This window comes from Pseudomonas sp. TH31, assembly GCF_016650815.1.
GTDB lineage: Bacteria > Pseudomonadota > Gammaproteobacteria > Pseudomonadales > Pseudomonadaceae > Aquipseudomonas.
The window spans coordinates 1-55,828 of record NZ_JAEKEZ010000033.1; the positions used below are offsets into that span (position 1 = coordinate 1).

Annotated in this window: 51 protein-coding genes and 10 pseudogenes (1 of these 61 cut by a window edge); 37 read left to right on the top strand and 24 right to left on the bottom strand. The window is 59.8% G+C overall.

The features are described 5' to 3' along the window. The 9 genes and pseudogenes from JFV26_RS25605 to JFV26_RS25645 form a co-directional block, all read left to right on the top strand. A pseudogene (locus JFV26_RS25605) lies at positions 1 to 916 on the top strand (Gfo/Idh/MocA family protein); the annotation flags it as partial. Positions 917 to 1,051: 135 nt separating this feature from the next. Continuing rightward, positions 1,052 to 1,911 (top strand): annotated as a pseudogene (locus JFV26_RS25610) (sugar phosphate isomerase/epimerase family protein). 159 nt (positions 1,912 to 2,070) lie between these two features. Next, positions 2,071 to 3,123, top strand: coding sequence for a Gfo/Idh/MocA family protein (locus tag JFV26_RS25615; protein WP_201196296.1), 1,053 nt, complete (start codon positions 2,071 to 2,073; stop codon positions 3,121 to 3,123). A 367-nt stretch (positions 3,124 to 3,490) separates the two neighbouring features. After that, positions 3,491 to 4,417 carry a sugar ABC transporter substrate-binding protein gene (locus JFV26_RS25620; RefSeq protein WP_201196297.1) on the top strand — a complete coding sequence of 309 codons (927 nt, stop codon included), beginning with the start codon at positions 3,491 to 3,493 and terminating at the stop codon, positions 4,415 to 4,417. A 70-nt stretch (positions 4,418 to 4,487) separates the two neighbouring features. Beyond that, complete coding sequence (locus JFV26_RS25625) at positions 4,488 to 6,053, top strand: sugar ABC transporter ATP-binding protein (protein ID WP_201196298.1); 1,566 nt, start codon at positions 4,488 to 4,490, stop codon at positions 6,051 to 6,053. A gap of 57 nt (positions 6,054 to 6,110) precedes the next feature. Then, complete coding sequence (locus tag JFV26_RS25630) at positions 6,111 to 7,133, top strand: ABC transporter permease (RefSeq protein WP_201196299.1); 1,023 nt, start codon at positions 6,111 to 6,113, stop codon at positions 7,131 to 7,133. Between the two features lie 326 nt (positions 7,134 to 7,459). Then, positions 7,460 to 7,863, top strand: a pseudogene (locus tag JFV26_RS25635) (TraR/DksA family transcriptional regulator). A gap of 617 nt (positions 7,864 to 8,480) precedes the next feature. Next, complete coding sequence (locus tag JFV26_RS25640) at positions 8,481 to 9,704, top strand: methyl-accepting chemotaxis protein (RefSeq protein WP_446739950.1); 1,224 nt, start codon at positions 8,481 to 8,483, stop codon at positions 9,702 to 9,704. Between the two features lie 119 nt (positions 9,705 to 9,823). After that, on the top strand, positions 9,824 to 10,027 hold the full coding sequence (locus JFV26_RS25645) for a hypothetical protein (protein WP_201196301.1): 204 nt from the start codon (positions 9,824 to 9,826) through the stop codon (positions 10,025 to 10,027). A 9-nt stretch (positions 10,028 to 10,036) separates the two neighbouring features. Here JFV26_RS25645 and JFV26_RS25650 read toward each other — a convergent pair whose 3' ends face one another. Further along, complete coding sequence (locus JFV26_RS25650; protein ID WP_201196302.1) at positions 10,037 to 10,276, bottom strand: DUF2789 domain-containing protein; 240 nt, start codon at positions 10,274 to 10,276, stop codon at positions 10,037 to 10,039. 129 nt (positions 10,277 to 10,405) lie between these two features. Next, a complete protein-coding gene (locus tag JFV26_RS25655; RefSeq protein ID WP_201196996.1) occupies positions 10,406 to 10,636 on the bottom strand; it encodes a hypothetical protein in 231 nt (76 codons plus the stop codon). Between the two features lie 193 nt (positions 10,637 to 10,829). Here JFV26_RS25655 and JFV26_RS34535 point away from each other — a divergent pair, with 193 nt between their 5' ends. The 4 genes from JFV26_RS34535 (at position 10,830) to JFV26_RS25675 (ending at position 13,262) form a co-directional block, all read left to right on the top strand. Then, positions 10,830 to 11,003, top strand: coding sequence for a hypothetical protein (locus JFV26_RS34535; RefSeq protein WP_201196304.1), 174 nt, complete (start codon positions 10,830 to 10,832; stop codon positions 11,001 to 11,003). A 439-nt stretch (positions 11,004 to 11,442) separates the two neighbouring features. After that, a complete protein-coding gene (locus JFV26_RS25665) occupies positions 11,443 to 11,913 on the top strand; it encodes a hypothetical protein (RefSeq protein ID WP_201196306.1) in 471 nt (156 codons plus the stop codon). Then, the gene (locus JFV26_RS25670) at positions 11,913 to 12,116 is read left to right on the top strand and encodes a hypothetical protein (protein WP_201196308.1); all 204 of its coding nucleotides are present in this window, start codon (positions 11,913 to 11,915) and stop codon (positions 12,114 to 12,116) included. Before JFV26_RS25665 ends, JFV26_RS25670 begins: the two co-directional genes overlap by 1 nt. A 129-nt stretch (positions 12,117 to 12,245) precedes the next feature. Next, the gene (locus JFV26_RS25675) at positions 12,246 to 13,262 is read left to right on the top strand and encodes an ABC transporter substrate-binding protein (RefSeq protein WP_201196309.1); all 1,017 of its coding nucleotides are present in this window, start codon (positions 12,246 to 12,248) and stop codon (positions 13,260 to 13,262) included. A gap of 172 nt (positions 13,263 to 13,434) precedes the next feature. On the opposite strand, the pseudogene JFV26_RS25680 reads toward JFV26_RS25675, so the two are convergent. Both JFV26_RS25680 and JFV26_RS25685 read right to left on the bottom strand, forming a co-directional pair. Continuing rightward, a pseudogene (locus JFV26_RS25680) lies at positions 13,435 to 15,566 on the bottom strand (TonB-dependent receptor). Between the two features lie 86 nt (positions 15,567 to 15,652). Beyond that, a complete protein-coding gene (locus tag JFV26_RS25685; protein ID WP_201196311.1) occupies positions 15,653 to 16,039 on the bottom strand; it encodes a DUF2946 domain-containing protein in 387 nt (128 codons plus the stop codon). Between the two features lie 95 nt (positions 16,040 to 16,134). On the opposite strand from JFV26_RS25685, the pseudogene JFV26_RS25690 reads away from it, so the two are divergent. Beyond that, a pseudogene (locus JFV26_RS25690) lies at positions 16,135 to 16,570 on the top strand (DUF3995 domain-containing protein). A 71-nt stretch (positions 16,571 to 16,641) separates the two neighbouring features. Here JFV26_RS25690 and JFV26_RS25695 read toward each other — a convergent pair. The 9 genes and pseudogenes from JFV26_RS25695 to JFV26_RS25735 all read right to left on the bottom strand — a co-directional run. Further along, positions 16,642 to 16,806: pseudogene (locus JFV26_RS25695) on the bottom strand (Na+/H+ antiporter subunit G); the annotation flags it as partial. A gap of 39 nt (positions 16,807 to 16,845) precedes the next feature. Next, positions 16,846 to 18,150, bottom strand: a complete 1,305-nt coding sequence (locus JFV26_RS25700) for an MFS transporter (RefSeq protein WP_201196313.1) — start codon at positions 18,148 to 18,150, stop codon at positions 16,846 to 16,848. Positions 18,151 to 18,363: 213 nt separating this feature from the next. Then, positions 18,364 to 18,729, bottom strand: a complete 366-nt coding sequence (locus JFV26_RS25705; protein ID WP_201196314.1) for a Na+/H+ antiporter subunit G — start codon at positions 18,727 to 18,729, stop codon at positions 18,364 to 18,366. Beyond that, entirely contained in the window at positions 18,726 to 19,004 is a 279-nt protein-coding gene (locus JFV26_RS25710) for a K+/H+ antiporter subunit F (protein ID WP_201196316.1), read from the bottom strand. The genes JFV26_RS25705 and JFV26_RS25710 overlap by 4 nt, the downstream gene beginning before the upstream one ends. Then, on the bottom strand, positions 19,001 to 19,489 hold the full coding sequence (locus JFV26_RS25715; protein ID WP_201196317.1) for a Na+/H+ antiporter subunit E: 489 nt from the start codon (positions 19,487 to 19,489) through the stop codon (positions 19,001 to 19,003). The genes JFV26_RS25710 and JFV26_RS25715 overlap by 4 nt, the downstream gene beginning before the upstream one ends. Continuing rightward, positions 19,486 to 21,171: a monovalent cation/H+ antiporter subunit D gene (locus tag JFV26_RS25720; RefSeq protein WP_201196319.1), complete on the bottom strand. Its 1,686-nt coding sequence runs from the start codon at positions 21,169 to 21,171 to the stop codon at positions 19,486 to 19,488. Before JFV26_RS25720 ends, JFV26_RS25715 begins: the two co-directional genes overlap by 4 nt. Continuing rightward, positions 21,168 to 21,512: a Na+/H+ antiporter subunit C gene (locus tag JFV26_RS25725; RefSeq protein ID WP_201196321.1), complete on the bottom strand. Its 345-nt coding sequence runs from the start codon at positions 21,510 to 21,512 to the stop codon at positions 21,168 to 21,170. Before JFV26_RS25725 ends, JFV26_RS25720 begins: the two co-directional genes overlap by 4 nt. Continuing rightward, the gene (locus JFV26_RS25730; protein WP_201196323.1) at positions 21,512 to 24,448 is read right to left on the bottom strand and encodes a monovalent cation/H+ antiporter subunit A; all 2,937 of its coding nucleotides are present in this window, start codon (positions 24,446 to 24,448) and stop codon (positions 21,512 to 21,514) included. Before JFV26_RS25730 ends, JFV26_RS25725 begins: the two co-directional genes overlap by 1 nt. Before the next feature lie 232 nt (positions 24,449 to 24,680). Continuing rightward, positions 24,681 to 25,710 (bottom strand): annotated as a pseudogene (locus JFV26_RS25735) (DMT family transporter). Here JFV26_RS25735 and JFV26_RS25740 point away from each other — a divergent pair. The 14 genes and pseudogenes from JFV26_RS25740 to JFV26_RS25805 all read left to right on the top strand — a co-directional run bounded on the left by JFV26_RS25740 (position 25,705) and on the right by JFV26_RS25805 (position 39,113). Next, positions 25,705 to 26,267 (top strand): annotated as a pseudogene (locus JFV26_RS25740) (helix-turn-helix domain-containing protein). The pseudogenes JFV26_RS25735 and JFV26_RS25740 overlap by 6 nt on opposite strands. 157 nt (positions 26,268 to 26,424) lie before the next feature. Beyond that, complete coding sequence (locus JFV26_RS25745; protein ID WP_201196325.1) at positions 26,425 to 27,618, top strand: SfnB family sulfur acquisition oxidoreductase; 1,194 nt, start codon at positions 26,425 to 26,427, stop codon at positions 27,616 to 27,618. A gap of 10 nt (positions 27,619 to 27,628) precedes the next feature. After that, positions 27,629 to 28,066 carry an acyl-CoA dehydrogenase gene (locus tag JFV26_RS25750; RefSeq protein ID WP_201196327.1) on the top strand — a complete coding sequence of 146 codons (438 nt, stop codon included), beginning with the start codon at positions 27,629 to 27,631 and terminating at the stop codon, positions 28,064 to 28,066. Further along, positions 28,066 to 29,469 (top strand): LLM class flavin-dependent oxidoreductase, encoded by a 1,404-nt coding sequence (locus JFV26_RS25755; protein ID WP_201196329.1) that lies wholly within the window; start codon positions 28,066 to 28,068, stop codon positions 29,467 to 29,469. The genes JFV26_RS25750 and JFV26_RS25755 overlap by 1 nt, the downstream gene beginning before the upstream one ends. Before the next feature lie 587 nt (positions 29,470 to 30,056). Continuing rightward, positions 30,057 to 30,961, top strand: a pseudogene (locus JFV26_RS25760) (AMP-binding protein). Beyond that, positions 30,958 to 31,734, top strand: a complete 777-nt coding sequence (locus JFV26_RS25765; protein ID WP_201196330.1) for an ABC transporter ATP-binding protein — start codon at positions 30,958 to 30,960, stop codon at positions 31,732 to 31,734. The pseudogene JFV26_RS25760 and the gene JFV26_RS25765 overlap by 4 nt, the downstream one beginning before the upstream one ends. After that, positions 31,734 to 32,615, top strand: coding sequence for a branched-chain amino acid ABC transporter permease (locus JFV26_RS25770; protein ID WP_201196332.1), 882 nt, complete (start codon positions 31,734 to 31,736; stop codon positions 32,613 to 32,615). The genes JFV26_RS25765 and JFV26_RS25770 overlap by 1 nt, the downstream gene beginning before the upstream one ends. 4 nt (positions 32,616 to 32,619) lie before the next feature. Continuing rightward, positions 32,620 to 33,669, top strand: coding sequence for a branched-chain amino acid ABC transporter permease (locus JFV26_RS25775; RefSeq protein WP_201196334.1), 1,050 nt, complete (start codon positions 32,620 to 32,622; stop codon positions 33,667 to 33,669). Positions 33,670 to 33,694: 25 nt separating this feature from the next. Further along, positions 33,695 to 35,035 (top strand): ABC transporter substrate-binding protein, encoded by a 1,341-nt coding sequence (locus tag JFV26_RS25780; RefSeq protein ID WP_201196336.1) that lies wholly within the window; start codon positions 33,695 to 33,697, stop codon positions 35,033 to 35,035. A 3-nt stretch (positions 35,036 to 35,038) separates the two neighbouring features. Further along, the gene (locus JFV26_RS25785; RefSeq protein WP_201196337.1) at positions 35,039 to 35,806 is read left to right on the top strand and encodes an ABC transporter ATP-binding protein; all 768 of its coding nucleotides are present in this window, start codon (positions 35,039 to 35,041) and stop codon (positions 35,804 to 35,806) included. 13 nt (positions 35,807 to 35,819) lie between these two features. After that, a complete protein-coding gene (locus tag JFV26_RS25790) occupies positions 35,820 to 37,262 on the top strand; it encodes an FAD/NAD(P)-binding protein (protein WP_201196338.1) in 1,443 nt (480 codons plus the stop codon). 43 nt (positions 37,263 to 37,305) lie between these two features. Next, positions 37,306 to 37,590, top strand: a complete 285-nt coding sequence (locus JFV26_RS35030; RefSeq protein ID WP_201196339.1) for a hypothetical protein — start codon at positions 37,306 to 37,308, stop codon at positions 37,588 to 37,590. 73 nt (positions 37,591 to 37,663) lie between these two features. Next, the gene (locus tag JFV26_RS25800) at positions 37,664 to 38,335 is read left to right on the top strand and encodes an NAD(P)H-binding protein (RefSeq protein WP_201196340.1); all 672 of its coding nucleotides are present in this window, start codon (positions 37,664 to 37,666) and stop codon (positions 38,333 to 38,335) included. Positions 38,336 to 38,705: 370 nt separating this feature from the next. Beyond that, positions 38,706 to 39,113 carry a hypothetical protein gene (locus tag JFV26_RS25805; RefSeq protein ID WP_201196341.1) on the top strand — a complete coding sequence of 136 codons (408 nt, stop codon included), beginning with the start codon at positions 38,706 to 38,708 and terminating at the stop codon, positions 39,111 to 39,113. Positions 39,114 to 39,280: 167 nt separating this feature from the next. Here the strand turns inward: JFV26_RS25805 and JFV26_RS25810 are convergent, their stop codons facing one another. Both JFV26_RS25810 and ppnN read right to left on the bottom strand, forming a co-directional pair. Continuing rightward, positions 39,281 to 39,721 (bottom strand): NUDIX hydrolase, encoded by a 441-nt coding sequence (locus JFV26_RS25810; protein ID WP_201196342.1) that lies wholly within the window; start codon positions 39,719 to 39,721, stop codon positions 39,281 to 39,283. 90 nt (positions 39,722 to 39,811) lie between these two features. Then, the gene (gene ppnN, locus JFV26_RS25815) at positions 39,812 to 41,185 is read right to left on the bottom strand and encodes a nucleotide 5'-monophosphate nucleosidase PpnN (protein WP_201196343.1); all 1,374 of its coding nucleotides are present in this window, start codon (positions 41,183 to 41,185) and stop codon (positions 39,812 to 39,814) included. A gap of 218 nt (positions 41,186 to 41,403) precedes the next feature. Between ppnN and JFV26_RS25820 the strand changes: the two genes are divergently transcribed. Further along, positions 41,404 to 41,931: a DUF3087 domain-containing protein gene (locus JFV26_RS25820; RefSeq protein ID WP_201196344.1), complete on the top strand. Its 528-nt coding sequence runs from the start codon at positions 41,404 to 41,406 to the stop codon at positions 41,929 to 41,931. A gap of 100 nt (positions 41,932 to 42,031) precedes the next feature. Beyond that, complete coding sequence (locus JFV26_RS25825) at positions 42,032 to 43,609, top strand: sensor domain-containing diguanylate cyclase (protein ID WP_201196346.1); 1,578 nt, start codon at positions 42,032 to 42,034, stop codon at positions 43,607 to 43,609. A gap of 80 nt (positions 43,610 to 43,689) precedes the next feature. On the opposite strand, the gene JFV26_RS25830 is transcribed toward JFV26_RS25825, so the two are convergent. The 3 genes from JFV26_RS25830 to JFV26_RS25840 all read right to left on the bottom strand — a co-directional run bounded on the left by JFV26_RS25830 (position 43,690) and on the right by JFV26_RS25840 (position 46,222). Then, complete coding sequence (locus JFV26_RS25830; RefSeq protein WP_201196348.1) at positions 43,690 to 44,064, bottom strand: DUF2784 domain-containing protein; 375 nt, start codon at positions 44,062 to 44,064, stop codon at positions 43,690 to 43,692. 60 nt (positions 44,065 to 44,124) lie between these two features. Beyond that, positions 44,125 to 44,991: a 4-hydroxy-tetrahydrodipicolinate synthase gene (gene dapA / locus JFV26_RS25835; protein WP_201196349.1), complete on the bottom strand. Its 867-nt coding sequence runs from the start codon at positions 44,989 to 44,991 to the stop codon at positions 44,125 to 44,127. Between the two features lie 295 nt (positions 44,992 to 45,286). After that, positions 45,287 to 46,222 carry a sensor domain-containing diguanylate cyclase gene (locus JFV26_RS25840; RefSeq protein ID WP_201196351.1) on the bottom strand — a complete coding sequence of 312 codons (936 nt, stop codon included), beginning with the start codon at positions 46,220 to 46,222 and terminating at the stop codon, positions 45,287 to 45,289. 319 nt (positions 46,223 to 46,541) lie between these two features. On the opposite strand from JFV26_RS25840, the gene JFV26_RS25845 reads away from it, so the two are divergent. From JFV26_RS25845 to JFV26_RS25855, 3 genes are all read left to right on the top strand, one after another. Next, on the top strand, positions 46,542 to 47,240 hold the full coding sequence (locus JFV26_RS25845) for an AzlC family ABC transporter permease (RefSeq protein ID WP_201196353.1): 699 nt from the start codon (positions 46,542 to 46,544) through the stop codon (positions 47,238 to 47,240). Further along, on the top strand, positions 47,240 to 47,551 hold the full coding sequence (locus tag JFV26_RS25850; protein ID WP_446739951.1) for an AzlD domain-containing protein: 312 nt from the start codon (positions 47,240 to 47,242) through the stop codon (positions 47,549 to 47,551). The genes JFV26_RS25845 and JFV26_RS25850 overlap by 1 nt, the downstream gene beginning before the upstream one ends. A gap of 66 nt (positions 47,552 to 47,617) precedes the next feature. Further along, positions 47,618 to 47,776 (top strand): hypothetical protein, encoded by a 159-nt coding sequence (locus JFV26_RS25855; RefSeq protein WP_201196356.1) that lies wholly within the window; start codon positions 47,618 to 47,620, stop codon positions 47,774 to 47,776. 75 nt (positions 47,777 to 47,851) lie between these two features. On the opposite strand, the gene JFV26_RS25860 is transcribed toward JFV26_RS25855, so the two are convergent. The 5 genes and pseudogenes from JFV26_RS25860 to JFV26_RS25880 form a co-directional block, all read right to left on the bottom strand. Further along, the gene (locus JFV26_RS25860; protein ID WP_201196358.1) at positions 47,852 to 48,079 is read right to left on the bottom strand and encodes a DUF6555 family protein; all 228 of its coding nucleotides are present in this window, start codon (positions 48,077 to 48,079) and stop codon (positions 47,852 to 47,854) included. Positions 48,080 to 48,426: 347 nt separating this feature from the next. Further along, positions 48,427 to 48,699, bottom strand: a complete 273-nt coding sequence (locus JFV26_RS25865; protein WP_201196359.1) for a hypothetical protein — start codon at positions 48,697 to 48,699, stop codon at positions 48,427 to 48,429. Positions 48,700 to 48,977: 278 nt separating this feature from the next. Beyond that, a pseudogene (locus tag JFV26_RS25870) lies at positions 48,978 to 49,690 on the bottom strand (ABC transporter ATP-binding protein). Positions 49,691 to 49,693: 3 nt separating this feature from the next. Further along, positions 49,694 to 50,530: an ABC transporter permease gene (locus JFV26_RS25875; protein ID WP_201196361.1), complete on the bottom strand. Its 837-nt coding sequence runs from the start codon at positions 50,528 to 50,530 to the stop codon at positions 49,694 to 49,696. A gap of 101 nt (positions 50,531 to 50,631) precedes the next feature. Beyond that, positions 50,632 to 51,600, bottom strand: coding sequence for an aliphatic sulfonate ABC transporter substrate-binding protein (locus JFV26_RS25880; RefSeq protein WP_201196363.1), 969 nt, complete (start codon positions 51,598 to 51,600; stop codon positions 50,632 to 50,634). A 294-nt stretch (positions 51,601 to 51,894) separates the two neighbouring features. On the opposite strand from JFV26_RS25880, the gene JFV26_RS25885 reads away from it, so the two are divergent. The 3 genes from JFV26_RS25885 (at position 51,895) to JFV26_RS25895 (ending at position 54,240) form a co-directional block, all read left to right on the top strand. Then, a complete protein-coding gene (locus tag JFV26_RS25885) occupies positions 51,895 to 52,842 on the top strand; it encodes an ABC transporter substrate-binding protein (RefSeq protein WP_201196364.1) in 948 nt (315 codons plus the stop codon). A 139-nt stretch (positions 52,843 to 52,981) separates the two neighbouring features. Beyond that, positions 52,982 to 53,881 (top strand): polysaccharide deacetylase family protein, encoded by a 900-nt coding sequence (locus tag JFV26_RS25890; RefSeq protein ID WP_201196365.1) that lies wholly within the window; start codon positions 52,982 to 52,984, stop codon positions 53,879 to 53,881. A gap of 116 nt (positions 53,882 to 53,997) precedes the next feature. Continuing rightward, positions 53,998 to 54,240 (top strand): DUF1652 domain-containing protein, encoded by a 243-nt coding sequence (locus tag JFV26_RS25895; protein ID WP_201196366.1) that lies wholly within the window; start codon positions 53,998 to 54,000, stop codon positions 54,238 to 54,240. 119 nt (positions 54,241 to 54,359) lie between these two features. On the opposite strand, the gene JFV26_RS25900 is transcribed toward JFV26_RS25895, so the two are convergent. Continuing rightward, positions 54,360 to 55,244: a LysR family transcriptional regulator gene (locus JFV26_RS25900; RefSeq protein WP_201196367.1), complete on the bottom strand. Its 885-nt coding sequence runs from the start codon at positions 55,242 to 55,244 to the stop codon at positions 54,360 to 54,362. 127 nt (positions 55,245 to 55,371) lie between these two features. On the opposite strand from JFV26_RS25900, the gene JFV26_RS25905 reads away from it, so the two are divergent. Then, a protein-coding gene (locus JFV26_RS25905; protein WP_201196368.1) for a muconate cycloisomerase family protein crosses the window boundary here: on the top strand, positions 55,372 to 55,828 show its start. It continues 692 nt past the right edge of the window; 457 of the gene's 1,149 nt are visible here — the first part of the coding sequence; the start codon lies at positions 55,372 to 55,374; the stop codon falls past the right edge of the window.

The following is a 55,828-nucleotide window of genomic DNA, read 5'->3' on the forward strand; positions in this document are numbered from 1 at the left end:
CCGTCACCGACATCAACTTGCAGCAAGCGGCGAAAGTCGTGTCCGACCTGAAGCTGACGGCCGAGGTCTATCCCGACGGCCACGCGCTGATCAAGGCCCCGGAAGTCGAGGCGATCCTCGTCACCTCCTGGGGTCCGAGCCACGAAGAGTTCGTATTAGCTGCGATTGCCGCCGGCAAACCGGTGTTCTGCGAGAAACCCTGGCCGTCACCGCCGAAGGCTGCCGCAAGATCGTCGAGGCCGAAGTGGCCCACGGCAAACGGCTGGTGCAGGTCGGGTTCATGCGCCCGTACGATGAAGGTTATCGCGCCCTAAAAGCGGTGATCGACAGCGGGCAGATCGGCGAACCGTTGATGCTGCACTGCGCGCACCGTAACCCGAGCGTAGGCGAGAACTACAAGACCGACATGGCGATCACCGACACGCTGATCCATGAACTGGACGTGCTGCGCTGGTTGCTCGATGACGATTACGTCTCGGTGCAAGTGGTGTTTCCACGCAAGACCAGCAAGGCCCTCGCGCACCTGAAAGACCCGCAAATCGTCCTGCTGGAAACCGCCAAGGGCACGCGCATCGACGTCGAAGTCTTCGTTAACTGCCAGTACGGCTACGACATCCAGTGCGAAGTGGTGGGGGAGACCGGCATCGCCAAATTGCCGGAACCTCAACAGGTGCAGTTGCGCAGTGGTGCGAAGCTGTCGAATGCGATTTTGATGGACTGGAAGGATCGGTTTATCGCGGCGTATGACGTGGAGTTGCAGGCGTTTATCGATGGTGTTCGCGCTGGCCAGGTTGGCGGTCCATCGGCGTGGGATGGCTTCGCCGCCGCCGTCGCGGCAGACGCGTGCATCGAAGCCCAGAACAGCGGCCAGATCGTCAAAGTCGGCCTGCCGGATCGCCCACACTTCTACGGCTAACCCCCGATCCCCTGTAGGAGCTGCCGAAGGCTGCGATCTTTTGACTTTGCTTTTTAAGGTCAAGATCAAAAGATCGCAGCCTTCGGCAGCTCCTACAGGGGGCGGTGTCGATTTCGGGTGAAGGAGAACTACAACATGCGCATCGCACTAGACCCCTACATGTACCGCAACCTGTCCCTGGGCAAGATGGTCGACAAGGTCGCCGAGCTCGGTTATGAGCACATCGAACTGTCGCCCGGGAAGACTTCCTGCCGTTCTACAAGGCCCCGCGCGTCGACAAGGCGCGGATCAAGGAATTTCGCAAAGCCCTGAGCGACACCGGGGTCAAACTTTCTTCCTTGTTACCGATGTACCACTGGGCCGCTGCCGACGAAGGCCTGCGAGTCGCCGCCGTGCGCAACTGGAAGCGCGCAATCCAGATTGCCGTGGAGATGGACTGCGAACTGGTCAACACCGAGTTCACCGGCCAGTCGGACAACCCGTTGGTCTGCGAGAACCAGTTCATGCGCTCCATGGACGAGCTGATCCCCGAGTTCGAACGCGAAGGCATCAAGCTCGATATCCAGGCGCATCCGTATGACTTCTGCGAGCGCAACAACGAGTCGGTGGACATCATTCGTGGGCTGGATCGCGACTGGATCAACTACCTCTACGCTGCGCCGCACACATTTTTCTATGACGACGGCGTCGGTGATATTGCCTCGATGCTCAAGTACGCCGGGTCGAAACTCAGCCACCTGATCATCGCCGACACCTACAACCACAAGGCTTCTTCGGGGTTGCGCTACATCGTCAACCCGCCGGGCGTCGTCGCCACCGTGCATCAGCATCTGGACATCGGCCAGGGTGAGGTCAATTGGGATGCGTTCTTCGGCACCTTGCGCGAAATCGAGTTCGACGGTATCGCCACGGTCTCGGTGTTCGCCTGGGAAGACCGGCCGGATGAGTCCAACCGGATGATGCTGGAACGGGTCAAAAGCGAACTCTGCCGCTAACGGCCACCATAAACCCCCTGTAGGAGCTGCCGAAGGCTGCGATCTTTTGACTTTGCTTTTTTTGAATCAAGATCAAAGGATCGCAGCCTTCGGCAGCTCCTACAGGGGACCGGTGTAGATCCAGCCAGTGGTTACAGAACAATAAGAAGGAATGCACACATGCGTATCGGACTTGTCGGTTACGGCCATGGCGGCCGGTTTTTCCATGCTCCGCTGCTCAGCAGTCTGCCGGGCGCGACCTTCGTCGGTGTGGTCACCCGTTCGCCGGAGCGCCGACAGTTGCTGGCCGCCGAACACCCCGGCGTGCCGGCCTTCGACAGCATCGGCCAACTGGTGGAGGCCGGGATCGACGTGCTGGTGGTGTCCACGCCACTCAAGGGCCGGCCGGCGCTGGTCCTCGACGGCATCGAGCACGGCGTGGCGGTGGTCAGCGACAAACCGTTCGCCGCCGATGCGCAACAGGCGCAAACCCTGATCACCATGGCCGAGCGTCAAGGCGTGCGGCTCAGCGTCTATCAAAACCGGCGCTGGGATTCAGACTTCCTCACCGTGCGCAAACTCATCGAGTCTGGCGCGCTGGGGCAGGTCACCCGTTTCGAATCGCGGGTCGAACGCTACTCGCCGCAATCGGTGAACAATGGCAGCGGCGGCGGCTTTCTCCGCGACCTGGGCAGCCATCTGGTGGATCAGGCGCTGCTGCTGTTCGGCCCGGTGACACGGGTATACGCCGAACTGGAATATTTGGAAAAGGGCCAGGTCTTCGACAACGGCTTCTTTATGTCCCTGACCCACGCCAGCGGCGTGACCTCGCACCTGGGCGGCAGTTGCCTGCAAAACACCCCTGGGCCGCGTTTCCGGGTGACTGGCACACAAGGTTGCTACAGCGTCGATGGTCTGGACGGGCAGGAGGCCTCGGCCCTGGCCGGGCTCTCGCCAAAATCCGAAGGTGAACGCTGGGGTGTGGAAGAGCACCGACGCTGGGGCTGGTTTGAACAGGGCGAGGTGCGCGAGCGGGTTCCGTCTGAGCGCGGCTGTTGGAATCAGTTCTATTTACAGCTACAAACCGCGTTACAGAGCGGTGGCTCACTGCCGGTCGAGGGCCGTGACGCCCTGGCGACCACTCGCGTACTGGACGCTGCGCGAATGAGCGCCGAGCGCCATCAAGTGGTGGATCTGGGTCAGTTCGACCACCGTGGAATAAAAACAGAATAAAATTCTAAAATGAGTTGATATAGAAATTATTTTCCAATAAAGTCATTTCCAGGTTGCCGACTATCAACGTCCAATTCCGCTCAAGCCAACCTTGAGTGAGTGCAGGACGAACCAAAAACAAGAAACAAAAGCCAGGTACCGTCGATGAAAACCTTTAACGCTGCTTTGCATGTTTTACGTTCCGCTACACATCTCTTTCGCGACCTGCCTCGCGCCTCGTTTCAATTCCTTCCCCGCTTGCTCTGCGTTGAACGCAAGGGTGCCCTGGTCTGCTGCATTCCCGGTGCGCCGATTGTCCGCTTGCCCAGTCACTGAAATCGTCACGCCTTATCCATAAAACCAACAAGAATGTGGAGAAAGACTTTTCATGAAGACCCAGATCCGTTTCACCGCTCTTGCCTTGTCCCTGATGTTCGCCAGCGGCGCTGCATTGGCTGATATGAAGATCGGCGTAAGCATGTCCCAGTTCGATGACACCTGGCTGACCTACCTGCGCGAATCCATGGACAAGAAAGCCAAGTCCTATCCCGATGGCGTGCAGCTGCAGTTCGAAGATGCCCGCAGCGATGTGGTCAAGCAATTGAGCCAGGTAGAGAGCTTCATCAGCCAGAAGGTCGATGCCATCGTGGTCAACCCGGTGGATACCGCCGCCACCCGTAAAATCACCGAGGCCGCGGTCAAGGCCGGCATCCCGCTGGTCTACGTCAACCGCCGCCCGGATGACCTGAAACTGCCTAAAGGCGTGGTCACGGTCGCCTCCAACGACCTGGAGGCCGGTGAGATGCAGATGCAATACCTGGCCGACAAAATGGGCGGCAAGGGTGACATCGTGATTCTGCTCGGCGACCTGGCCAACAACTCCACCACCAACCGCACCAAAGGCGTAAAAGAGGTGTTGGCCAAGTACCCGAACATCAAGATCGAGCAAGAGCAGACCGGCATCTGGCTGCGGGACAAGGGCATGACCCTGGTCAACGACTGGCTGACCCAAGGCCGCAAGTTTGATGCGGTCGTGGCCAACAACGACGAAATGGCCATCGGTGCCGCGATGGCCCTGAGCCAGGCCGGCGTCGAGAAGGGCAGTGTGCTGATTGCCGGGGTCGACGGTACGCCGGACGGCTTGAACGCGATCAAGAAAGGCAACATGGCGGTGTCGGTGTTCCAGGACGCAAAAGGTCAAGCGGACGGTTCGATCGACACGGCCGTGAAAATGGCCAGGAACGAACCGGTTGAACAGGCCGTGTGGGTGCCATACCGCCTGATCACCCCGCAAAACGTCGACACCTTTAAATAGTCCGTCCGTTCAATAACAACAATAAGTACGCAAGGTCGCCACCGCGATCTTGCTGATGGAGTACCTGATCATGTTCGCTTCAGCGACTGCTTCGAGCACCCCGTTGGTGGGTATCCAGCCAACCGCAACACCTGTCGATGAGCCGTACCTGCTGGAGATCATCAACGTCAGCAAGGGTTTTCCCGGTGTGGTGGCCTTGTCCGATGTGCAGCTTCGGGTGCGTCCCGGCTCCGTGCTGGCCCTGATGGGCGAGAACGGCGCGGGCAAATCGACCCTGATGAAAATCATCGCCGGTATCTACCAGCCGGACGTCGGCGAATTGCGCCTTCGGGGTAAAAAGGTCATTTTCGAGACGCCTTTGGCGGCGCTCCAGTCCGGGATCGCGATGATCCACCAGGAACTCAACCTGATGCCGCACATGAGCATCGCCGAGAACATCTGGATCGGTCGCGAGCAACTCAACGGCCTGCACATGGTCGACCACCGCGAGATGCATCGCTGCACCGCCAAACTGCTGGAGCGCCTGCGGATCAACCTCGACCCCGAGGAGCAGGTCGGCAACCTGAGCATTGCCGAGCGGCAGATGGTCGAAATTGCCAAGGCGGTGTCCTACGACTCCGACATCCTGATCATGGACGAACCGACTTCGGCCATCACCGACAAGGAAGTCGCGCATCTGTTCTCGATCATTGCCGACCTCAAGAGCCAGGGCAAAGGCATCATCTACATCACCCACAAAATGAATGAAGTGTTCGCCATCGCTGATGAAGTAGCGGTGTTCCGTGACGGCGCCTACATCGGCCTGCAACGGGCCGACAGCATGGACGGCGACAGCCTGATTTCGATGATGGTCGGTCGCGAGCTGAGCCAGTTGTTCCCGGTGCGCGAGAAGCCGATTGGCGATCTGTTGTTGTCGGTGCGCGACCTCAAGCTCGACGGCATTTTCAAAGGTGTCTCGTTTGATCTGCATGCCGGGGAGATTCTGGGGATCGCCGGGTTGATGGGCTCCGGGCGAACCAACGTTGCCGAAGCGATTTTCGGCATCACCCCCAGCGACGCTGGCGAGATTCGCCTCGACGGCAAGGTGGTGCGCATCAGCGACCCGCACATGGCGATTGAGAAGGGCTTCGCGCTGTTGACCGAGGATCGCAAGCTCAGTGGCCTGTTTCCGTGCCTGTCGGTACTGGAAAACATGGAGATGGCCGTACTGCCGCATTACGCCGGTCACGGTTTCATTCAGCAAAAAGCCCTGCGGGTGCTGTGCGAAGACATGTGCAAAAAGCTGCGGGTCAAAACCCCGTCGCTGGAGCAGTGCATTGACACCTTGTCTGGCGGCAACCAGCAGAAAGCCTTGTTGGCGCGCTGGCTGATGACCAATCCACGCATCCTGATTCTCGACGAGCCGACCCGTGGCATCGATGTCGGCGCCAAGGCCGAGATCTACCGGCTGATTTCCTACCTGGCCAGCGAAGGCATGGCGGTGATCATGATTTCCTCGGAGCTGCCGGAAGTGCTCGGCATGAGTGACCGGGTGATGGTCATGCACGAGGGCGACCTGATGGGCACCCTCGACCGCAGCGAAGCGACCCAGGAACGGGTGATGCAACTGGCCTCGGGCATGTCCGTGGTTCACTAATTGATGCCGGTGGTGGCTGCGGCCACGGCAGGCGACGCAATAGAAGGGTGAGTGGTTATGAACGCGATACTGGAAAACAAGCCAGCAACGGCACCGACCAAGAGTCGTCGGCGCTTTCCGACCGAACTGAGTATCTTCCTGGTGCTGATCGGCATCGGCCTGGTCTTCGAAGTGTTTGGCTGGATCGTGCGCGACCAGAGCTTCCTGATGAACTCCCAGCGTCTGGTGCTGATGATCCTGCAAGTGTCGATCATCGGCCTGCTGGCCATCGGCGTGACCCAGGTGATCATCACCACCGGTATCGACCTGTCGTCCGGTTCGGTGCTGGCGCTGTCGGCGATGATTGCCGCCAGCCTGGCCCAGACCTCGGACTTTGCCCGGGCGGTGTTTCCGTCGCTGACTGACTTGCCGGTGTGGATACCGGTGATTGCCGGGCTCGGGGTCGGATTGCTGGCGGGGGCGATCAACGGCAGCATCATAGCCGTTACCGGGATCCCACCGTTTATTGCCACCCTCGGCATGATGGTCTCGGCACGCGGCCTGGCGCGCTATTACACCGAAGGGCAGCCGGTAAGCATGCTCTCCGATTCCTACACCGCCATTGGCCATGGCGCGATGCCGGTGATCATCTTCCTGTTGGTGGCGGTGATCTTCCACATCGCCCTGCGTTATACCAAGTACGGCAAATACACCTACGCCATTGGCGGCAACATGCAGGCGGCGCGGACCTCCGGGATCAACGTCAAGCGCCATCTGGTGATCGTCTACAGCATCGCCGGGTTGCTCGCAGGCTTGGCTGGCGTGGTGGCTTCAGCCAGAGCCGCGACGGGGCAGGCCGGGATGGGCATGTCCTATGAACTGGATGCGATTGCCGCCGCGGTGATCGGCGGCACCAGCCTGGCCGGCGGTGTCGGGCGCATCACCGGGACCGTGATCGGCGCGTTGATCCTTGGGGTAATGGCCAGTGGCTTTACCTTTGTCGGGGTCGATGCGTATATTCAGGACATCATCAAGGGATTGATTATTGTGGCAGCGGTGGTCATCGACCAGTACCGCAACAAGCGCAAACTCAAGCGCTAAAATCGCGACAAACGGCAAAATGCGCCACGCCTGACCCGCGTGGCGTAGCCGTTTGTCTTCTATATACAGCCGCTGGACTGAATTTCTTGCTATAAACGCACTCCGATGACCGCCACAACGGTTGCCATAGAGCACTTTCCGGGTGTTGTCGGACAAATTCGCTGTCTTTTCAGTTGCTGAGGCCTCAAGTCGGCCTTAGACTGCCGGCCCTCGTAAATTGAGTGCCGGGTGGCGCTTGGAATAAACGGCGCCTTTCCGACGGCCTCCGAGGTTCGCCGGAACGCTCCCTAATTCGCCTTAATGCACGTTTTTTTATAGAGATATCAATGACAAAGGACAAGTTGCTGGCCATGCCGGCGGATGACTACATGAATGCCGAGCAACATGCTTTTTCTCCGAGCTGTTGCAGAACATGAAAGTCGAAACCCACGAGCGCATCGAGCAGAACCGCATTGCCATCGAAAGCCTGGACACCCCGGCTGACCCGGCCGACGCTGCTTCTGTTGAAGAAGAGCGCACCTGGCTGGTCAATGCGATCGATCGCGACCAGCGCATGCTGCCTCAGTTGGAACAGGCTCTGGAACGCATCAAAGAAGACAGCTTTGGCTGGTGCGACGACAGCGGCGAGGCCATTGGCCTGAAACGCCTGCTGATCAGCCCGACCACCAAGTACTGCATCGAAGCTCAAGAGCGTCACGAGCAGATCGACAAGCACCAGCGTCAGGCCTGATTCTGCGAGGCAACCCATTAAATGTGGGTTGCCTTGAAAAGATCGCAGCCTTCGGCAGCTCCTACACGATCCCGTAGGAGCTGCCGAAGGCTGCGATCTTTGCTTTTTGCCGTCTGCGAAACCCCCGCACTTTTGTTGACCTGCTGCAACATCCGCTACTAACGGACCATAGATAATGGCCCACTAGTGGCGTTTAATGCAGTCACAACAAATAAAAGACGCATGGGGTGACGAAGATGACGAGAGACGGATCTCTGGTTGGGGCAGTACCTGCTCCCGTGCCAGTGCCAAAAAACCTTTGGCTGACGCCCACCTTGCAAAGCATCGCCCTGGTGCTGTTGCTCTGTGGCATGTCCTTGGGCAGTGCATCGCTCTACATCGGCCTGCCCGTGGCCGTGCTGATCATTTGGCTGCCGCGCCTGCGCGCGCGCGCGATCCCCGACTCAACCCCTGCCGACAGCTCAAGCGCCATCGCCGAGCTAACCCGCGATCTTTCCTACACCACCAGTCATAACGCGCTGTCCGCCGCCGGCGTGGCCTTCTCGGTCAAACAGTTGGCTGAGAAAGTGCAATCGCAACTCGATGCCGCCAAGCGGATCGTCAGCAATGCCGAAGTGATGATCTCCACTGAACAGGCGACGTCGACACTCAGTCGGGAAGCCTTGAGCGCGGCCAGTGAGGCCCATCAGAGCAGTGCGGCGGGGCGGACCGAACTGATTGAGTCGATCTCGCGCATGCACCAGCTCAGCCAGCGTGCCAGTGCCAGTCGTGAACTGATCGAAGCCCTGAGCCTGCGCAGTGATGACATCCAGCGGGTCACCCTGGTGATTCAGTCCATCGCCAGCCAGACCAATCTGTTGGCGCTGAACGCGGCCATCGAAGCCGCGCGGGCCGGGGAGCACGGTCGCGGGTTTGCCGTGGTGGCGGATGAAGTTCGCGGTCTGGCTGCGCGTACGGCGATGGCGACCGGCGAAGTCGGCGAAATGGTTGCTGACATCCAGCAACGCACCGCGCAAGTGGTGGAGCAGATCCGCCAGCTCTCCAGTGATCTGGACGTCGGGGTCAAACAGGTAGAGCACACCGGCCAACATCTGGAAAACATCGCGCGCCTGGCCGCCGGTGTCGAACACCAGGTCGGCGAAATTGCCCGCGGTGCCGACACCAACCGCGAACAACTGGACAGCCTGTTTCACGCTATCGAACAGATGCGCAGCGACCTGGCGATCAGCGATCAGCAGACTCAGCGGCTGGCCCAGGCTGCGGTGCAAATGGAAGGCCAGGCCGAAACCATCAGCGAGCGCCTGGCAGAGGTCGGGCTCGATGACTATCACCAACGGATTTACGACCTCGCCCGCGAAGGCGCGAGCCAGATCGCCGCGCGGTTTGAAGCGGATATCGATCAGGGGCGTGTCAGCCTCGATGACCTGTTCGATCGCAATTACCAGGCCATTCCCAACACCAGCCCGGCCAAGTTCCAGACCCGCTTCGATCGCTACACCGATCAGGTCTTGCCGGCGATTCAGGAACCGCTGCTGCCGCGTCATGAAGGCCTGGTGTTTGCCATCGCCTGCACTCAACAGGGCTACGTGCCGACTCACAACACGCTGTTCAGCCAGCCGCTGACCGGTGATGCGCAGGTCGATACCCTGCAAAACCGCACCAAGCGCAAGTTCGCCGACCGTACCGGCATCCGCTGTGGCAGCCATCAGCAGCCGGTGCTGTTGCAGACCTACACCCGCGACACTGGTGAACTGATGCACGATTTATCCGTGCCGATCATGCTCAAGGGTCGGCATTGGGGGGGATTGCGACTGGGCTATAAGCCGGAAAAGCCGCGCTAGATGCCTGATTGTTACGGTTCTTGCAACGAAGCTGTGCACGGTGCTTGCTGTTTCCTCACGAAAGAACTCATTACTCTGCCTATATAGTTAGGTGGCTAATGAAAATTCGAGAGGTCAGCATGCAAAGTAAAGTCGATGTTGCGGTGATGATTGGCAGTGGTGTGCCTGCCTGTTTGCGCGCAATGGGGCAGAGTGTTTGCTGGGTCGTGCTACTGAATGGCGAGCGCCAGGGGACGGCGTTTTCCAGTCGTGATGAAGCGGAAGAGTGCAGGGCTGCCTGGCTGGCGCAACTGAGTGCCGAGCGACCTGACAGCCTGCATTGACTGCCCGGGCTAGTGAATCTGATGCATGCGCAGGTTCAGGTCGTCGACCACCCGCGCCCAATCGGCGTCTTCACGCAGTTGTTCTTTGAGGAAGCCGGCTTGTTGCGGGGTCCAGAATTCGGCATCGATAAGTTTTTTGTCGTCGGCCATGGGTGAGTGGCTGGCGATGAAATCGTCGATGGCCTTCTCGCTGGAGTCCAGGCCGAGTTGGTCGAACAAGCCTTTCAAGTCGTGTGTCGGTGAATCCATCTTCATCTCCTTGCGGGTCGCGTCGAATGCGAGATCTGAGGTGCGGCTTCACTGCATCTGAGGGAGCCGCGCTTCAGGAGTTCGATTGCGATGGTCAAAAGCAGGAGTGAGCATAGACTGCAAACCGGGTCAGACTTTCAATGCGCCTTCATCGACCGCCAGCTTCAGGGCCTTGGCGGCTTCCTGAGCAGCGATGGCCGCAACGTCCGAGGTCTTGAACCAGCGATCTTTCTCGACCTGGTGATAGGTCACGGTGGTCAAGGGGGGTTTGGCGCGCATGATAATGACAGCCTGGAATTCGCCTTCGACCTCTCTGGCTTCGCCCCGGATAAAAAATTCGCCGATATCAAATTCCGTCACGTAGCAGCCTTCCCTTGGAAATAGTCTGTTGTAGTGAAAGCCGTCCGCCGAGGGGACGGGTTTCATGGGGCGCGCAGTATGGCAGTAGTTGCCGGCCGACGGCTGAGTTAAGTCGTCGGCATGACGAAACGTCATCTGATGCTCGGCGTCCGGTACGCGCTGCCAGCGAGCGGCCGACGGCGCAGGTTTCGTTATGGTCGGTGCGCAAACTTCTGATGCGACCGGTGGCGGTGTCCTTGATGTGGAAGAATGCCTTGCCGGCCGGCACTTCCTGAAAACGCGGCAGGGCAAGCACTTGAAGGGGCAGGGCATGGGCCTGGAACAGCAGCGGATGCAGGGGGGCAAGGTGGTTTGTTTGAGGCGTTGAGTGATTCGCCAAGTGGGTCATCGTGCACACAAGAAGTCCTTTTCCTGTCTTTACCGACGTGTGTGCTTCGTTTTGAGTAGGCGGGTCGAGCATCGCTGCTCTAGAATCGCCATCAGTGGTTGGCGATGGGTAGCGATCCAAAGCAATTTTTTATGGGCGATATGTCGGAAAAATGCTTTTCTTGAAGCGTTTTTTCCCTAAAGTTAGTCGTCCGGCTTTTCTGGCCGCCAGAAGGGTGTTTTCCTTCAACTTATGGCGAACGTCAGGGAGGACGGCGCAGGTGACAATCCAGTAATCTTAATGACCTCGCGATGGATGAGCGCTCTGCTCAATCCAGGATTTCAACTCGGCTCATTCGGCAATACATTCGCCATGGCCGCTTTTTTCTGCTGTGCGTTTATTTTGCGTACAGCATCATTTTCGATGTGGGGATGTTTCCTTGGCAGTAAGTAATCTTGATATGCATGCGTTGTTCGTACTGGGTGATTTGCGTGCAAAGTTGGTTAAACAGTTTCAGTCGCGTTTTGTCTATGTCACCGAACAGAACGCGGAAGGCATTTACATTGCCGAAATCGATACCGAAGCCGCCCTGGTGGTGGACGACAAGCCAGGCCTCAAGCTCAAGGTCGGCGATCATTTCAGCGCCTCGGTATTGCCCAGCCGCGAAGGCGGCAAACTGGACATCAAGTTCCGCGAAATCAAACTGACCGTTTACGGCTTGGGTGATTATGCGTTTGTGACGACGGCTGACGGTCACGGCGTTGTGTTCAAGGAAGGTCATAGCGTGGTGATGGTGTTCGCCGCACACGAGCAGTTGCATGAAGGCCTGACCAAAACCCTGAAAGCCGTGACGGCCAAGGCTGCCAAGTGGCGCAAGGGTGAACTGGTGACCTTCAAGGCCAGCGAGTAATGCCTCTGGCCCGCGCCGATTTCCACGAGCAAAACCTCGCCAGTGCGCAAGCCGAGGCCCAGCGCCTTTTCGCACAAAAGGCCGTTCTGCAAGGCGGTTGGCTGACTTGGGTGGCTTCACAGCTCTACACCTTGCGTCCGGCGGAGTACGCCAGCATGGTGCGAAGGGCGCTTGCGTGCTTGCAGCAACCTTCTGAAAAATAATCACGCCTCTCGTTTGCCGCTAAAAAGCAGGAACCTCTACTACAGTCAGTTGACTGAGTATTCAGAGGCTTGCGGTCTAGTCTGTCAGGCCATCCTGCTATTGCTGTGAACAGCACGAGGTGCAAAAGCATGAAAGGACTTCGACGGTTGCTGGCCGCTACCCTGGCCACGTTCGGTTTGCTGGCTGCGCCGGTCCCGGTGTTCGCCGCCCAGGCCCCGATTCACTTCGCCGACCTGAACTGGGAAAGCGGCAGCCTGATCACCGATATCCTGCGGATCATCGTCGAAAAGGGCTACGGACTGCCGACCGATACCTTGCCGGGAACCACCATCACCCTGGAGACCGCCCTGGCCAACAATGACATCCAGGTGATTGGCGAAGAGTGGGCTGGGCGCAGTCCGGTGTGGGTCAAGGCCGAGGCCGAAGGCAAGGTGGCAAGCCTTGGCGATACAGTCAAAGGCGCCACTGAAGGCTGGTGGGTGCCGGAGTATGTGATCAAGGGCGACCCGGCCAAGGGCATCAAGCCGCTGGCGCCGGACCTGCGCAGTGTCAGCGACCTGCCGCGCTACAAGGACGTGTTCAGCGACCCCGAAACTCCGGGCAAGGGGCGCTTTCTCAACAGCCCGATCGGCTGGACCTCGGAAGTGGTCAACAAGCAAAAGCTGACGGCCTATGGGTTGAACGACAGTTATGTGAATTTCCGCAGCGGCTCGGGTGCGGCCCTGGACGCGGAAATCACCTCGTCGATCCGTCGTGGCAAGCCGGTTCTGTTTTATTACTGGTCACCGACGCCGTTGCTCGGGCGCTTCAAGCTGATTCAGCTGGAAGAACCGCCGTTTGACGCCGAAGCCTGGAAAACCCTGACCGACGCCGACAACCCGAATCCGAAACCGACCCGTTCGTTGGCCTCGAAACTGTCGATTGGGGTGTCCACGCCGTTTCAGAAGCAGTACCCGGAAATTGCCGGGTTCTTCAGTAAGGTCGATTTGCCGATCGGGCCGTTGAACAAGGCCCTGGCGCAGATGAGCGAGAAGCACACCGCACCGCGTCAGGCGGCCGAGGCGTTTATGAAGATGTATCCGCAGGTTTGGCAGGCGTGGGTGCCGAAGGATGTGGCGGATAAAGTCACTGCCGATCTTAAATAACCGGATGACCCTGTAGGAGCTGGCGAAGCCTGCGATCTTTTGATCTTGCCCTTAAAAGCAAAATCAAAAGATCGCAGGCTTCGCCAGCTCCTACAGTGGATTTTGGCCTACTCGAAGTTTGCCTTCACACCGAGCAAATGTGGGAGCGGGCTTGCTCGCGAAGCTTTTGTTTCTAGAACCGCGTCTGCACCGCCAATTCAAAGGTGCGCGGCGTGCCGAGGTAATACGCCGGTGACACATGCGCAAACTCCGCGTACACCTCGTTGGTCAGGTTACGTACCCGGCCGGTAACGGTGGTGTGCTGGTCGACCTTGTAGCTCAGGAAACTCCCGAACAGTGTGTAAGACGGCACGGTCATGGTGTTGGCGCTGTCGGCAAACACCGAGGCCACGTACCGCGCATCGACGCCGCCCCGCCATTGCGGCGCGAAATCGTAGGTCAGCCACACATTGCCGACCCGATCCGGCACGTTAGTCGGCGTGTTGCCCTTGCGTGAAACCACCATGCCAGTGGCGTTCTTCTCGGTGAACTCGTCGTATTGCGCATCGACCCAGGCGAAGTTGCCTTCGGCCAGCAATTTGTCGGTGATCCTGAAGGATGTGGCCAACTCGACGCCTTTGGATGTTTGCTGACCCACCGGGAGACTTTGGGTCGGGTCCAGCGGATCGGTCACGGCAAAATTCTTACGCTCAATCGTGTACGCCGCCACCGTCGCCGAGCCGCGACCGTCCAGATAATCGAATTTGCTGCCGACTTCCCATTGCTTGCCGGTGGACACGTCAAAGTCCTGCGTGCCGTTGGGCTGTTCGGCGGCGGTGCTGTATTGCACGTAGACGTTGGCCGTGGGAAGGATCTGGTAGGTCAGGCCGGCCCGACCGGTGATGGGCTCCCAACTGCGCTTGAGGTGTCGAGGATTGCTGGCGGTCACGGCCCGGTGATTGGTCACGTCCAGGTCGATGTCGTCGTAACGCAGGCCGGTCAGCAGTGCCAGTTTGTCGGTCAATGCCAGGCGGTTTTCGGCGAACAGGGCTTTGGTGGTGACCTCGTTGGTCTTGTCGCTGACCCGTTCCGGGCTGGTGCCCGGATGTCGTAGAAGTGCCCCGGCTGGAAGTTGTTCGGGTCGACGGTGCTGGCGCCTTTGACGTTCAGCGGCGAGTTGGTGGTCTGGTTGACCTTGTACTCGAAGCCGCCGGACCAGGTAGTGTCCAGGCCCAGCAGGGTGTTGTCGTGGCGCATCTCGAACTGGTTGCCGTTCTGCTCACCCTGATGCCGAACCTGATAGGCCGTGGAGCGATCCACCGCGCTGTTGTCGGCGTTGTACTGATAGGTTTCCAGATTGCGGTAGTCGCGCTGACTGTCCAGGTGGTACAGCGTGTTGCGCAGGGTGGTGCTGTCGTTGATCCGGTAGTCGATGATCGAGCGAACCCAGATCGTGCGCTGCTCGTAGCGCCCGTCTTCGACGTTGTAGTTGTTGAAACGGTTGTGTTTGTCGATCTTCAACTCGCCAGCCTTGGGATTGAGCACCGGCGTGCCCCAATAAGGACTGTCCTCATGTTCGTCCTGATACTCCAGGGCCAGGGTGTGGGACAGGTTGGGCGTCAGGTCGCTGAGCAACGAGAACGCCACGCTCCAGGCATCGCGCTCCTGACGGTCGATGTAGCCGTTGCTGGTGTTGTGGCTGACGTCGACTCGCGCGTAGTGCTGCACGTCCGCGCCGGCTTCGCTGAGGGCGTGGTTGAGGCCGAATGCGGTCTCGGTGGTGTCTTCGCTGCCGTAGCTGACCCGACCTTCGACCGCTTGCTCCTCGCGGGTCGCCAGTTTGGTCACGTAATTCAACGAGCCGCCGACGGAGCCGGCGCCATTGATCAGCGACGATGGGCCGCCCACCAGTTCGACCCGATCATAAATCCACGCGTCCACGGGGCGAGCCAAGCCGCCCGATACGTTGATGCCATTGAACATCTGGGTGATCTGGCTGCTGGTGAAACCACGATAGGACACAAAACCGCCGAACCCCGGCGGTGCACTGGCATTCACGCCGGGCAGGGTGTTGGCGACGTCCTGGAAGTTCTGCGCGCCGTGGCGCTCAATATCGTTACGATTGGCGATGGCCACCGACGCCGGGGTGTCGCGTACGCTCAAGCCCTGCCTGGAGGCCGTGCCGCTGGATTGGTCGAGGTTCAGCCCCGGTTCGGCATTGGCCTCGCCATCAATGGTGATCGGCGCCAGAGCGACGGTGGATTGCGCCCAGGTGTTAACGGACAGGCAGCCGAACAGGCTTGCCAAAAGAGGAAGGTGTTTCATCGATGAATCCTGAATTCTTGACTAGGAGACAGCACACAGGCAAACGCCACGCGCAGGCGAAGTGGGCTGATCGGAAAGACGAAAAATCAGGCGAAAGGTGGGGCGCGAGGGTTGGCTGAAGGCCAGGTGTGGCGGGCAGGCAGGTCGATGCTGGCAACGACGGCCAGCGGCGGGCTGTGTTGTTGCGGGAGAATCGCCAGGGTCAGGCTGGAGTTGAGCGCCGGGCCCATGCCGCCGATGGAGCACAGCGGGCAACCGAACGCCTTGGACAGGGTCGGCAGCTTCTCCTCGGAGGTGTTCGACGAGGCTGGCGCCTGGGTTGCCGGGTCCAAGGCACAGAACTGGCCGCCGAGGCCGTTGAGCTGCATCCCGACCATCTGCCCGTGACCGATGCTGCAGGCGAACACGTTGAACAGGACGCAGCAATAAAGCATCCAGGCCATCAATGTGCGATCAGTTCGGGCGAATTTCATGGGGCGGCACTTTACCATCGCCGAAGACGAATACCCTTACAAAAAAGTTCAATGAAGTTCATCCTGCTGCGACATTTCACGCTGGATGTCTGAATATGAACCTAATGGTCGCGCAATGGATTGCTGCAATCTTCCTGTTGATCAGTCTGGTCCACTTGTACTGGGCCGCCGGCGGCACGCTCGGGAGTGAAGCTGCGGTGCCGAGAATCCGGGAGAGGGAGGAGGGGAATCAAGGCCGGCGTTCAAGCCCTCGGGCTTTGCGACGTTGCTGGTGGCGGTCGGTTTACTGCTGATCGCGATGCTGGTGTGCCTGCGGGTCGGCTTGTATTTGCCGACGGTGCAGCACTGGTCGTTGCAATGGGTGATCAGCGCGATTGCGATGCTGATGTTTGCCGGGCGATCGGTGATTCGAACCTTGTAGGGTTCTTCAAGCAGGTCAAGGATTCGAAGTTTGCCCGGCTCGACACCTGGGCTTATTCGCCGTTGTGCGTGGTGTTGGGGGCCGGGTTGTTGGCCGTTGCCTGGGTCTGATCGGCAGGTAAAGCAAGATCAAAAGATCGTCCGAACGCGGCCCGAGCCTTCGGACGATCTTTTCGCATCCAGCTACCGATTTCTGTACGCCGACTACTCACCTCAGCCGGCACATCATCCCCCGCCATACGCTTGCGGAACAACGCCGCCCGTGCCAATAGCAACGTGGTCACCGGCACTGTAATTGCCAACAGGATTGGAATCAGCCAGGCATGCAGCACTGGCGCGGACTTGAGGGTAACTCCTTTTTAATAGGCGGGGTACGGCGAGGCACGTCAGTGCGCAAACGCTTCAGGGTATTTTTCCAGGTAGGCATCATTGAGCTGCGTATCCTGGGAACGCATGAAAGTTTTGAAATCGGGTACCAGAAAGACCAGCAAAGACAACAGCAGCACCATGATGCCTAGCAGCGTGATTGTCAGTGCGACCCCCAGATAGGCGATCAGGGTGTTCATCGCGAAACTGCCCAAGGGGCTGGCCGCTGCAGACAGAAATGAAACCGTGGCAAAAATCCGGTTGCGATGGAGCTTGGGCGTCGCCAGCAACCTCACAGCGGATGTGGGGATGTTGATCAACATCAGGCCGACGCCGCCGCAGAAAAAGGCCGCGGGTACGATGACCGATGATGAAACGGTGCCGACCACTACCAGGTTGCACCCCAGTAATGCAAAACCTGCGGACACACACATGTCACGGGGGACCCGGTCGGATAACCAGCCGATGACCTTGTAACTGCCCGCCAGAATGCCCAGCCCGAAGCACGAATCCAGAAGACCGATGTATGTGACCGGGTACTGGATGACGTCCTTTACGTACAGTGGGATCAGGATGGTGAAGAACGGAAACAGGGCAAAGTTGATCAGCATTGCAATGATGGCCAGGTAAAATTCGACTTTCACTCCGTAAACCACTTTGAATCCGGAATAGATCATGCGCAAGCCGCTGGCACCCGGGGCTTTTTCGCCTTGGTCAGTGGCACCGATGTGGTTCGGTATGGTCGCGATCAACGCCCCGGCGATAAGAATCGCAAAAAAATCGGCGGCAAAGGCGAACGTGATCCCGAACCCGTAAATCAACCCGCTGGCCAGTACCGGCCCCAACAGAATGGAAAAGGACGACATCACGCTTTTGGTCCGAAAGGCCAGGGAGACTTTATCGTCGTCTGCAAACAAAGGAATGATCGACGCCTGGAGAGGGTCGCGCACGCCGACGATCGCACTGCTGATCATCATTAGCGCGCCCACCGTCCAGGGGTTGAACGACCCTGTGGCTGACAGCACCAACATCAATAGCGCTGTCAGCAGGCTGATCCATGAGGCCAGCTTGATAATCAGGATTTTGTTGTACTTGTCCCCCAGCCATCCCAGCAGGGGTTTGGCTAACACCTCCGACGCGATGGAACAGGCAATCATGTTGGCGAAATAAAGCGCAGAGCCTGTTTCCTGCAAGGCCCACCAGGCCACCGCCAGTTGATTGCACCGTCCCCCCAGAACCATCAGCAAAAAGCTGAATTGCACTTTCAGCAGACGCCGGTCGATGCCGGGAAAGCCCCGCGTAATGCCTGAAAAATGTGCACTCATTGACGTACTTTTGATCCGGATAGGGCGACTGCGCAATCAGGGCCGTTCAAGAAACGACGGGGTAACGTTTATCAGGGTAAATCGCCAGATATCGCTCGAAGCCACCCTCAAGGCTATAGAGTTCCGCTGCCTGGCTGACGCCGGATTTACAATGGAAAACGATAAGATCGCAGCTTGCGGCGCGCGTACAGGATTTGTGTACACCGAAGACCACTATGAGCGAGCCTGTTCCGTACGCCGACTACTCACCTCAGCCGGCACATCATCCCCCGCCATACGCTTGCGGAACAACGCCGCCCGTGCCAGCAGCAACGTGGTCACCGGCACTGTAATCGCCAACAGGATCGGAATCAGCCAGGCATGCAGCACTGGCGCGGACTTGAGTGCTGAAAAGTAAATGATCGAGGCCAGCGCCACACACCACGCGCCCAAGGTCGAAGCCAGGGCTGGCGGGTGCATGCGCTGGAAGTAATCCTTCATTCGCAACAACCCGACCGCGCCAATCAGCGCAAACAAACTGCTGAGCACCAGTAGGATCGCCACCGGGATCTCGACCCATAACGACAGTTCGCCATTCATTCGATCACCTCGCCACGCAGCAGGAATTTGGCCAGGGCAAACGAGCCGACGAAGCCGAACAGGGCGATCAGCAGCGCTGCCTCAAAGTAAGTGTCACTGGCATAACGAATGCCCAGCGCCAGCATCATCAGCATGGCGATGATGTACAGATAATCCAGCGCCAGAACCCGGTCTTGGGCCGATGGCCCCTTGAATAGCCGGATCAGGGTCAGAATCATCGCCAGCGAAAAGATGAACAGGCTCAGCACGATCGCGTTCGACAGCAATTCGCTCATTCGAAGATCTCCATCAAAGGACGCTCGTAGGCCGTCTTGAAGTGCTCGATAAACGACGCTTCGTCATCCAGATCGAACACATGCAGCAACAGGATGCTGCGGTCCAGCGCCAGTTCCGACCAGACCGTGCCGGGCACCACCGTACAGATCATCGACAGCGCCGCCAGGCCGTTGGCATCACGCAGGTCCAACGGCACCTTGATGAACGCCGAGCGCGGTGGACGCCGACCGGCGTTGAGCACGCTCCAGGCCACGGCAAGGTTGGACATCACCACGTCGCGACCAACCAGGAAAAACAACCGCACAATCACCCCGGGCCGCCGAATCCGAATCGGCAACGGCCGTAATTTGCGCATCATCAGCGGCGCGCAGAACCCCAGCATTGCGCCCAGTAGCAGATTGCCCGGGCTCACCGACAGGTTCAGCACCAGCCACAGCAGCCACAGGGCCAGTGACAACCACGGCGCAGGAAACAGATGCTTCATGGCTGCACCTCCAGCATCGCCGCTTTCGCTTCGGGACTTGGAACGGAGCGGGTGCCGAGCACCGCCATCACGTATTGCTCCGGGTTGTTCAAGGCAGTGGCGGCGGCCTGGGTGTAGCGCATCAGCGGTTCGGCCTTGAAGGTCAGCGCGATGCTCAGCCCCAGCAGGGCGATGATCGGCACACATTCAAGGCGACGCAGCAGCGGCGATGGCCGCTCCTCGGGTGTCCAGAAACGCTGGATGCCCAGCCGCGAGAAAGCAATCAGTGACGCCAGCCCGGACAGGATCAGCAACGCCAGCAAGCCCCACGCCGCGTTTGATATCGGGACGTCACCGCTGTTACCTATACCCAGCGGGTTGAGCAGGGCACTGAGCAAACCGAGCTTGCCAATAAACCCGGAGAGCGGCGGCATGCCAATGATCAACAAGGCGCAGGCAATGAAGCTCAAGCCAAGGAAGGCCATGGTCCAGGGGATCACTTGGCCGACCACGGCTTTTTGTTCGTCGTCGAGGTTGATGCCTTTGCTCGGTTGCAGGGATTGCGCAGGTCGCGCAATGAGATCGGCGTCGTCGAACAGCGGCATTTCATTGACTGAGCGGGAACGCTCGATCAACTCGGCCAACAGGAACAGCGCACTCAGTGCCAACGTCGAGCTGACCAGGTAGAACAGTGCCGCGCCGATCAGGTTTGGCTGTGCGAAGCCGATAGCCGACAGCAGAATCCCGGCCGACACCAGAATGCTCAGGCTGGCCATGCGCTCCAGCCGCTGCGCGGCAAGAATCGCCACGCCAGCGCAGACGATGGTCGCCATGCCGCCGTAGATCAGCCAGTCGCCACCAAAGTAGGCGGACGCCCCAGCCTGGCCGGAGAACAGCAGCGTCCACAGTCGCAGCAAGGTGTAGACACCGACCTTGGTCATGATCGCGAACATTGCCGCAACCGGCGCACTGGCCGCGGAATAGGCCGGTACCAGCCAGAAGTTCAGCGGCCACATCCCGGCCTTCGCCAGAAACGCCACCGCCAGAATCGCTGCGCCGGCATGCAGCAGGCCGCGATCAGCTTCAGGCACCAGCGGGATTTTCAGCGCCAGGTCGGCCATGTTGAGCGTGCCGGTGACGCCATAGATCAGCGCGGCGCCAATCAGAAACAGCGACGAGGCCAGCAGGTTGATCGAGATGTAATGCAGCCCCGACGACACCCGCGCCCGGCCCGAACCATGAAGCATCAAGCCGTAGGACGCGGCCAGCAGCACTTCGAAGAACACGAACAGGTTGAACAGATCTGCTGTCAGGAATGCGCCGTAAAGACCCATCAACTGAATCTGGAACAGCGCGTGGAAACTCGAACCGGCGCCGTCCCAACGGGCCATGGCGAACAGCAGGGCGCTGACGCCGATGATCCCGGTCAGCACGAGCATCATTGCCGACAGACGATCAACCACCAGCACGATGCCGAACGGCAATTGCCAGTTGCCCGGCAGGTACACCCCAATGGAGCCAGGCACGCCGGTGGTTTGCGTCCATTGCAGCAGCATCACGGAAATGCCCAGGCCCAGCAGGCTGGAGAACAGATTGATCTTGGCTTTCAGCGGGCGATGTTTCTCGCCGAGCATCAACATGATGGCGGCGGTCAACAGCGGCAGCAGAATCGGTGCGGCGATCAGGTGCGTCATCGCATTCATTCTTTAGGCTCCCGGCCATCCACATGGTCGGTACCGGTCAGGCCCCTAGAGGCCAGCAGTACTACCAGAAACAACGCGGTCATGGCGAAGCTGATCACGATGGCGGTCAATACCAGGGCTTGGGGCAGCGGGTCGGTGTAGTGCAGCAAATCTTGCGGCACGCCATTCTTGATGATGGGCTCCCTGCCGATGAACAGGCTGCCCATGCTGAAGATGAACAGGTTGACGCCATAAGACAGCAGGCACAGGCCCATGACCACCTGGAACGTCCGTGGCCGCAGGATCAACCAGACGCCGGACGCGGCCAGGACGCCGATGGCGATTGCGATGACTTCTTCCATCAGACGGCTCCCTTGGCGGCAACGGATTTAGGCGGGGCAGCGGATTTCGGTTGCGCGGCGGTTTTGTGACCCCGAACCGACTGGTGAGCCAGGGCGGTGAGGATCAATAGCGTCGAACCGACCACTACCGCGTACACGCCGATATCGAAGAACAGCGCACTGGCGATGTGAATGTCGCCCAGTACCGGCAGTTCGAAATGCCAGGTGTGGGTGGTCAGGAACGGATACCCGGCGACCATCGCGCCAAGCCCGGTGACCGTGGCGAACAGCAGCCCGGTGCCCATCCAGCGCAGCGGCCGCAAGCTCATTTGTGCCTCGACCCACTGGGTGCCGGCGACCATGTACTGGAGGATGAAGGCCACCGACATCACCAGTCCGGCAACAAACCCGCCGCCTGGTTGGTTGTGGCCGCGCATGAACAGGTAGAACGAGATCACCATGGCGATCGGCAGCAACAGGCGCACCAGCACCGCCGGCACCATCATGAAACCGAGGGCGGTGTCGCTGGCCTGACGCGGGTTGACCAGGTCGGTGACCACGTCGGGCGCCAGCAAACGTTGCTGGGCCGGCAGTTGCAGGCTCTCTTTCGGCGGACGGAAGCGGCGCAGCAGGGCGAACACCGTCAGGGCCACGGCCGCCAGCACGGTGATTTCACCGAGGGTGTCGAAGCCACGGAAGTCCACCAGCATGACGTTGACTACATTGCTGCCGCCACCTTCCGGCAGGGCGCGGCTGAGGTAGAACGAAGAAATGTCGTTAGGCGTCTGCCGGGTCAGCATCGCGTAGGCCAGCAGCGCCATGCCGCCGCCGACCACGGTCGACAACAGCAAGTCGCGGATACGCCGGATGCGTGCCTTGCGCAGGCTGCTCGGCAATGGCGAGACCTCTTCGATCCGTCGTGGCAACCAGCGCAGGCCCAGCAGGATCAGCACCGTGGTCACCACTTCGACCACCAGTTGCGTCAGCGCCAGGTCCGGTGCCGAGAACCAGACAAAGGTCACGCAGGTCATCAGGCCACACACGCTGACCATGGTCAGGGCGGCGAGACGGTGATACTTGGCCTGCCAAGCCGCGCCGAGGGCACAGGCAATCGCCAGCAACCAGAGGATCACAAACACGATCGAGCCCGGGATTTTCGGCCGGTCGCCCCAGCTCAGGCTGCTGTGGAGCATCGGGATCAACCCGGCCAGCACGGCGGCGAGCACCATCAGGAACAGTTGGGTTTGCAGGCGCCTGGTGCCGATCCGCCGCTCCAGGCGACGGGCCAGGCGCATCATGATCACCAGGCTGCGTTCGAACAGACGCTTGCCATTAAACCGGCCAATCAGCGGCGGGTACTTGAAGCGCCCGCGCTTGAGCTGGTTACGCAGCAGCAGGTACAGCACGATGCCGCCGGACATGGCGATCAGGCTCATGATCATCGGCGCGTTCCAGCCGTGCCAGATCGCCAGGCTGTATTCGGGCAGCGTGCCACCGACGACGGGCAGGGCTGCGGCGGCGAGCAACGGGCCGACGACCTGGGCCGGGAAAATCCCGACGATCAGGCAGGTGAACACCAGCAGTTCTACCGGCGCGCGCATCCAGCGCGGCGGCTCATGCGGGGTGTGCGGCAAGTCGGTGGCGGTCGGGCCAAAGAACACGTCGACGGTAAAACGCAGGGAATAGGCGACGCTGAAGGTACCGGCAATAGTCGCGACAATCGGCAAGGTCATCTCGACCCAGGCCGTGGCGTTGATGAACACGGTTTCGGCGAAGAACATTTCTTTGGAGAGGAAACCGTTGAGCAGCGGTACGCCTGCCATGGAGGCGCTGGCAACCATCGCCAGGGTGGCGGTGAACGGAATCAGTTTGATCAGGCCGCTGAGCTTGCGAATGTCCCTGGTGCCACTTTCGTGGTCGATGATCCCGGCGGCCATGAACAGCGAGGCCTTGAAGGTGGCGTGGTTGAGAATGTGGAACACCGCGGCCACGGCGGCCAGCGGACTGTTCAGGCCCAACAGCAGGGTGATCAGGCCCAGGTGGCTGATGGTCGAGTACGCCAGCAAGCCCTTGAGGTCGTTCTGGAACATCGCGCAGTACGCGCCGAGCAACAGGGTGCAGGCGCCGGCCCCGCCGACGATGTAGAACCATTCCTCACTGCCGGACAGCGACGGCCATAGACGTGCCAGCAGAAACACCCCGGCCTTGACCATGGTCGCCGAGTGCAGATAAGCCGAAACCGGGGTCGGCGCCGCCATCGCGTGGGGCAGCCAGAAGTGGAAGGGGAATTGCGCGCTTTTGCTCAGGGCGCCGATCAGGATCAGGGGCAGCAGAATAGGGTAGAGGGCATGTGCGCGAATCAGATCGCCGGCGGCCAGGACCTTGTCCAGGTCATAGCTGCCAACCACATGGCCGAGCAGCATGACCCCCGCCAGCAGGCACAAACCGCCTGCGCCGGTGACCATCAGCGCCATATAGGCGCCACGTCGGGCATCGGCGCGATGGTGCCAGTAGCCGATCAACAGGAACGAAAAGAGGCTGGTCAGCTCCCAGAAAAACACGATCTGGATCAGGTTGCCGGAGATCACCAGCCCGAGCATGGCGCCCATGAACGCCAGGAAAAACGCAAAAAACCGTGGCACCGGATCGTCCGGCGACATGTAATAGCGGGCGTACAAAGAAACCAGCGTACCGATGCCCAGCACCAGCATCGAGAATAGCCAGGCGAAGCCGTCCATGCGCAGGACGAAGTTCAGGCCGAGGCTCGGTAGCCAGAAAAATTCTTCGCGTATCACGCCGCCATGGGCAATCTGCGGGTACAGGAGAGCGACCTGGATGGTGCCTGCGAGGGCAACCAGGCCAGCCAGAAGTGATTCACTATTACGCGCGTTATGTGGCAGCAAAGCCGCGACACAGCTGCCGATAAAAGGCAGAAGCAGTAGAACTATCAGGGACATAGGCTTCTAATCTGCGGAAGTTTGTTAAGCATCATACGTGCCAGCTCCCGGATCGCCAAACGCCAACCTGTGGCAGGATCCTACAAGGTAGGCGGGAACGGCCGGTTTTTCATTGTTTCAATGCTTCGAAATTCCGCGGGCGCAAAAAGATCGCAGCCTTCGGCAGCTCCTACATTGGAATGCGTACCTCTGTAGGAGCTGCCGAAGGCTGCGATCTTTTGATCTTGCTGTATCAACGTTCGCCTTCGCGCTCCAATGCTTCGTCGACCGCAACGGCGGCTTTACCCTTGGTCTTCAACTCACTGACGATCACCGCCGCCACAATCAATGCCGCCCCGAGCAAGGCAATCGCCGGCAGCCGCTCCCCGGCCAGGCGTCCGGCAATCCCGGCCCACACCGGTTCGCCGGCATAGATCAACGTCGCCCGAGTCGGTGAAACACTCTTCTGCGCCCAGTTCATCGCCACCTGAATCGCCGCACTGGCCGCGCCCAGGCCCAAGGCGCTGCAGAGCAATAACCAGGAGAAGTCCGGGATCGCTTCGTTTGTCGGTACCACCATCAACAGCGCCAACACCGAGGTAGTCGCCAATTGCACCACGGTCACCCGCCGTACATCGACCTGGCCGGCATAGGTGCTGATCAGGATAATCTCCGCCGCGATCGCGATGGCGCTGATCAACGTGGCTATTTCACCCGGACTGAAATTCAGCGAAGCCCCCGAAGGCCCCGACAGCAACATCAACCCGGTAAACGCCAGCATGATCCCGATGCTCGGCATCAATCCCGGCCGCCGCCCCAGCACCAGCCATTGCAGCAATGGCACAAACGGCACGTACAACGCGGTAATAAACGCCGACTGACTGCTGGGAATCGTCTGCAACCCGACGGTCTGCAAGCCATACCCAAGCATGATCGCCACGCCGATAAAGGCACCGGCCTTGAGTTCGAACAGGGTCAGCTCCCGCAAATGACGCCAGGAGAACAGCGCGACGATGCTTGCCGCCGCCGCAAAGCGCAGGCCAACGAAAAACATCGGCCCGCTGACGGTCATTGCATGCTGTACCAGCAAAAAGGTCCCGCCCCAGACCATGGTAATCAGCACCAGCACACACTCGGCCTTGCTGAACCGCGAGAAACGGGAAGTAGCCTGAGGGGAATTCACCGACGTCATGACCTTGCGCGCTACCTGAGGCGGACGCACAATGCGCCCGAATGTTGCGCAGTATACTGCCCAACTCCACCAAGTGAGCAATATAGTGCACAAAGATTCTCCCCGCGGGCTTCGGTCCTCCAGCACGTCAGCCAGAACGTTCGACGGCTGCGCCACGCCGCCGAGATGAGCCAGACTGCTCTGGCCGAAAAATCTGGCGTCAGCCGGCGCATGCTGGTGGCGATCGAGGCCGGCGAGAAGAACGTCAGCCTGACCACGCTCGACCGTGTGGCCGAAGCGCTGGACGTCGCTTTCAGCGATCTGATCCAGGCCCCGGATGCCCGCGATCCGAGCCGCATCAACGAACTGGCCTGGGCCGGGACGATTGCGGGGAGTAAAGCGGTGTTGCTGTCCAAAGCCACCGCTACTCGTGAGGTGGAACAATGGGAATGGTGCCTGCAACCGGGCGAGGTCTATCCGTCACAACCGGATGCCGAAGGCTGGAGTGAGCAGATCTTTGTGTTCGAAGGCTGCCTGACGCTGATGCTGAGCGACACACCGCAGAGAATCGCCGCCGGTGAGTTCTTCATGTTTGCCAGTAACCAGCCCCATACCTATCGTAATGATGGACCGGTGGCAGCGCGGTTTGTGCGTAATGTGGTGATCTGACTGTCTACTGGCCAACAGTTGATGAACACTTTGTTGTTTTTAAGCTGTAAGTGTTTCTCTAATAGCTCTGCAACTAGCTGAAATAAAGGTTTTTAAATTCAGGCACGACTCCTGCAAAAGGTCTTGGGTATTCACCCGGAACCACGGAGTCGGCCCCATGACAACTTCACCCATTACCGCCCACATCATCCGCTCGGACGCCGAGGCCATCGCCGTCGCGCACAAGCTTGCTGCACGCTTCGCCGTCGAAGCCAGCGTCCGTGACCGCGAGCGACGCCTGCCGGTGGTCGAACTGGACGAGTTCTCCGCCAGCGGTCTTTGGGGTATCACCGTCCCCAAAGAATTTGGTGGTGCCGGCGTGTCCTACGTGACCGTCGCCGAAGTGATCAAGATCATTTCCGCCGCCGACTCATCGCTCGGCCAGATCCCGCAAAACCATCTCGGCGTGCTCGACATCCTGTTGCAAACCGCCACCGAGGAGCAGAAGCGCTATTACTTCGGCAAAGTCCTGCAAGGCTACCGTTTCGGCAATGCCTTCTCCGAATCCAAAAGCAAAAACGCCGGGGCCTTCGAAACCCGAATTCGCTTCGACCAGGACACCGCGCAAATCGACGGCGAAAAGTTCTACTGCACCGGCGCGTTGTTCGCGCACATCGTGCCGGCGGTGGCGGTCAACGAACAGAATCAGGCCTTTATCGCTTTCATCGAGCGTGACAACCCTGGCCTGACGGTGATCGACAGCTGGGACGGTTTCGGCCAGCGCACCACGGCCAGCGGCGGCGTCATCCTAAGCGCAGTCAAAGTCCCGCTCAGCGCTGTGATTCCGGCCCACAAGTCGTTCGACGAGCCCACCGCCGACGGCCCTATCTCGCAAATCATCCAGGCCGCCGTGGACACCGGCATCGCCGTCGGTGCATTGGCAGAAACCAAGCGCTACGCCCGCGAATCCCGGCCGTGGATCGACAGTGGCCAGGATCACGGCTGGCAGGACCCGTTCAGCATCGCCGCCATCGGTGACCTCGAATGGCGAGTCCACGGCACCGAAGCCATCCTGAAAAAGGCCGGCCTCGCCATCGACCAGGCGTTACTCAATCCCAACGAAGACACCGTGGCCCACGCTTCAGTGGTGGTCGCCCAAGCCAAAGTCTTGTCCGCCGAGATCGCCTTGCTCGCCAGCAGCAAGCTCTTCGAACTGGCCGGCACCCGCTCGGTGCTCGGCAAGTACAACCTCGACCGTCACTGGCGCAACGCCCGGACCCACACGTTGCACGACCCGGCGCGCTGGAAATACCACCTGATCGGCAACTACCTGCTCAACGGCGTGAAGCCCGCGCGCCACGCCTGGAACTGAGGAGCCCACCATGAACGCTTTGACCCAACCGATTATTGCCGGACAACCCCTGGCCAAAAGTCAGCACGACTTGCACAACGCCCGCAGCCTGCTCGATGCAACGCTGCGCTTCGTTCGCCAACAGGCGCAAGCCACCGATGATCCTTACGTCATCAGCCGTTTCGGCGATTTGCACATCCGCATTGAAGTCGCCGCGGCACTGCTCGAACGCGCCGAGGCGTTTCTGAATAGTGATGAAGACGATACCGAGATCAGCGTCGCCATCGCCGAGTCGCATCTGGCCAGCGCCGAAGCCTTGAATGCTGTCAGCAACGCCGAATTCGAACTCACCGGCCAACGCACCGCATTGCACGGATCGCTGCACGATCCGCTGTGCTGGAAGCTCCACCTCATCGGCAACTTCCGCCTCAACGGCATTCATCCCCCACGTTTTCGGAGTGCAGTTTGATGGCCCGTGAAATTCGTCTCAACGCCTTCGACATGAACTGCGTCGGCCACCAGTCTCCGGGGTTATGGGCGCATCCGCGGGATCGCTCCTGGCAGTACAAGGACCTCGAATACTGGACCGACCTGGCGAAAATCCTTGAGCGTGGCAAGTTCGACGGCTTGTTCATCGCCGACGTACTCGGCATTTACGACGTCTACAACGGCAACGGTGACGCGGCGATCCGTCAGGCGGCGCAGGTGCCGGTCAACGATCCGCTGCAACTCATCCCGCCGATGGCGCTGGTCACCGAGCACCTGGGTTTTGGCCTGACCGCGTCGTTATCCTTCGAACACCCGTACCCGTTCGCCCGACGCCTGTCGACCCTCGATCACCTGACCAAGGGCCGCGCCGGCTGGAACATCGTCACCTCGTACCTGGAGAGCGGCGCGAAGAACCTCGGTCAGAAAAACCAGACCGAGCACGACGCCCGCTACGACTTCGCCGAAGAATATCTGGAAGTTTGCTACAAGCTCTGGGAAGGCAGTTGGGAAGAGGGCGCGATCCTGCGTGATCGCGAGCGCAGGATTTTCAGCGACCCGAGCAAAATCCATGAAATCCAGCACCTCGGCAAACACTTCCAGGTGCCGGGCATTCACCTTTGCGAGCCTTCGCCACAGCGCACGCCTGTGTTGTATCAGGCCGGTGCGTCGAGTCGCGGCAAGCAGTTCGCTGCTGAACATGCCGAATGCGTGTTTGTCGCGGCGCCGTCGAAAGTGCTGCTGAAGAAGACCGTTGCCGATATTCGTCGTCGGGCGGCTGAAGCGGGGCGCGATCCGAAGAAGATCCTGATCTTCAACCTGCAAACGGTGATCCTCGGCGAAACTGACGCCAAGGCCAAGGCCAAGTTTGAGGAATACAAAACCTGGGTCAGCTACGAGGGCGCCATGGCGTTGATCTCGGGCTGGACCGGGATTGATTTCAGCCAGTTCAAACCGGATGAGCCGCTCAAGCACGTACACACCAATGCGATTCAGTCGGCGGTGGAGGCGTTCTCCACGGCGGACCCGAACAAGGTCTGGACTCCGAATGAGTTGGCGGATTGGGTCGGCATCGGCGGCTTCGGGCCGCTGTTTGTCGGCAACCCGCAAACCGTTGCCGACCTGCTGCAAGAGTGGGTCGAAGAGACCGACGTGGACGGGTTCAACCTGGCCTATGCGTTGACCCATGAAACCTTCATCGATGCCGTGGAGTTACTCGTGCCCGAGTTGCAGAAGCGTGGCGTGTACAAAACCGAATATGCGCCGGGGACCTTGCGCGAGAAATTGTTCGGCGAAGGCCCGCGATTGCCGGAGATTCATCCGGGGGCGGGGTATCGGGACCTGGCGGCGTTGCGGCAGCAGGACAAAAAGCTGGTGTCTGCCTAAACAATTTCAACGCAACACAAATCCCTGTGGGAGCGAGCTTGTTCGCGAAGGGGCCGGCACATTCAACATCAGTGTTGCCAGATACACCGCTTTCGCGAGCAGGCTCGCTCCCACAGTTGATCGGGTTGCACACAAATACCCAGACCGGCATAGAACCCCTGCAGGAGCAAAGCTTGCTCGCGAAGAGGCCAGCACATTCAACAGTGATGTCGCCTGTTAGACCACCATCGCAAGCAGGCTCGCTCCCACAGTTGATCGGGTTGCACACAAATACCCAGCCCGACATAGAACCCCGGCAGGAGCGAAGCTTGCTCGTGAAGAGGCCAGCACATTCAACAGTGATGTCGCCTGTTAGACCGCTATCGCAAGCAGGTTCGCTCCCACAGTTGATCGGGTTGCACACAAATACCCAGACCGACATAGAACCCCTGTAGGAGCAAAGCTTGCTCGCGAAGAGGCCAGCACATTCAACAGTGATTTGCCTGTTAGACCGCCATCGCGAGCAGGCCCGCTCCCACAGGGGACGGCGATAACCCTTAGCCCAGCGGACCACCGCACGCTTTTGCCCATGACATAGAGGTCAATCCATGAGCGTGCATGAACTCAAACGTCCGCCCAGTGCGGACACTGCCGAGTGGCAGGTCAAGGCGCCCCAGGCCTTGGAGCAATTGCGCCACTGGGGGCAGGTCGCTCCGTTGCAAACGGCGTTGCGGCACAAGCGCCACGGTCAGTGGTTTGTCTGGCGCTGGATCGATGCCTTGCGCGATGTCGAGCGGTTGGCCGATGGCTTGCGCCAGCAGGGTTTTACTGAAGACTCGCGGCTGGCCCTGAGCGGTGCCTTCGAACCGGATCTGTTGCTGCTGGCCTTGGCTGCGAGACATTTGGGCGGTGAAGTGCTGACAGTGTCCGACACCCTCGACACCGAGGCGCTGCACAAAGTGCTGTGGCGCAGCCGGCCAACTCACGCCTTCGTTCAGGGCCGGCAACCCCGGCAACTGTGGCTCAACCACGGCCAATCGCTGTTGGATTTCACCGAGCTGCTCGGCCCGGTGGAGCCGCCGCAACGCCTGCGTCTGGGTAGCGTCGGCGCCCAGCTCTGGAGCGAAGAGGGCACCCAATGGCAGGACGGCCTCGGTGTGTTGCTCGATCAATGGCTGGCCAGCGGCCAAGCCCTGGCCTTCCCGGAAAGCCCCGGCAGCGCCAGCCGTGATCGCCGGGAAGTCGTCCCGTCCGGGTTGGTGCTGTCCGCCGAACGCCTGCAACGGCTGGCCGATGAAATCGACAGCCGTCTCGCACCGCTGGGCACCTGGCGCCGCCGCCTCTGCGACTGGGCCATCGCCCACCCAGAGAAAGGCTTGCAACGGCTGATCAAAAACCGCGTTCGCCGACTGCTGGGCTTCAACAACCTGCATTTCATCTGGCAAGCCCCCGCACGCCCGGCGCTCAACCCGCGCCAACCTGGCTTGCCGAATTCAAACGGGACATCGCATGAGCTCGACCGATTCCATCCTGCAAGTCAGTGGCATTTCCCTGTCGTTCAAAGGCGTGAAGGCGATCAACGACTTGTCCTTCGACGTGCGCAAGGGCGAGATCTGCGCGCTGATCGGCCCCAACGGCGCGGGCAAGAGTTCGCTGCTTAACGTACTGAACGGTGTGTACTGCCTTGATGCCGGCTCGATAGTCTTCGAGCAGCAGCCATTCAAGCGCATCGACCCGCTGAGCGCCGCGCGCAGGGGCATCGGTCGTACGTTCCAGAACAACGCGCTGTTCAAGAAAATGAGCGTGATCGACAACATCCTCACAGGCCTGTCCCGGCATCTGCGCAGCAGTTTCATTGAGCAGGCGCTGGGCTTGCCGAGAGCCCGCCGAGAAGCCGAAGACTTCCGCCAGCAGGCCCAGGGCATTCTCGAGCTCCTCGAACTGCAAGCCTGTCGCGACGTGCCGGTGGGCAATCTGTCCTACGGCCTGCAAAAGCGCGTGGAGCTGGGCCGCGCCTTGATCGCCGGCCCGCGCCTGTTGTTGCTCGACGAACCGATGGCCGGGATGAACGCTGAAGAAAAACAGGAAATGGCCCGGTTCATCGCCGACATCAACCGCGACCTCGGCACCACCGTGGTGCTGATCGAACACGACATGAGCGTGGTCATGGGTCTGTCCGACCACGTGGTGGTGCTTGATTACGGGCGTAAGGTCGGCGACGGCACGCCCGCCGAAGTGCAGGCCGATCCCGACGTGATCGCGGCGTATCTGGGAGTGGTGCACTGATGACGTTCTTCTTCGAAACCCTGCTCGGCGGCTTGCTCGCCGGGACCATGTATTCGCTGGTTGCCATTGGTTTTGTGCTGATCTACAAGGCCAGCGGTGTGTTCAATTTTGCCCAGGGTTCGATGCTCCTTTTCGCCGCGCTGACCTTCGTCAGCCTGCACGACCAGGGCGTGCCGTTCGCCTTGGCATTGTTGCTGAGCGTCGTGGTGATGATCATCGGCGCGTTGCTGATCGAGCGGCTGGTGCTGCGGCCATTGGTCAATCGCTCGCAGATCACCCTGTTCATGGCCACCCTCGGGCTGTCGTTCATCATTGAAGGCCTGGCCCAAGGCTTGATGGGTTCGCAGGTGCGGGCGCTGGATCTGGGCATCGACGACGTGCCGATTTTCATCGGCGGGTTGATGGTCAGCCAGTTCGATCTGATCGCCGCCGCAGCCGCCATCGTGCTGGTGACGGTGTTGGCGCTGCTGTTCAACAAGACCCGGATCGGCGTGTCCCTGCGCGCCGTGGCGGATGACACCACCGCCGCCTTGTCGATCGGTATCAACCTCAATCGTATCTGGCAGATCGTCTGGGCGGTGGCCGGCGTGGTCGGGCTGGTGGCCGGGTTGCTCTGGGGGGCGCGGCAAGGGGTGCAATTCTCCCTGTCGCTGGTGGTGCTCAAGGCCTTGCCGGTGTTGATCATTGGCGGCTTCACCTCGATCGGCGGGGCGATTGTCGGCGGGCTGATTGTCGGTGCGGCGGAGAACCTTGCCGAGGTCTACATCGGCCCGCTGATCGGCGGCGGCATCACGCCGTGGTTCGCTTACGTCCTGGCTTTGGCCTTCCTGTACATCCGTCCCGCCGGCCTGTTCGGCGAGCACGCCATCGAGCGAGTCTGAACTCATGTCGATTTCCCTTACCCGTGAAACCGCGCCATCGGTGTTGATCCAGCGGCGTGTGCCGTTTGGGTTGCCGGGCCTGTTGTTGATCGCTTTCGTGATCGTGCCGCTGACCGGCAACGACTATTGGCTGAATGCGATTTTGATTCCTTTTCTGGTGTTGTCCCTGGCCGGGCTCGGCCTCAACCTGCTGACCGGATACACCGGCCAGACCTCGGTCGGTGCGGCCGGGTTTATGGCGGTCGGCGCTTTCGCGACCTACGGTTTTCTGCTGCGTTTGCCGGAACTTGGTTTGCCGGTGGCACTGCTCGGTGGCGGATTGATCAGCGCCGTAGTGGGTTTCGTCTTCGGTCTGCCGAGTTCGCGGATAAAAGGCTTTTACCTGATGGTCACGACGCTGGCGGCGCAATTCTTCCTTGAGTGGCTGTTCGTCAAATTTCCCTGGTTCTACAACTACGGCTCCTCGGGGACCATCTCCGCACCGAAACTGGCGCTGTTTGGCCATGACCTCAATACCCCGGTCGGCCGTTATTTGCTGACGCTGACGACGGTGCTGCTGTTGACCTGGATTGCGATCAACCTGGTGAAAAGCCAGATCGGCCGCAACTGGATGGCGATCCGCGACATGGACACTGCCGCTGCCGTCATCGGCATCCCGGTGGTGCGCTACAAGCACCTGGCGTTCGCCGTCAGCTCGTTCTACCTCGGCATCGCCGGTGCGCTGTGGGCCTTCGCCTACCTGGGCACCGCCAGCGCCAGCAGCTTCGATATCAATCGGTCGTTCCAGATCCTCTTCATCATCATTATCGGTGGCATGGGCAGCATCGCCGGCAACTTCGTCGGCGCGGCGTTTATCAGCCTGCTGCCGATCCTGCTCAGCCACGCCGGGCAGGCCTTGTTCGGTGGAGCGGTGGACGCCGGGCAACTGCAAAACCTGCAAAAAATCATCTTCGGCGTACTGATCATCCTGTTCCTGATCAAGGAGCCGGAAGGCCTGATTCGCCTGCTGAACAACCTTCGTGAACGGCTGCGTCACTGGCCGCTGCGCTTCTGAATTCCTGACCTGGTAGAGAGACAACATGCGTGCATCCTTGAAACGTTCACTGGTCGGCGCCGCTCTGACGCTGGCAGTTCTCAGCAGCGCGGTACCGGTGGTCCAGGCTTCGCCGGACCAGCAATTCTTCCCGTTGGCCACTTACCGCGTCGGCGCCTACGCCTCCAGCGGCGTGCAGGTGTGGGCCGGGATGCTCGATTACCTGAACTACATCAACGAGGTGGAGGGCGGGATCAACGGCGTGAAACTGGTCTGGCAGGAATGCGAGACCGAATGGACGGCGGAGAAGGGTATCGAGTGCTATGAGCGCTTCAAGAAAGGCCTGGATGGCGCCCCGGTGGCGATCTATTCCCCCAACGGCGCCCCGGCGGCGTATGCCCTGAGTGAGCGGGCCGAGGTCGACAAGATCCCGCTGATCACCCTCGGCTACGGCCGCACCGAAGCCACCGACGGCACGGTGTTCCCCTACAACTTTCCGGTGATGCTGACCTTCTACAGCGAGGCGTCGAGCCTGATCAACTACATCGCCCAGCGCGAGGGCGGCTTCGACAAACTCAAGGGCAAGAAAATCGCCACGGTCTACCACGACTCGGCTTACGGTCGCGAAACCCTTGGCCCGCTGAAATTGCTGGCCGAGAAGTACGGTTTCGAAAACATCCAGATTCCGGTAGCGGATCCGGGCAACGAACAGTCGGCGCAATGGCGGCAGATTCGCCAGCTCAACCCGGACTGGGTATTCCTGCGCACCTGGGGTGTGTCGACGCCGGTGGCAGTGAAGACGGCTGCACGTTTCGGCTTCCCGGTGGACCACATCGTCGGCGACATCTGGGCCAGCTCCAGCGAAGACGTGTTGCCCGCAGGCGCCGCCGCCAAAGGTTATCTGGCGCTGACGCCATACCCGGCCGGCACGGATTTCGAGATCCACAAACGCCTCAAGCAATACATCCTCGACCAGGGTAAAAGCGACCTCAAGGACCTGAAGAATTTCGGCAGCGTCTACTACAACTCCGGGCTGGTGAATGCGGCGGTAATGGTCGAGGCGATCCGCACGGCGCAGGGCAAGTTTGGTAAACGTCCCTTGAATGGCGAAGAAGGTCGCTGGGGCCTGGAACACTTGAACATCGACGACGCTCGACTCAAGGGCATGGGCTACTTCGGGTTGATGCAAAACCTCAAGTTGTCCTGCAAGGATCACGAGGGCGGTGGTTCGGCGCGGGTCCAGCAGTGGGATGGCGCCAACTGGACGCTGATCAGCGACTGGATCCCGGCGGATCGCGCCTTGCTGCGGCCCTTGATCGATGAAAAATCAGCGGCGTTCGCCAAGGAAAAAGGCCTGACGCCACGTACCTGCAACGGGGATGAGTGAGCCATGAGCCAGGCCGTCAGCGACATTGCCGCCAATGACCTGTTGCAGGTCAAAGATATCGAAGTGATCTACGACGGCGCGATCCTCGCCGTGGCCGGGGTGTCGCTGACGGTGCCCAAGGGCGGCATCGTTGCATTGCTCGGGGCCAACGGCGCGGGCAAAAGCACCACGCTCAAGGCGATTTCCGGGCTGGTGCGCGCCGAGCGCGCCGAAGTCAGTCGCGGCAGCATCGAGTTTCTGGGGCGCGATACGGCGGGCGTCGATCCGAGCGTGCGGGTGCGCCAGGGCATGGTGCATGTGCTGGAAGGTCGACACGTGTTCGCGCAGTTGACCGTCGAGGACAACCTGCGCAGCGGCGGATTTGTCCGGCGCTTGAGTCGCCAGGACATGGCCCGGGATCTGGAGCGCATCTACGCCTGGTTCCCCCGGCTGAAAACCAGGCGCAAGACCCAGGCCGGGCTGACGTCCGGCGGTGAGCAGCAGATGGTCGCCATCGGCCGGGCGTTGATGACGCGTCCTACTTTGGTACTGCTAGATGAACCTTCCATGGGTTTGGCGCCTATTATCGTCCAGGAGATTTTCGAGATCATTGCCCAGCTCAATCGCGACGGGCAGGTGAGCTTCCTGATTGCCGAGCAAAACATTAATGTGGCGCTCAAGTACGCCTCCCACGCCTACGTGCTCGACACCGGGCGCGTCGTGTTGTCCGGCAGCGCCGAGGCACTGCTGGCGCGTGGCGATTTGCACGACTTTTACCTGGGCAAACACTGACCATGAGAACGCCATGAATCAAACCTCCAGCGGACAGGCGACCGACGCCATTCGCCACGCAGACATTCTGATCATCGGCGGCGGCCTCAGCGGCGCGATGCTGGCAGCGCAGTTGTTGCGTTTGCCCGGCCGGCGTTCACTGCTGGTGATCGAACCGCGCACCGAACTCGGCCGGGGCGAGGCCTACAGCGCAGTCGAGTTGGGCCATACGCTGAATGGCAACGCGGCGCGGATGAGCGTCGACCCGGACAACGCCGATGACCTGACCCAATGGCTGACCCAGTACATCGCGGCCGGTGGCTGGCCGGAGTCGGACCAGCAGCATGTACCAGTTAGTCAGTTGTTCCCGCCTCGGGGGATTTTCGGCCTGTACGTGCAGCAACGGCTGGCCGAAGCGCAAGCGGTTGGGGCGTTGAACGGTTCGAGTGTCGAGCATGTGCGGGCTGAAGTGGTTGACCTGCAAACCCTCGATGATTCAGTGCGGTTGACCCTGAGCGACGGTCAACGCTTGCAGGGGACTTTTGCGGTGCTGGCCACCGGGATGTTCCCCGCCGCCCGCACGCCGCAGACCGAGTCCAGCGGTTTGAATGCGGCAGCGCTTGACCCGTGGGATGTCGCCGCCATGCGGCAACTGGACCCGCAGTCCACGGTGCTGATCATCGGTTCGGGCCTGACCATGGTCGATGCGGTGGTGTCGCTGGAACAGGCCGGGCATCGCGGGCCGATTGAAGTGTTCTCCCGGCATGGGTTGCTGCCGCATGTGCGGCGCCAGCCACCGGCCTGGGTGGATTTCCTGGCCGAGGACCACAGCATTCGCTCACCGCGCCAGTTGTTGCACGAGCTGCGTCGGCATTGCCGGGACGCCATCGCCCAAGGCATCGACTGGCAATCACCGCTCGACACCGTGCGGGCGCACATCGGCCGGTTGTGGAGCCAGGCGACGGACGTGCAGCGCCGGCAATTCGTGCGACACGTGCGGCCGTGGTGGGAGAGTCATCACCACCGCTCGCCACCGCTGAGTGCCGAACTGGTGGCGCGACTGCACGGGGAACGACGGTTGCGGATTCAGGCCGCATCGTTCAAGGGGTTGCAGCCTTCTTCGAACGGTGAAGTGCGCATACGAATCCGACGCCGTGGCGAAGTCGAAACGGTGGTTGTCAGCGGCGCGGCGTTGATCAACTCCAGCGGCATCGAATATGACTGGCGCCGGGTCGCCCGACCGCTGCCACAACAGTTGCTGGCCCGTGGGCTGATCAGGCCGGGGCCGTTGGCGCTGGGGATTGCGGCGGTGGTAGACGGCGCGGTGCTGGACGCCGAGGGGCGGGTTGCCCGACGGTTGTTTGCCATGGGGCCGCCGTTGCGTGGCATGTGGTGGGAGAGTACGGCGGTGACGGACGTGGCGAGCCAGGCCAAGGCGTTGGCGGCGCGATTGGCTGGAGGCAAAACTAAACTCTAGCAAGAGAGTCTAGAGCCAGGCGAGAAACCTGTGGCGAGGGGGCTTGCTCGCGCTGGACTGCGCAGCAGTCCCCTTTCTGTCCGGGATAAGGGGCCGCGTCGCGACCCAACGAGAGCAGGCTCCTCGGGCTTTCATCCCATTCCACTCTCAACGCGGCGTACTGCCCGCCAGCTTGGATACCCACGAAATGTTAGCGTTCTGCGCCCAATACAACATCGTTGCCGATGTGGAAGTGATCGCCATGAGCGAGATCAACGAGGCGTTCGAGCGATTGGAGAAAGGCGAGGTACTTTATCGGTTTGTGGTGGATATGCAGCAGGGGCTTTAAGCGGCCTGGGGATGCGTGTCTCTCATCGTAGCCTTCTATCTCTTACTCAAGACGTATCAGGAATCGGAATCCCATGAAAGCACTGATCTTCGGCGCCACCGGCATGGTCGGCCAAGGTGTACTGCGCGAAAGCCTGCTCGCGGCAGATGTCGAGCAGGTGGTTGTCGTCGGCCGAACGCCGGTCGAAACGACGGACCCCAAGCTGCAATCGCTGGTGGTGCCGGACTTGACCCGGCCAAGCGCAGTCGAAGGGCAGCTGCAAGGCTTCGACGCCTGCTTTTTCTGCCTGGGCGTTTCATCGTCCGGGATGGATGAAACGCAGTATTCACGCCTCACCTACGACCTCACCCTGGCAGTGGCCGAGGTGTTGGCGCGGCTCAATCCGAACATGACCTTTGTGTATGTTTCGGGCGCCGGTACTGATAGTTCCGAAAAGGGCAAGAGCATGTGGGCGCGGGTCAAGGGGCGTACCGAGAATGCGCTGCTGCGCTTGCCGTTCAAAGCGGTTTACCTGTTTCGACCAGGGGTGATCCAGCCGTTGAATGGCGCGGTGTCCAAGACCTCGGCATATCGCTGGACTTATATCGTGATGGGGCCGTTATTGCCGCTGTTGCGCAGGCTGTTTCCCCGGCACGTCCTGACTACCGTTTCGGTCGGGCGGGCGATGTTGGGGGTTGCTCGGCATGGCGCGGCGATTGCGGTGCTGGAAGCGCCGGATATTCAGGCAGCGGCGCTCAGGGGTTAGTGAACCGGGCGCCGAACTCCTGTGGGAGCGAGCCTGCTCGCGAAAGTGGAGTGTCAGGTAAGGTTGATGTGGTGTGTGATGGCCTCTTCGCGAGCAGGCTCGCTCCCACAGGGGAGTTGTGGTGTTTGGGAGGGGGCATGCGTTATTGAGCATTTCGATCAAGCTCTCGGGCCAGATTGTTTCGTGTGTTTGCTGCAATTGGGGGACGGCCACCATTTGTGCTCGGTCATTAGCTTGGTGACGAGGAGTCTGGCGGCGTTGCGTGGGCGTTTTACCAGATACTACTAGTTGTTCTAGGAGTTTCCCTATCGTATTAGGGGAATAAGTACTCTACTTTTGCGCCAGTTGAAGTTTGAATCGTACTAGTTTATTGAGCGAATTTGAACATGGGATCGCTTTATTAACCATTAGAGAGTTTTTTATGGACTATGACTATACTCCGCTTGAAGATTTACTGCCGGCGCCGATTATCACTCCGTCGCAAGCCGGCGCTGTTCGCCTTAGGGATATAGTTGACGGTAATGGTTTTATCGTTGTCGATGCTTATCCAGGCATCGATGTGGGGCAGTATGTAAGCATGTGGATTACCGGTTCCGGTATATCGGGATCGGGCGCTTATGTCGAGGACGTCAACGAGCCAGTTAAGGGGGCGATTCATCCTAATTTGGCCAATGCAGATAAGGTTTATGTCCATTATGTCGTTAAGTCGGCCAAACAAGGCGGCGTGGTACTGTTTAGCTCCAAGAGAAATGAGTACAAAGTAGATAGATCTAACTGAGCTTGATGGCCCGGTTCCAAGGATCTTCGCAGTATTCGCTGCAAAGGACTTCGCCGAAGCCCGTTTTGCCGGACCTTTGAATGGTTGGGTTAATAACTCGATTGTTTGAAGGTCGCTTGCCGTGTGACCAGGGCAGCTCCACAGGGGATATGGGTGCTTGGGGGATCTCAGGCGTTTCCCAGCATTTCGATCAATCGTTCTGGCCAGACCGTTTCGCTGGTTTCTTTCAATTCGGCGACGGACCACCATTTGTGTTCGGTCATGACCAGGGCTTCATCGGCAGTCCAGCCATCGCGTGAAAGCTGTTCGCCATCGGCGCGGACGACGAAATAGTGCTCAACGGACAACACGGTCTCACCGCTGGGTAGCATCATCGTAAAGTTGCGCTCGGCTACGCAGGTGCCGACATTGTTGACCTGCAACCCCGTTTCTTCGAGCAACTCGCGAATCGCCGCCGCTTCAAAGCTTTCACCTTCCTCGACACCGCCCCCAGGCGTCGCCCAATAGTCGCGACCGTTCAGGGCATCACCCAGGTGCTGAAAACGAAACAGCAGCACCTGGCTGGAGGGATTGATGACGAGTAGCCTTGCTGCGTTGCGTTGGCGCATGAGCCGTTTCTCCATCCCTGGAAAGTGCCAGGAGGGCATGTGTGACGAGGTGGCAAGCCCGCTCGCCACAAATCCTGTGTACGTCCGTTGTTACGCAACCACCTGATAACAGGGTACATACGCTGCGCCACCCGGCAGTTTCATTCGGTGCTGCGCAACGAAAGCCTTGAGCAGTTGATCCAGCGGTTGCATCACCGCCGCGTCGCCACGGATCTGATACGGCCCGTGTTCTTCGATCAGCCGAATACCCTTGTCCTTGACGTTGCCGGCAACGATGCCGGAGAACGCCCGGCGCAGGTTGGCGGCGAGTTCGTGGGCTGGCAGTTGGCGGCTCAGCTGCAGGCTGGCCATGTTTTCGTGGGTCGGGTCGAACGGGCGCTGGAAGCCCTCGTCGATCTTCAGCAGCCAGTTGAAATGGAACGCGTCGTTGCGCTCGCGGCGGAACTGCTTGACCTCTTTCAGGCCTGCGGTCATCTGCCGTGCCACTTCTGCCGGGTCGTCGATAATGATCGTGTAATGCTGCTTCGCCGCTTCACCCAGGGTGGCGCCGACGAACGCGTCCAGTTGCTCAAGGTACGGCGCCGCATGTTTCGGCCCGGTAAGGACGACCGGGAAGGGCAGGCCTTCGTTGTCCGGGTGCATCAGGATGCCCAGCAGGTACAGGAATTCCTCGGCAGTACCGGCGCCGCCCGGGAAGATGATGATGCCGTGGCCGACGCGGACAAAAGCTTCCAGGCGTTTTTCGATGTCCGGCAGGATCACCAGTTCGTTGACGATCGGGTTTGGCGCTTCGGCGGCGATGATCCCTGGTTCGGTCAGGCCCAGGTAGCGGCCGCCGTGGATGCGCTGCTTGGCGTGGGCAATGGTCGCGCCCTTCATTGGGCCTTTCATCACGCCGGGGCCGCAACCGGTGCAGATGTCCAGGCTGCGCAGGCCCAGTTCGTGGCCGACTTTCTTGGTGTATTTGTATTCTTCGGTGTTGATCGAGTGGCCGCCCCAGCACACGACGATCTTCGGCTCGACGCCGGGGCGCAGGGTGCGGGCGTTGCGCAACAGGTGGAAGACGTAGTCGCTGATGCCCTGGGAGGTGCTCAGGTCGATGCGTTGGGCATCGAGTTCGTTTTCGGTGTAGACGATGTCGCGCAAGGCGCTGAACAACATTTCACGGGTGCTGGCGATCATTTCGCCGTCGACGAAGGCGTCGGCCGGGGCGTTCAGCAGTTCCAGGCGTACGCCGCGGTCTTGCTGGTGAATACGGATTTCGAAGTCCTTGTAGGCTTCGAGGATGGTCTTGGCGTTATCAACGTGGGCGCCGGTGTTGAGGATGGCCAGGGCGCACTGGCGGAAAAGGGTGTAGGTGCTGCCGGAACCGGCTTCGCTCAGTTGCTGAACTTCACGTTGGGACAGGGTTTCCAGGCTGCCTTTGGGGCTTACCGAAGCGTTGATTACTTGTCGTTGGGACATTCAATGATCCTTAAAACGATGCCATTCATAGAGGAGGAGCGACTGGCATTCGAATAATATGTATCCATGAAAGAAGATGGCACGAACTGCGGTGTCTCGCCATGTTCTCCTTTTGATGATGAAAAGATGAAAAGGAGCCCCAGCATAGCTAAATCCTGCGATGAGGCGATAATGCCCCGCATTCTTTATTGCCCACTGACTCAAGGACGCTAGCCAAGATGTTTGAAATCCAGCCGATGAATGCCGAAACCTTCCGACGCCAGACCCGGCGCAGCACGGTGATCATCGCCCTGATTTTCCTGGCGCTGGCGATGGTGCTGTCGACCGCGGCGGTGGCGCTGTTCGGCGAACCCGGCGGCGACAACCTGCGCTTCAACGTTGGCGGCGTGTTTGTCGCGGTGCTGCTGATGGCGGCGCTGATGCGCGGCAAGTTCTGGAGCCAGGCGTGGATGGCCCCAGCCGTCTACGGCTGGCGGCTCAAGCGCAGCCTGATGAGCGTCACCAACGTCATGCACCAGGTGACGGCGGCGGTGGAGAAGGACGATCCGAGCGCCATGAAGCTGCTGCGTTTCTATCATCTGGGGTTGAGCCAGATGCATGAGCTAGACGCAAACTCCAGCGATCACAGCCAGTTGACCCGCGAGATGGATCAGCACAAGGCGCGGATGGAAGCGTTGGGCCTCGACATTGAGCAGACGCAATTGAACCCGACATGGCTTGAAGCGGTGAAGCAGTCGTCCCGGTAACGACTATAGTGGGGGCTGAGGTCGGGCATGGATCGGCCGATCTCTTGGTCAAGGAGGCGACCAGGAAGCATCGCCTCTTCATCACAAATCAGGGAATGTCATGGGGCATCCGTCAGTCAAAGTGCGTATTGAAAGCCTTCAGCCAACGGCGTCCTTGCTGGCCGAGCAGGTCGAGGCCAAGCTCAAGGTTCGTTATGCCGTGGTTTTGTTGGTCGCGGTGTGCCTGTCCATGTCCGCCATAGCGATTTGGGAAGGCTGGAATTCGCGTCAGTACCATCTGCATGACCAGGAAGTGGCGATGTCCAACCTCGCCCAAACCCTCGCGTCTCAGGCGCAGTCAACGATCAAACAGGCCGACACGTTGCTGTTTACCCTGGTCGATCGCGTTGAAAAGGACGGGATGGGTCAGGCACCGTATACCCGAATACAAAGTCTGCTGAGTGCGCAACGCAGTGAGCTGTCCCAGCTCCATGGTTTGTTTATCTACGACGAAAACGGGCGTTGGCTCGTCAACTCCAACGGCGCCATTGTGCCAAATGCCAATAACGCTGACCGTGAGTACTTTATCTTCCATCGTGACCATACCGACCGTGGCCCGCATATCGGTCCGTCGATAAAGAGTCGTTCGACCGACGAGTGGATCATGACGGTGTCGAGAAGGATCAATCATTCCGACGGCAGCTTCGCCGGTGTGGCGTTGGCAACGATTTATCTCAATCATTTCCTCGCGCTGTACGACAGTATCGACCTGGGCAACAACGGCGCGATCAACCTGATTGCGGACAACGGCACCATCGTTGTGCGTCGGCCCTTCAACGAAGCCGAAGTCGGCACCAGCGTTGCCAACGGGCCGTTGTTTACCCAGTTTCTACCCGGTGCCAGCTCGGGGACGGCAACGTTCAAGTCGGTGATCGATGGCGTTGAGCGGGTGCTCGGATTTCGACGGGTGAGTGGTTATCCGCTGATCGTCTCCGCAGCCCTCAACAAGGAGGAAGTGCTGGACGGCTGGCGGCAGGAGTCCATGAACAGTGCGATTATCGTGTCACTGCTGCTGGCGTTCCTTGGTGCGCTCGGTTATCGGCTCATTCGGGTCATGAAGCAACAGAATCACATTCAAAGTGAACTGCTGGGGGCCCAGGAAAAACTCATCGAAGTTAACCGCAGTCTGGAACTGCTGGCCCTCGAAGATGCGCTGACCGGACTGTCCAATCGGCGTCAGTTCGATCTGTTCATGGTGGCGGAAATGGGCCGCTCCCGGCGCAGCCAGACCGGTCTTGCGCTACTGATGATCGATGTCGATCACTTCAAACTGTTCAACGATCTCTACGGGCATTTGGCCGGTGATGAGTGCTTGCGCAATATCAGCGCCATCATCAAAGACAACATCAAGCGCCCCGCAGACCTGGCGGCGCGTTATGGCGGTGAAGAGTTTGCGGTGGTGCTGCCCGGCACTGACTACGTCGGGGCTTTCCTGGTGGCGGAAAAAATCCGTCGTGCGGTTCAACTGGCGGGTATCAAGCACACTGACAGTGCCGAAGGGACGGTGACGGTCAGCCTGGGTGTCTGCGCCTACGACCCGGCGTCGCAAGCCACCTCCGACGATTTGATCGGCGCCGCCGACAAGGCGTTGTACGTGGCCAAGGCCAGTGGCCGGAACATGAGCGTCATCGCCAACTGAGTTCAGACAAAGCGCTCGTAGCCTTGCTCCTGCAGTGAACAGTGCCGATCACAACGGTGCAGGTAGCGCGGCATCCGAGCTCACGTTGCCCGACGCAACCTCCACAACTGGAACAGCCGAATGTAAACCACCAGATTAACCGCCAGCACCACGCTGCCCAGCACCAGTTGAATCGTCGGTGTCAGTCCGGCCGGGTAAATGACCGGCAAAACGTAATGCTCGACGAAACCGCCGCCATAAACGGTTTGCCCGGCGGCCTCGCGCATCAGGTTTTCCCAATAGGTCAGCGGGCAGGTCAGGTGAAAGACTTCCACGATCACACCCCACGCGGCGGCGGGCAGGTGCCACCAGATCAGGTGGCGCCATTTGAGCACCAGCAGCCCGCCAAACAGCACGAACAGAATGAACAACAGGTGAAACAGCACCAGTCCGTCCGCGGCGATTCGGTAAAGCATGTCGACTCCCTGACTTTTTAAGTGAATCGCTGCATGTTACTCGGGCTGGTGGCCTGCGCTCTATCGATTCAATGCGCCCAGTACGTCTTTCAAACGCGCCACGGTGGTTTCGCCACTGCGTTGCATGGGCGCGCGCAGTTCGTCGTCGATCAAGCCTTGCAGGGCCAGGGCGGTTTTTACCGGGGCGGGGTTGGGTTCGATAAACAGGCTCTGGATCAGTGGCAGCAACCGGAAGAATGTCGTTCGGCCAGTCGCGAGCTGGTTGTCGCGAATCTGTCGGTACAGCGCCACAAACAGCTCGGGATGCACATGGGCCGAGGCGGCGATCGCGCCTGTCGCTCCGAGGCACAAGGCGTTGAAGATTTGCGGGTCTTCGCCGCACAGTACGTCAACCTTGCCACTGGCCAGCAGTGCCAGGGTCGTCGCCTGATTGCCGCCGCAATCCTTGATTGCAACGATCCGCTCATGAGCGACGATGCTGAGCAAGGTCGCTTGCTCGAACGCCACGCCGGTACGGTAGGGGATGTCGTAGAGAATGACCGGCACGCTGGAGGCGTCGGCGACAGTCTTGAAAAAGGCTTCGAGGCCCGCTTGGGACGGACGGATGTAATACGGCGGCGGCACGAGCAGGCCGGCCAGGGGCCGTTTCAGGATTTCGTTCTGGAACTGCAGCAACTCGGTCAGGTTGTTGCCGGCCAGACCCATGATCACCCGCTCGGCGGGCACCAACTCAAGCACAGCGTCGAGCACCGCCAGTTGCTCATGTTTGCCCAGCGCCGCGGCTTCCCCGGTGGTGCCACAGACCACAACGCCATCCACGCCGTTTTCCAACAGATGGCTGACCAGCCGCCGCAACCCGACGAAGTCGATGGCGCCGTGGTGAAACGGCGTGACGAGAGGGACCCAGATACCTTGAAACGATGACATGTTACTTCTCCTGAAGGTTGACCGATGTCGTCACCGTCAGAAGCGCAGAAGGAAAGTAAGCAGGGGAAGGGTGCCCGTCGCGCTCAATGTCCTGTCAGCTCATCTGACGGGACAGCGCGCCCCGGTCACATGAGCGACTGTTTCTTCGATTTGAGGGTGTTCGCAACGCAACCTTGCGCCTTGGCATTCAAGCCACTGACGATAGAGTTGAGGTTGAAGGTTGCGGACATGTTGCTGACACCCTGATTGAGGCGCCCAGTTTTAAAAGGCTGCGCGCGGTTTGTCAATTGCCTTGTCAATCCCGGAAATCGCCGAACTCGGCGCACATCCGCCCGTTGTGCTTGGCCTGATACAGCAGCTTGTCGACCTGTTCGACGAAATTCAGTGCGCTATCACCCAGGTGTACGACGGTGGTGCCAACGCCGAGGCTCAGGGTCACCAGCGCTGAAACCGACGAAAACTCATGGGGAATGTGCTGCTGGCGAATCAAGTGCAGGCATTTGCGCGCCACCAGCCTGGCGGACTCGGCATCGGTTTCCGGCAGCAGCCAGACGAACTCTTCGCCGCCGATCCGGGCGATGAAATCCCGTGGCCGGTTGGCGGCCAGGGACAAGGTTTGCGCCACGCGCCGCAGGCATTCGTCACCCTGGATGTGGCCGTAGTGATCGTTGTACTGCTTGAAGTAGTCGATATCCAGAATCAACAGCGACAGCGGTAGCCCGGTGCGCTGGGCGTTGCTCCATTCGCGTTCCAGCACGGTGTCGAACATGCGCCGGTTGGCGATGCCGGTGAGGCCGTCCTGGAACGAATATTCTTCGAGCTGTTTCTGCAGGCGAATCAGGTGTTCTTCGGTTTTCTTGCGCTCGCTGATGTCGAACATGAAGCCCACCAGCGCCTCCACCTCACCGTCCTTGCGCACCACGTGCACCACATCGCGAATCCACACGTAGTCGCCGTTTTCGGTCAACGCGCGATAGTCGGCCTCATGGTCGACACCGGCCCGCGATTGCGACACGCAGAAGTCCACGACGTAGTCGCGGTCATCCGGGTGCATGCGCTCGACCCAGTCATTGACCGAGGTCCAACTGTCCTGCTTCCAGCCCAGCACGCTTTCGATTTGCGGGCCGATGTAGCTGAACGTCATGGTTTTCCAGTCGATCCGCCAAGGAATCGCCTTGGTCGACTCAAGCAGGGTTTTGTAGACATCGCTGTCGGTATCGACGGAACTCATAAAGGGCAGGCCTCAAGGAGAAATTCAGGGCCATCATGTTGATACTGCGGTGGCGAAGCAAGCCGGCAGCCGATGAAAGGCAGCGCAACAGGGCCGTGACGCGATGTGTAGCAGCTGGCGAAGCCTGCGTTCGGTCCGAACGCGGCCCGAACCGAACGCAGGCTTCGCCAGCTGCTACAAAGAGCGTGTTTCTCCTGCGATCTTCTGAGCTGAGCGGTATTAGGGCAACAGGCTCTCCTTGAAAGTGCGCAAGATTGTTCAAGCCTTCGGCGGCGTCTGCTGGCACAGTTGTTGGTCTTTCCATGGGTTGTAGAGCGTTATGTCGAATTCACTCATGCCGCGCACTGCCTTTCTGCGGGGCGCGGCGGCGATCATGCCGCTGTCCCTGGCCACCGCACCCTGGGGGCTGCTGGCCGGTTCCATGGCCATCGAGGCCAACCTCACGCCCCTGCAAGGTCAGGGCTTGTCGAGCATCGTGTTTGCCGGTGCCGCGCAACTGGTGGCGATCGGCATGCTCAAGGGCGGGGCCGGGGTCTTTTCGATCCTGCTGACCACGCTGCTGCTGACCTCCCAGCATTTGCTGTACGGGATGAGCATGCGTTCGGTGATTTCACCGTTGCCGGGTCGCTGGCGGGCGGGGTTGGGCTTTTTGCTCACCGACGAGTTGTTCGCCCTGACCAGCCAGCACGACAAACAGCAGTTCAACCGCTGGTACGCCTTGGGCGTGGGGCTGACGTTCTACATTGCCTGGAACCTCTTCACCCTGGCCGGCATCGTGCTCGGCAGCAGCATTCCGGGCCTGGAACATCTGGGGCTGGACTTCTCCATCGCGGCGACCTTTATCGCCCTGATTACACCCGTGGTGCGTAACGTGCCGACGGTGGTCTGTGTGGCGGTGTCGCTGTTCTGTTCGGTGCTGTTCAGCTATTGGCAATGGGGCTCGGCCCTGGTGCTGTCGGGGCTGGCGGGCATGACCGCCGGGTTTATCTGCAACAAGCTGTATGCGGGGCGTACATGATCGTTTGGGCAGTGATTATCGGCATGGGCGTGTTGGTGTTTCTGAACCGCTACGTGTTTCTTGAGCCGCGATTGCCAGTGCGCTTGAGCAGCAATGCGCGGCAGTTTCTCGGGTTTGCGGTGCCGGGCATGCTCACGGCCATCTGCGGGCCGATTGTGTTTATGCCGGACAAACAATTGAACCGGCAGTGGGACAACCCTTATTTGCTCAGTTCGCTGGTGGCGGTGGGGCTGGTGCTTTATACCCGTAACACGCTACTCAGCATGCTGTTGAGCATGGGCTTCTTCTTTTTGCTGCGCTGGTGGCTGTAGGCCGGGGTGGCGAAACTGTTCTACGCTTAAAGCTGATATCTGATCGCTTCAGGAAGAGAGGTGGACATGGCAACCGATCCAAAACAGCCGGACCTGGATGAAGGCACGGATGAGCCGAGCGAAGAAGAGATTGAGCGCCAGAGACGCTCGACGCCGGACTGGAAGCATCCTGACGACGGTAAAGAACTGTCAGATCGCGACGTAGAAATTCCGCTTAAACCTTAAAGTCAAAAGATCGCAGCCTTCGGGGATTGTGTTTCTATGTAGGAGCTGCCGAAGGCTGCGATCTTTTAAGCAGCATCAAATCGCTTCATTCCAGCGTATTTGCGTAATACCCAATTGCAACGCTTTGTCCCGCGCGGTTTCGAGGTTGGTGTAGGAGGCAATCTTGTGGCCGGATTCGGGATAAGCGTGTGCCGAGGCCGAATGAATTGCCTGCACATCGGAAAACCCCACCGCCAGTTTGAAAAAGTGCCGGCGCACACCGTCGAGCAGATAATGCACGGCATAAGGAACAAGTTCGCTCATGTATTCCTCCTGAAGCCAGCCAAAACTTTGGCCCAGTCGTCGAATAGGGAACTTAGAGGGATCTGCGGTATTGGCGTCATGCAGAAATGGCTCTCCTGAAAAAGAAGCTGGTTGAGCCTCTTTATTCAGAGTGTTTCCGTTCAGGGTTCGTTCAGTTCTTATGCAGTATTCGCCCGCAAGCATTGCCCTGGTGTCCTGTCTCGCAAATAGTGTTCCTTTTTAACGGCGTCTGTTGCCGTCATGCTGAGTTGCCGCTCCTCGCCATCACTGGCGATGACTCGTCGCGGCGCCTTGCCTGACGACGACAGCCACTCGTCAAAAGAGCAACGTATTTGTGAGACAGGACACTAGACGTCTTCCCGCTGAGGGAAGTCGGGATGCGCGGCTCGATAACCGAGTGTTTTATCGATCCAGGCATTAAGTTCATTCACCATCACCGGCGGCTTGCCCGGATAGTGTTGCAGGGTTGAGCGCAGCGTGCTGTTGATGTCAGCGATTGAGCGCAGGTTTCGAGTCTTTATGTAATGGCTGATAAAGCAGTCGAGTTGCAAACGTTCTGTCATCGAAAGGTAGACACACTCCAGCCCGCCGACTTGATGGGTTGCAAAATCGTCGCGCACTGGTTTCTCTGCAAGGTATATAAAAGTTGTCGGGATTTCTTTGGGTTGCTGACTCTTTGGGCAATTGGGCGATGCTTATGGAAATACGGCGCGCATGCTATCTGTAGTCATTCTGAATGTAGGTATGACGGTTGAAATGTCAAACCAGCGGTTGATGCGCAAAATGGCCGCGCTTATATCAGTGTCTCGTTACTGAAACACTCGATGTACGTTTGAGTTTTCAATTTTTACAGGCAGGTTCATCAGGCGCCGGCTGAAGATTTTCAGCCTTATCTGCGTCAGATGACATGCGCCCGCTGCAACTCGGTCAATGCCAACGCCTTGAGTCGTGCGAGCAACGGATCGCGCCGATCACGGGGATGGGCCAGGTCTACCGCCAGTTCCTGGCGAATGCTGCTCGGGCGATTGTCCATCACCAGCACCCGGTCACTCAGGTACAGCGCTTCATCGACATCATGGGTCACCAGCAGCAGGGCGATGGCGTGGCGCTCGGCCAGTTGCAGCAGCAGGTCCTGGAGTTTCATCCGGGTGAAGGCGTCGACCGCGCTGAACGGTTCGTCCAACAACAGCACCTGCGGGCGTGAATACAAGCCGCGAGCAATCGCCACCCGTTGTGCCATGCCGCCGGACAAGGCCTTGGGCAATGCCTGGGCGAAACCGCCGAGGCCGACTTCTTCGATCAGTTGCGCGACCCAGGCCTTGTCGTAATGACTGTCGGCGCTAAAACCGATGTTTTGTTCCACCGTCAGCCACGGCATCAGCCGCGGTTCCTGGAACACAAACGCCACTTCGCCGGCATTGTTGCGCAACTCACCCTGAAAATCTTTCTCCAGCCCGGCAACGATTCGCAGCAGCGTGCTTTTGCCGCAACCGCTGGGGCCCAGCAAGCTGACGGCTTCCAGGGCCGCAATTGCAGGTGAATGTTGTTGAGCACGGTGGTGGCGGCGAAAGTTTTGCGCTCCACCCGAATGTCCAGCAGGTGTTCGGTCATGGCTCAACCCTCTGCGCTTTGGCCGTTGAACGTGTCGCGCCAGGCCAGGAAGCGTTTCTCCAGGCCGGCGAGGATGCCGTCGCTGAGTTTGCCCAGTACCGCCAGCACGATGATGGCGGCCAGGACGATGTCCGGACGTGAGGTTTCGCGGCCGTCACTGAGCAGATAGCCCAGGCCTTTGGTCGCGGCGATCAGTTCGGCGGCCACCAGAAACATCCAGGCCAGGCTCATGCCACTGCGCAGTCCGGTGAACAGGCCGGGCAGGGCGGCGGGCAACAAAATCCGCCGCACCAGCCGGCCCCGACTGAAACCATACATCTGCCCGACTTCCACCAGTTTGCGGTCGATGTCGCGGATCGCCGCGACGCCGTTGAGGTACACCGGGAAGAAGGCGCCGATGGCGATCAGGACGATTTTCGAGGTCTCGTCGATGCCCAGCCATAGCAGCAACAGCGGCACCCAGGCCAGGCTCGGAATCGAACGCAGACCGGCGAAGGTCGGCTCCAGATACGCTTCGGCTTCGCGGCTCAAACCGACCCACGCGGCAAACACCAAGGCCAGGCTCGCGCCGATGGCGAACCCCGGCAGCACCCGCAACAGACTGGCGCTGATGTGCTTCCATAGCGCGCCTTCAGCCAGATCATTCAGGGTCAGGGCCACGTCGCTGGGGGCGGGCATTTGGTAGGCAGGCAACCAGCCGATGCGTACGACGAATTCCAGCACGATGATGATCAGCATCGGCAGGGCGAGACCTTTGAGGCGTCGTTTCCAGGCGTTGCCCAGGCGACGCGGTGCGGGCAATGCCAGAGGGGCGGGGAGGTTTTTGCTTTTGCTGGTCATGGTTTTCTCCAGACAAGATCAAAAGATCGCAGCCTGCGGCAGCTCCTACAGTGGGATATGCGTTCCCCTGTAGGAGCTGCCGCAGGCTGCGATCTTTGCTTTTATTGACGACCGGTGTCGATCAGTTGATCAATGACCTGGTCGACATTCACCCCACGGCGAACCAGTTCTTCGGACACCAGAATCGGCGCCGCTGCCTTGGAGGCGAGCACATCCCTGGCGGTCAATTGCGGGCTGCTCAGGTCGGTTCGCGACAGTTGCAGTTTGGCCACTTCCAGCGGCAGGCCGGATTCGCTGGCGAGCAGTTTCGCCAGTTCTTCCGGGTTTTCAACCGCCCATTCCCGCGCCTGTTCATAGGCGTTGAGCACGGTTTTAATGGTTTCCGGGTGTTCCCTGGCGTAGCTGTCAGTGACGCTGACCACGCCGTAACTGTTGAAGCTGGTGTTGCGATAGAGCAAGCGGGATCCGGCCTGTACCTGGCTGGCGGCCATGTGCGGGTCAAGCCCGGCCCAGGCGTCGACGTCACCTTTTTCCAGCGCGGTGCGACCATCCGGATGCTGCAAGTGCACCAGTTCCACATCGTCCTTGCTCAAGCCTGCCTGTTGCAGGCTACGCAACGTAAACAGGTACGGATCGGTGCCTTTGGTGGCGGCGATTTTCTTGCCTTTCAGATCGGCCACGGTCTTGTAGGGCGAATCCTTGCGCACCACCAACGCGGTCCATTCGGCGCGACTGTAAACGTACACCGACTTGATCGGGCTGCCGTTGGCCCGACTCAGCACAGCCGCGAGGCTGGCGGAGGAGGCGAAGTCAACGCCACCACTGTTCAGGTATTCCAGAGAGCGGTTGCTGCCTTGGCTCAGCACCCAGCCGACTTGCGTCCGGGGCAGGGCTTTTTCCAGGAAGCCGAAGTGCTTGAGCACCAGGCTGACTGGCGAGTAATAGGCGTAATCCAGATGCACTTCGGCCGGTGTCGTTTCGGCGGCCTGGGCCAGGGGTTGCAGGCCCAGGGCCAACGCGACGGCGCTGATCAGATACCTGGCTTTGGGAAAGTGGAAGAGGGGGTTCATGGGCGCAACTCCGGCAAGGCAACGGGATTCTTATGTCCTGATTATTGGTTTTTATGAATGCTTCCTGCATAAAAGGAATATTGCAGGCTCTGTGCCATATGTTGGATTTCACTGTTTACGAGGCTTTTTGGAATTTTTTAGGGGATTCGATGTGCGCAACGAGACAGTCTGTTGCGCCGCTGTTGCCGGGCAAACACTGACCGTTACGGGTCATGAGCTTATGCATAAATAGAATTTAAAAAGCTTTCTATAAGAGCGTTATGGTCTATCGGAACAACACCTCCGGAGCCTCCGATGAACCTGTCCCGTTTCCTGCGCAGCCTGCTGACCAGCGCGCTGCTTGCTGCACCATTTGCCTACGCCGCCGATCCCGTCGTCTTGCATATCGGTGACCAGAACTACTACAACGTCCGCGCCTCGGTGGAGGCTTCAGGGGTGTTGGAAGGAGCGCTTTATACCGTCGACTGGAAACACTTCCAGGCCGCCGCACCGCTGGCTGAAGCGCTGAACACCGGCGCGCTGGACCTGGGCTTTCTCGGCGATTCGGGCTTTCTGTTCCTCGCCGCCAAGCAAGCGCCGGTGAAGCTGATTGGCGTGTCACGGCAGAACCCGGACACCATCGCCTTGTTGGTGCCCAAGGACTCACCGGTCAAAACCATCGCCGACCTCAAGGGCAAGAAAGTCGCCTATTGGCCCGGCGCGTGGAGCCAGCAACTGACCTTGCGTGCCCTGGAGAACGCCGACCTGCCGGACGACTACGTCGACTTCATCAAGCTGATGCCGATCGACGCTGCGGCAGCGTTGCCCCAAGGCAGCATTGACGCGTTTCCGATTTGGGAACCGTACATTTCCCAGCAGATTCTGTTCTCCGGCGCCCGGCCGATTCTGACTGCCAAAAACCTGATGCCCGGCCTTAGTGCGATTGCGGCCTCGACGCCTTCAATCGACAGTAAACGCGAAGCCATCGCCGACTTCCTCGGGCGCCTGAAAAAGGCCCGGGCCTGGGTCGACAACCACACCGACGAATATGCCGACCTCTGGGCGAAGAAAGCCAACCTCGATCAGGACGTCTCACGCCATTGGTTGCGCCAGGCACACATGAGCGTCGGCCCGGTCGATCAGCAAGCGGCGGCGGACTTGCAGAGCACCGCGGACTTCCTGTTCAAGGTCAAGGCACTGCCGGCAGCACTGGCGACGGCACCGATTATCGACCGTTCGTTCCAGCAGGCGTTGGCGCAGTAATCCGTGAGCACTTGAACCAAAACTGTGTACCCTGATCCAACCTGAGCCCGCAGGCACCTGCGGGTCCATTGGAGGATCACCGGGCGAGGGGTTTTTGCCATTAACGTGACGACCGCAACGGTCTGGCCCAAGGCAAAACATGACGCAACTGTTCAAGGTTCTATCGGCGCTCACCCTGGTTGTCGGGCTGGCGGGCTGTATCGCGGCTCCGATCGAGATGACGCCCCAGACGCAACAGCGCCTGCAAGCGCAGCCGCCGATCCGTTTTCTGCTGACTTTCGATGACGGCCCCAGTGCATCGAGCTTCTGGAACCCGACCGATACCGTGCTCGACAGCCTCGCGCAAAACCCGGTGCAGCCGAACATCAAAGCGGTGTTCTTTGTGCAGACCGGCGCGCCACGGGCCGGCGACAGCGACATCGGTCGCCGGGTCATGCATCGCGAGCATGCCGAGGGGCAAATCCTCGGTTTTCACACCGCCACCCACTGGCACACCAATCATCGCTCGCTGAGTCCTGAAGATCTGGAACAGTCACTGACCAAAGGCAGTGCCGACATCGCCGCGATCACCGGGGCGCCGCCGACCCTGGTGCGTCCGCCGTTCTGGAATTACGACAAACGCACCTTCGCCGCGTATCAGCAACATGGCATGCACGTGTTGTTGACCGACCTGAGCGCCAATGACGGCAAGATCTGGGGCTTCAACGCCAGCCCCCGGCGACGGGCGAACATGCTGCGTCAGCTCTCGGAAGTCCGTGAGCGTATTGCCCAGGGTGAACTGCCGACAGTCGACGGGGTGATTCCGGTGGTGGTGACTTTCCACGACCTCAATCGCTACACCGCCCGGCACACCCGCGAATACCTGCAAATCCTGCTCGACAGCGCCAGCGCTACCGGGGTGAAAACCGCGCCGAAGCCGTTTTATGACGATCAAGCCCAGTTGCTCCGAGCGGCGATGGCCCGTACGGTCACCGAAAGTTCAGAACCGGTCCGTTTGCCGGGGATCTGGAACTGGTTTTGGGATGGGGATAGCCATTGAAATTTGCCAAAGTGAGACGCAGATAACACTTATTGTTGGTATTCGCGGGCGCAAAAAGGAAAGCGGATCTATGCTGTTCAGATTGGATCCGATCAACAGCCATGGAGGCCCCCGTCATGGTTTCAGTTCAAGAGCTTTGCCGCATTGTGCAGTCCGGTTTTCGTCCGCTCTCGTGCGACTGCACGGTGAACCGCGACGGCACGCTACGGATCAAGGTCTACGAACCTTCGACCGGGCGGACCTCTCTGCTGCTCCCCTATGTCTCGCCATCGCGACTGACCACCGTTCGCGACATTTCCAACCTGATTGGCGAATTGCGCACCGAAATGAGTGCGGGGCGCCGGGCGTTTGCTGGCTGAAATAGCCAACCTGCCGAGTTCTCTATAGGAGCTGCTAGGCTGCGATCTTTTGATCTTGTTCTTAAAAGCAAAATCAAAAGATCGCAGCCTTCGGCAGTTCCTACAGTAGTATCAAGGCTCTAATTCTGCGGCAGCAGTTCATCAATCATCTGCAAACAATGATTCAACCCCGGTGACACGTCGCCCACCCGTCGGCTGAGGATGATCGGCGAAGTGGCATTGTCTTCCAGCAGTGGCGTGAAGCCGATGTCGTCGCGGTGCAGCAATTGCACCGAGGCCGGCACCAGCGTCACGCCGATGCCAGCGCCTACCAGACCGATGGCGGTCTGCAGTTCATTGGTCCATTGCGCCACATGGATGCTCACGCCATAGGATTCGAACAGCGCGATCACATGATCGGCGTAACTCGGTCGGGGGTTGCCGGGGTAGAGCACGAAAGGTTCCTTCGCCAGTTCGCGCAGGCTGATCGGGCGGGTCAGCAGCGGGTGACCGGCGGGCAGGGCGGCGACCAGTCGATCCTCGGTCAACACCGTCTGGATGATCGCCGGGTCATCGATACGGATTCGACCGAAGCCAACATCAATCCGCCCGGCCTTGAGCGCCTGCACCTGTTGCAGGGTGGTCATTTCCGACAGCCCCAGTTCGAGCTCCAGATGCTCATGGTTGCGTAAGCGGCGGATCAGTTCCGGCAGCACGCCGTAGAGTGTCGACGGCGCGAAACCGATGCCCAGCCAGGTCTGTTCGCCCAGGCCGATCCGCCGTGTGTTGTCGCAGACCTTGTTCAGTTGCTCCAGCAACGCGCTGGAGTGCTCATGGAAAAACCGCCCGGCCTCGGTCAGCTTCAGCGGCCGCCCACGTTCAAGCAGTTGCACCCCGAGCTCATCCTCCAGTTGCTGGATCTGCCGGCTCAGGGGCGGCTGGGCGATGTGCAGCCGTTCGGCGGCGCGGGTGAAGTTGAGCGTTTGAGCCAACACCTGAAAGTAACGCAGGTGACGCAGTTCCATGAGGCCTCCAGGCGCCGACGAGTTGAATACCTTTAAGGTATCAAGTCAGACCAATTCTATATTGGCCGCGATTTAAAAGCCGTATGAGAATCCGACTCAGAACTTAAAGAACCTGACGGGTATAGACATGCGTGCAACAGCCATTGAATCGATCGAGACGATCATCGTCGATCTGCCGACCATCCGCCCGCACAAACTGGCGATGCACACCATGCAGAACCAGACCCTGGTGATCATCCGCGTGCGCAGCGCCGATGGCATTGAAGGGATTGGCGAATCCACCACCATCGGTGGCCTGGCGTACGGCAATGAAAGCCCGGACAGCATCAAGACCAACATCGACAAACACTTCGCGCCGTTGCTGGTGGGCGAGGACAGTAGCAACGTCAACGCCGCGATGTGGCGCCTGGAGCGCAGCATCCGCGGTAATACGTTCGCCAAGTCAGGTATCGAAACGGCTTTGCTCGACGCTCAGGGCAAGCGCCTCGGCCTGCCGGTCAGCGAACTGCTCGGCGGTCGGGTTCGCAATGCGTTGCCAGTGGCCTGGACCCTGGCCAGTGGCGACACCGACAAAGACATCGCCG

What these genes read in the sequence shown, in the direction of transcription:
- JFV26_RS25615 (WP_201196296.1), top strand. Translation starts at nt 2,071, where the DNA reads ATGCGTATCGGACTTGTCGGTTACGGCCATGGCGGCCGGTTTTTCCAT.
- JFV26_RS25620 (WP_201196297.1), top strand. Translation starts at nt 3,491, where the DNA reads ATGAAGACCCAGATCCGTTTCACCGCTCTTGCCTTGTCCCTGATGTTC.
- JFV26_RS25625 (WP_201196298.1), top strand. Translation starts at nt 4,488, where the DNA reads ATGTTCGCTTCAGCGACTGCTTCGAGCACCCCGTTGGTGGGTATCCAG.
- JFV26_RS25630 (WP_201196299.1), top strand. Translation starts at nt 6,111, where the DNA reads ATGAACGCGATACTGGAAAACAAGCCAGCAACGGCACCGACCAAGAGT.
- JFV26_RS25640 (WP_446739950.1), top strand. Translation starts at nt 8,481, where the DNA reads ATGATCTCCACTGAACAGGCGACGTCGACACTCAGTCGGGAAGCCTTG.
- JFV26_RS25645 (WP_201196301.1), top strand. Translation starts at nt 9,824, where the DNA reads ATGCAAAGTAAAGTCGATGTTGCGGTGATGATTGGCAGTGGTGTGCCT.
- JFV26_RS25650 (WP_201196302.1), bottom strand. Translation starts at nt 10,276, where the DNA reads ATGGATTCACCGACACACGACTTGAAAGGCTTGTTCGACCAACTCGGC.
- JFV26_RS34535 (WP_201196304.1), top strand. Translation starts at nt 10,830, where the DNA reads ATGGTCGGTGCGCAAACTTCTGATGCGACCGGTGGCGGTGTCCTTGAT.
- JFV26_RS25670 (WP_201196308.1), top strand. Translation starts at nt 11,913, where the DNA reads ATGCCTCTGGCCCGCGCCGATTTCCACGAGCAAAACCTCGCCAGTGCG.
- JFV26_RS25675 (WP_201196309.1), top strand. Translation starts at nt 12,246, where the DNA reads ATGAAAGGACTTCGACGGTTGCTGGCCGCTACCCTGGCCACGTTCGGT.
- JFV26_RS25685 (WP_201196311.1), bottom strand. Translation starts at nt 16,039, where the DNA reads ATGAAATTCGCCCGAACTGATCGCACATTGATGGCCTGGATGCTTTAT.
- JFV26_RS25700 (WP_201196313.1), bottom strand. Translation starts at nt 18,150, where the DNA reads ATGAGTGCACATTTTTCAGGCATTACGCGGGGCTTTCCCGGCATCGAC.
- JFV26_RS25705 (WP_201196314.1), bottom strand. Translation starts at nt 18,729, where the DNA reads ATGAATGGCGAACTGTCGTTATGGGTCGAGATCCCGGTGGCGATCCTA.
- JFV26_RS25710 (WP_201196316.1), bottom strand. Translation starts at nt 19,004, where the DNA reads ATGAGCGAATTGCTGTCGAACGCGATCGTGCTGAGCCTGTTCATCTTT.
- JFV26_RS25715 (WP_201196317.1), bottom strand. Translation starts at nt 19,489, where the DNA reads ATGAAGCATCTGTTTCCTGCGCCGTGGTTGTCACTGGCCCTGTGGCTG.
- JFV26_RS25720 (WP_201196319.1), bottom strand. Translation starts at nt 21,171, where the DNA reads ATGAATGCGATGACGCACCTGATCGCCGCACCGATTCTGCTGCCGCTG.
- JFV26_RS25725 (WP_201196321.1), bottom strand. Translation starts at nt 21,512, where the DNA reads ATGGAAGAAGTCATCGCAATCGCCATCGGCGTCCTGGCCGCGTCCGGC.
- JFV26_RS25730 (WP_201196323.1), bottom strand. Translation starts at nt 24,448, where the DNA reads ATGTCCCTGATAGTTCTACTGCTTCTGCCTTTTATCGGCAGCTGTGTC.
- JFV26_RS25745 (WP_201196325.1), top strand. Translation starts at nt 26,425, where the DNA reads ATGACAACTTCACCCATTACCGCCCACATCATCCGCTCGGACGCCGAG.
- JFV26_RS25750 (WP_201196327.1), top strand. Translation starts at nt 27,629, where the DNA reads ATGAACGCTTTGACCCAACCGATTATTGCCGGACAACCCCTGGCCAAA.
- JFV26_RS25755 (WP_201196329.1), top strand. Translation starts at nt 28,066, where the DNA reads ATGGCCCGTGAAATTCGTCTCAACGCCTTCGACATGAACTGCGTCGGC.
- JFV26_RS25765 (WP_201196330.1), top strand. Translation starts at nt 30,958, where the DNA reads ATGAGCTCGACCGATTCCATCCTGCAAGTCAGTGGCATTTCCCTGTCG.
- JFV26_RS25770 (WP_201196332.1), top strand. Translation starts at nt 31,734, where the DNA reads ATGACGTTCTTCTTCGAAACCCTGCTCGGCGGCTTGCTCGCCGGGACC.
- JFV26_RS25775 (WP_201196334.1), top strand. Translation starts at nt 32,620, where the DNA reads ATGTCGATTTCCCTTACCCGTGAAACCGCGCCATCGGTGTTGATCCAG.
- JFV26_RS25780 (WP_201196336.1), top strand. Translation starts at nt 33,695, where the DNA reads ATGCGTGCATCCTTGAAACGTTCACTGGTCGGCGCCGCTCTGACGCTG.
- JFV26_RS25785 (WP_201196337.1), top strand. Translation starts at nt 35,039, where the DNA reads ATGAGCCAGGCCGTCAGCGACATTGCCGCCAATGACCTGTTGCAGGTC.
- JFV26_RS25790 (WP_201196338.1), top strand. Translation starts at nt 35,820, where the DNA reads ATGAATCAAACCTCCAGCGGACAGGCGACCGACGCCATTCGCCACGCA.
- JFV26_RS25800 (WP_201196340.1), top strand. Translation starts at nt 37,664, where the DNA reads ATGAAAGCACTGATCTTCGGCGCCACCGGCATGGTCGGCCAAGGTGTA.
- JFV26_RS25810 (WP_201196342.1), bottom strand. Translation starts at nt 39,721, where the DNA reads ATGCGCCAACGCAACGCAGCAAGGCTACTCGTCATCAATCCCTCCAGC.
- ppnN (WP_201196343.1), bottom strand. Translation starts at nt 41,185, where the DNA reads ATGTCCCAACGACAAGTAATCAACGCTTCGGTAAGCCCCAAAGGCAGC.
- JFV26_RS25820 (WP_201196344.1), top strand. Translation starts at nt 41,404, where the DNA reads ATGTTTGAAATCCAGCCGATGAATGCCGAAACCTTCCGACGCCAGACC.
- JFV26_RS25825 (WP_201196346.1), top strand. Translation starts at nt 42,032, where the DNA reads ATGGGGCATCCGTCAGTCAAAGTGCGTATTGAAAGCCTTCAGCCAACG.
- JFV26_RS25830 (WP_201196348.1), bottom strand. Translation starts at nt 44,064, where the DNA reads ATGCTTTACCGAATCGCCGCGGACGGACTGGTGCTGTTTCACCTGTTG.
- dapA (WP_201196349.1), bottom strand. Translation starts at nt 44,991, where the DNA reads ATGTCATCGTTTCAAGGTATCTGGGTCCCTCTCGTCACGCCGTTTCAC.
- JFV26_RS25840 (WP_201196351.1), bottom strand. Translation starts at nt 46,222, where the DNA reads ATGAGTTCCGTCGATACCGACAGCGATGTCTACAAAACCCTGCTTGAG.
- JFV26_RS25845 (WP_201196353.1), top strand. Translation starts at nt 46,542, where the DNA reads ATGTCGAATTCACTCATGCCGCGCACTGCCTTTCTGCGGGGCGCGGCG.
- JFV26_RS25855 (WP_201196356.1), top strand. Translation starts at nt 47,618, where the DNA reads ATGGCAACCGATCCAAAACAGCCGGACCTGGATGAAGGCACGGATGAG.
- JFV26_RS25860 (WP_201196358.1), bottom strand. Translation starts at nt 48,079, where the DNA reads ATGAGCGAACTTGTTCCTTATGCCGTGCATTATCTGCTCGACGGTGTG.
- JFV26_RS25875 (WP_201196361.1), bottom strand. Translation starts at nt 50,530, where the DNA reads ATGACCAGCAAAAGCAAAAACCTCCCCGCCCCTCTGGCATTGCCCGCA.
- JFV26_RS25880 (WP_201196363.1), bottom strand. Translation starts at nt 51,600, where the DNA reads ATGAACCCCCTCTTCCACTTTCCCAAAGCCAGGTATCTGATCAGCGCC.
- JFV26_RS25885 (WP_201196364.1), top strand. Translation starts at nt 51,895, where the DNA reads ATGAACCTGTCCCGTTTCCTGCGCAGCCTGCTGACCAGCGCGCTGCTT.
- JFV26_RS25890 (WP_201196365.1), top strand. Translation starts at nt 52,982, where the DNA reads ATGACGCAACTGTTCAAGGTTCTATCGGCGCTCACCCTGGTTGTCGGG.
- JFV26_RS25895 (WP_201196366.1), top strand. Translation starts at nt 53,998, where the DNA reads ATGGTTTCAGTTCAAGAGCTTTGCCGCATTGTGCAGTCCGGTTTTCGT.
- JFV26_RS25900 (WP_201196367.1), bottom strand. Translation starts at nt 55,244, where the DNA reads ATGGAACTGCGTCACCTGCGTTACTTTCAGGTGTTGGCTCAAACGCTC.